The sequence below is a fragment of the Chryseobacterium sp. W4I1 genome (assembly GCF_030816115.1).
In the GTDB taxonomy this organism is placed as follows: Bacteria; Bacteroidota; Bacteroidia; order Flavobacteriales; family Weeksellaceae; genus Chryseobacterium.
The window spans coordinates 4,494,558-4,552,228 of the sequence record NZ_JAUSXQ010000001.1 but is presented as its reverse complement, the minus strand read 5'-3'; the positions used below and the strand labels follow the sequence as shown (position 1 = coordinate 4,552,228).

The following is a 57,671-nucleotide window of genomic DNA, read 5'->3' as shown; positions in this document are numbered from 1 at the left end:
GATTTCACAGCGGTACCAAGTTTCGTACAGGCAGATCCTGATACTGCAATCAATGCGAGATCTATCAGCTATACGGGACAAAATCTTCCGGTAAACAACATGCCGCCTTACTTAGGGCTTAATTATATCATTTGCGTAGCGGGAATTTATCCTTCACGTGACTAAAAAAAACAATCTATTTTAAAACCTAAATCATGAAAAGATCTATTTTTTTAACCATCTGTAGTCTGCTCATATCTTTATTTTCTTTTGGACAGACCAGTACGGAACAATTTGAAACTGAATCCAACGGGAGTCCAAGTTTCACAGATAACGGAGTGATTTTTAATATCATTTCCTATGTATCAACATTTGACATTCAGGCAAATTACCCGGGAACGGGCTGGAATGGGACAGCTAATGATAACAGGTATATTGATAATTCCGGTTCTGTTGCCACAGATGCTTCTTTTAGTATTAAGAGCACATCCAACTTATTTAAAGTCAATCGATTTTGGATATTTCTTTCTAATAATGCATTAAATCAAAATGTTGTCGGAAATCTTACCGTAACCGGAAAATTATCTGGAGTAACTAAATTTACTCAAACCAAGACGACAGGTTTTGTTACATCTCTTGGTGCAACCAATGGATATACTTTAATTGATTTAACAAATCTGAATGGGCAAAACTATTCGAACATTGTTATTGATGAACTTCGAATCACTTCAGGCGGAGCCTATACCTATGTAGGTGTGGATTCATTTACCTGGGTAAAAGATACAGGTATTGTATTGGCAACGAATGACGCTGCAACTCCACAAAAAAGAATGAGTATTTATCCTAATCCTACCAGCGGACCTCTTTCTATTACAACGGAAAGCCCTACCCAGGCTGAAATTTACAGCCAGGATGGTAAACTTCTGAAAAATATTGAAATGAAAAAAGGAGCCAATCAGACAGATATCTCGGAACTTCCGAATGGTGTTTACATCTTAAAGACATCGTCGGGATCTTCCAAAATTATCAAGAAATAAAATTTTCATAAGCGATTTTGTACGCAAAAAAAGATTCTAAATGCATAAATGAGAAATCCCTTGATTATTCAGGGGATTTTTTGTTTTTCAGTGCTAAAATATATTTGTCAATATAGAGCTGTTTTTCTTTTGTTTTGTATTGTTGGATATATCTTGGATGCTCAAGAACGGTCATTTTATCGAACAAATGAGCTTCTTTATTCAATGCCGAAATAAATACTGAATTCTTTTTGCCGAGAACAAAAACCTCTGAAGTATCGACCCCTAGACTGAGATGCTTTTTCAAGGAATCAATCATAAAATCTTTTACGGCCTCAAAGAGTTTTTTATCATCATAATAATTGGCGTTCAGCCAGCCTGTTTTTGTTTTTCTGACAATGGCCAGCGGAAATGGTGAATTGATGTAAATATCTTTGTAAAATTCTTCTGCACCACCATATTCGGCGATCATATCGTACATGAAAACCGAGGAAACTTCATGGGTCCGGGCTGACTGCATTTTAATCCCGCAGACAGCCTCCAGCCTTTTGGTATCGGTAAACGGAACACCCGTTACTCCTGCTCCATGCCGGCTGGGATTAATGCCGATGATGAATTTCCTCCGGTTCTGATCATTATAATATTTGTGATAAAATTCCTGCATGACAGTCATGGTTTCCGGATTGTCCAGATACGGGTTCAATGCCTGAAACGCTTCAGGAAGTTCCCCAGTATATTCTAGATTTTCATTAAACTGAATGACTTTATCCGCAAAAGTTTTATCCATATTAGTTTTTCAGAAAAATAAAATTTTCAGGTTGATCATCATCATCTTTATAATCTTCCTCGTCCCCTTCTTCACTTAAAACCAATTCAATATCAATAAATTGAATATATAAGCCACAAATTTCTCCGTTGGTATCATAAGCAAAGTAAACAGGATAGCCTCCGTCCCCAAAACCACTTGCAAACATTGGAATCTGATAATTGGTACCCGGAACAGTCCAATTGATCCAATCTCCGGCTTCTCTCTGATTGTTAGGATTGTCTTTATAGCTTTGTGCAAAAAGTCCGGAAAAATAATCATCGTAAATATTGTCGAAATCTTTTTCATCTACAAATTGGTCTACAAAAGGAAGTACTTCTGCATCAGTAATACAGCCTAAACCAGCATCCACTCCGAAACCAAAAAAATCGTCTTCCGTTATATCCTCCAACTCTTCAATTCCGATGAGCGCTTCTCTGTAAACAACAGGTTTTTCTTTGGTAAATTCAACTTTTACAACGGCATATCTGTCTCCCCAGTCTTCAGATTTTACCACAGCAATGGTGACAGGGAAATTTCCCTTTGGGGCCTGAATAAAATAAGGTGATTGATTGGCATTAAGAGAAACCAATGGATCTCTCACCACCACTTTTCCGGAAGGAAGAGAAACATTTCCAATTTTCATTACTTCCAGTTTTTGTTCCAGAATTTCATCTGAAGTAAAATAAGTTTCCAAATCTGTAGGACAGGTAAGAATATCTTTTACCTCTTCCCATTTTTGCATCCAGCTTTCGTTCATTGTTTTGTCTTTTGATTTGTTTTAAAGTTTAAAAGTACCTGTTTATTTATTCCCCGTCAAATTCTTCTTCAGATTTCAATCCTTTTATGAAAGTTTCAAAGTCTTTGGCCAGCAATATCTTTTTATAATCATCTTCCTGATCAATGTGAACCACTTCAGGCTCTCCATCTTTTCCACAATTGGAATAATCCAGCATAACCATATCATGTCCTGCTGAAGGACAGTCGCATATATAAACACCGATTGCCGGATATCCCCACTCATCGATCATGAATTGGCTTCCGAGTTCTCCACAAATGGAATAGGTTTTCTCTCTTCCGATTCCCATAATTCCGGTAATGGCAATATGATCATCTGCCCAAGAGTTCTCTTCTGATGTAGGAAAACAGGATTTATCAACCAACCCGCCGTTCTGCAGTCTCATCAGTTCAATTTAAGAAGCCGGAAGTTTGTAGCCAAGCTCTTCTTCTACGGAAGCAATAAGCTCATCATCCGGAAACGGTTCGATATAATCTCTCACGGAGTAACTGCTTTCGTTCCAGAAATCCGTAAAGTCAAAGTCTTTGAAAAATTGTAGTTCCATATCTTGTTTTAAATAATGAGATTCTGATTGTACTGTAAAAGTAATTAAAATCCTTGTCAAGGTTAAAAAAATCCCTTTCAGTAAAAACCAAAAGGGATCATAAATTTATATTTTATTTTGAATTAAATCAATCCAAACTGTTCAAAGTGATGGGTAAAATGCTTTTTATGCATCAGTTCCCACATTTCTTTATTCAGTTTTCCAAATACAAAATTCATATGCTCTGCTTGTGGATTTTCTCTGTAATACACTGTAAATCTTTGTAAGTTATCCAGGAAAGACTGTTTGGCAGCATCCAGATTTTTATGCTTCAATTCCAATAAGGTTTCATCTTCAGCCAGGAATGGAGCAGGGAAATCTTTCGGCATTTTTCTATGGTTATAAAGTGAATCCTGCCATTTTTCCAACTGTTCTTCCGGTGTGAAACATTTGTCGGCCTCCGGCTCACCTAAACTTACCAGAACACCATGTTCCAGATGTTCGATCATTTGCTGAGGAGACATTTTACCCCAACTTGGCTGTGTGCTTTCTGTTAAACCTCCTAATATCTTCTGAACATTTTTCACATTCAGATCGATGAAAGGAGAATGTTTTGCCACCAATGTTAAGATCGTCGCTACACAAACGATTTCATCTCTTTGATTCACCACTTCTACCAGCCATTTTACAACGCCTGAAGGAATGTTTCTTCCTTTTACCCCTCTGTTTATTTTTTCTTTTGCTGTTAAATACACTGTGATAGTATCTCCTGCATAAACGGGTTTAAAGAATGAACAGTTTTCCAATCCATAGTTTGCAATAACAGGTCCTTTTTTCCCTGAAACGAAGAGCCCTGCTGCTGCAGAAAGGATGAAATATCCGTGAGCAACTGTTTTGTCGAAAATAGTTCCGGTTAAGCTGGTTGCATCAGTATGGGCATAGAAATGATCCCATGAAACGTTGGAGAAATTAACGATATCCGCATCAGTAACGGTTCTTCCTGCCGTTTCCAGTGAATCTCCTACTTCCACTTCTTCAAAATATTTCTGAAACGGATGCTTGTCTGAGAATTTTTTCTCTGCACCCTGCTGATATACTTTTGTAATCGCCTTCAACACATCCGGAGAACCCTGAATTGCTGTTTTCTGAAGGAAGAAATGAAGACCGTTCAGTCCGCCCATTTCCTCACCTCCACCAGCTCTTCCCGGACCACCATGCATCAGTGTAGGCAGCGGTGAACCGTGACCTGTACTTTCTTTGGCGTTATCTCTGTTCAGAACAAAAATTCTGCCGTGCTGGGAAGCCATTTTCCATGACGTTTCTGCGATAAAGTTTTCATCATGTGAAATAATAGAACCTACCAAGCTTCCTTTTCCTCTTTTAGCAAGAGCTGCTGCTTCTTCGGCATCTTTGTAAGGCATTAACGTAGAAACCGGTCCGAACGCTTCTACATCGTGAGAGATGTTTTTCTCAAAAGGCTTATCGTTTAAGAACAGTTTCGGGCTCATAAATGCTCCATTGTCATAATCTGCATCTACAAGCTCATGCTTTCCGTCGTAAATTAGTTCGGTTTCAGATTTTAAAATATTTACTTTTCTAACGACCTCATCATACTGCTGTTTCCCTACCAGTGATCCCATTCTGGTTTCTCTGCTTAACGGGTTTCCGATTTTGGTTTGATCTAAAGCTTTAGACAAAGCATTCTGAACATCTCCGATGAGGTGCTCAGGGACAATAATTCTTCTGATTGCCGTACATTTCTGCCCTGCTTTTGTGGTCATTTCAGTACGTACTTCTTTAATGAACAGATCAAATTCCGGAGTGCCCGGTTTTGCATCCAAACCTAAAATGGAGCAGTTGAGTGAATCTGCTTCCATATTGAAACGCACTGCATTGCCTGCGATGGAAGGCATTGATTTCAGTTTTCTTCCTGTATGGGCAGAACCGGTGAACAGCACAGAATCACCATCCTGAACATAATCCAGGATATTTCCTGGCTCACCGCAAACCAATTGAAGTGCACCTTCCGGAAGCACTCCACTTTCGATCATATCCTGAAAAACAGCATTCGTTAAGTAAGAACCGTAAGGAGATGGCTTTACAATGGAAGGAACACCTGCCAACAGGGATGTTGACAATTTTTCCAGCATTCCCCAAACCGGAAAGTTATAGGCATTGATCTGTATAGAAACCCCTTCACTTGGTGTAAGAATATGAGTTCCCAGAAAAGTTCCGTTGGCAGAGATTTTCTGAGTTTCCCCATCCACCCAAAACGGAGTGTTTGGAAGCATTCTTTTTGCCAATCCGGAATAGGTAAAGAAAGTGCCGAAACCTCCTTCTATATCTACCCATGAATCTGCGTGGGTAGCTCCGGTTTTATATGATAATTCGTAATATTTTTTCTTTCTTTCCAAAAGATAAAGAGCCACTTTTTTCAGCATCTCTCCTCTGTCATAAAACGTCATGGAAGAAAGGTTTTTGTAGCCTACTGTTCTTCCGTAGTCAAGGGCCTGCTCAAAATTAAGCCCTTCTGTATCTGAAACAGCAACCTGCTCGCCTGTAACGGCATTGTATAAAGGCATTCCGTTTCCGGTACCTTCTACCCATTCTCCGTAGATGTAATTTTTCAGTTTTTCCATATTATTTTTAACTTTTTACTGACTTTATTTTTTAATAATGAGTTGTACCATTTTCCTTCCTGCCACAAACAGCAGCAACAGAACAAGGGAAAAATCCATAATCAGGACTGCATCTGCAAAGAGGGTATATAAAAAATCCTTCTGTTTCAGCTTTCTGATCACATGTTCTGATTCTACATGCTCCAATGCATCGGAAATACCTAATAATTCTTTCAGCAAATAGAATCCTGCATAATTGATTCCGATGAGAGCAATGAACAGGAAACTCCAATATCTCTTCAGAAAAGGTATCATTTCAAAGTCTTTATTTCGGTTCCCTGTATGGGAATAGTTTCACCAAACCTTCATACAAACTTCGGTGAAGAATGGTCGCATGATTGTCTGTTTCCATCATTTTATATTCCACAGTCCAGTTCTTTTTACCAGCCTGTTTCATTACATCATAAAGAGATCCTGCGTCTTTTACCATCACAGGATGTTCGTCTTTTCCTACAGAAACGTAAATAAATTTATTAGTATCCTGGCTTTTGGAAAGCAATTGCGGAGCCTGTTTTAATAAGCTCTGATCGTCCCACCACAAACTTGGACTGATGATAAAATAGTTATTGAACATTTCAGGCTTTTTCAACAAGATTTCTGTTGCCAGAAGCCCTCCCAGGGACTGCCCGAATAGATATTTCTCTGTTGTTTTATACTGGCTTCCGATGTAAGGAAGTAATTCTTTTTCCAGAAAATCAATAAACTTGTCTGAATGGCCTGTCGTAGGGTAATCTTTTTGTAAATCCTTAAGATCGGTATGAAAGGTAAAATCTCTTTTTCTGTCGATATTGGCAATTCCTACCACGATGGTTTCAGGCATTGCATACATTTGATTAAAGAACTGTACCAACCCAGAAACATGAATGAAGTCTTCATTCATTGAGCCATCCAGCAGATAGATCACCGGATATGACTTTGCTTTATCAAAACCCTGGGGAAGATAAATATTTAAAGTTCTGTCTTCATTTAAGATTTTAGACTTGAGTGTCCTGACCTCTCCGATAGTCAACGGTTTTGCTTTTTCATTCTGGGCTAAAACCATGAATTGAAAGGCAAACAGCAGGCTACAGGCTATGAGAATCTTTTTAATCATTAATTTTCTGTTTTTAATTTATTTTAAATCTGCCCAAATGCTGTAATCAACAGTTTTGGTAGGAATCTGTTCTACATATTCAGAAAACGGTTCACATGGAAGAATAGCCTCTTTTCCTTCTCTTGCCAGCTGTTGATAGAGTTTGGTTCCTTCGGTTTTCCAATGGATCATTTCATCGGAAACATCACGGATAATTTTGGCAGGGCTTCCCACAATTAATTTTCTAGGTTCACATCTGAAATTAGCAGGAACAAAAGCCAGAGCTCCGATGATGCATTCGTCACCGATAACGGCTTTATCCATCACTACCGAATTCATTCCTACAAGACAGTTTTTACCGATATGCCCGGAATGGATGATCGCTCCGTGACCAATATGGGCTGATTCTTCCAGGATGGTCTCAATATTCGGGAACACATGAAGGGTACAGTTTTCCTGGACGTTGGCTCCATCTTTAATAATAATTTTCCCCCAGTCACCGCGGATCACAGCATTGGGACCGATATATACTTCTTCGCCGATTTCCACATTTCCGATGATCACGGCCTGCGGATGAATATAGGCAGAAGGTTTGATGATGGGACGGATACCGTGGTATGAGTAGATGTTCATAAAATTTTTTGTTAAAAATTTAATTTAACAATGTATCAATCTAACAGTTTACCAATGAGAAATTCTTCGAAAGGCTCATATCATAGGAATTGTTACATTGTTACATTTCTATATTGTTACATTATTGAAAAAGTTATACTTTTTCAATGACCATTGCATAGCCTTGTCCTACACCGATACAAAGGGTACACAATGCATATTTCTTATCTTGCTTCTGAAGTTCCATAGCGGCAGAACCAATGATTCTTGCTCCGGAAACTCCCAGTGGGTGGCCAATGGCAATAGCTCCTCCGTTTGGATTCACTCTGGAATCATCATCTTTCAAACCTAAGCTTCTAGTCACGGCTAAAGCCTGTGCTGCAAATGCTTCGTTCAGTTCAATGATGTCCATATCGTTCAGAGAAAGATTTAATCTTTTTAATAATTTTTGGGCGGCCTCTACTGGTCCAATCCCCATAATTCTAGGCTCTACGCCAGCTACTGCAGATCCTAAAATCTTCGCTTTTGGTTTTAAACCATATTTTTTCACGGCTTCTTCACTGGCCAGGATAAGAGCTGCTGCTCCGTCATTCATTCCTGAAGCATTTCCTGCGGTTACGGTTCCTTCTTTTCTGAAAGCCGGACGAAGTTTTCCTAAACCTTCCATAGAAGAAGTAGGTTTAATGAATTCATCCTGATCAAAAATTTTAGGCTCGCCTTTTTTCTGAGGAATTTCAACTTTTACAATTTCTTCCGCCAGTCTTCCGCTTTGCTGAGCTTTTGTAGCTTTCTGCTGAGACCAAAGGGCAAATTTATCCTGATCTTCTCTGCTGATATTGTGCATATCTGCAAGATTCTCTGCTGTTTCCCCCATTCCGTCTACCCCGTACATTTCTTTCATTTTAGGATTAACAAAACGCCATCCGAAAGTGGTGTCAAACATCTGGCTGTCTCTTCCGAAAGCAGCACCCGGCTTAGACATTACGTAAGGCGAACGGGTCATGTGTTCTACGCCGCCTGCAATATAAATTTCACCTTCTCCCGCAGCAATGGAACGGAAAGCATTAGCCACCGCGGACATTCCTGAAGCACAAAGCCTGTTTACTGTTTCCCCTCCGATTTTGTAAGGCAACCCTGCCAATAAAAGAGCCATTCTCGCTACGTTACGGTTATCTTCTCCTGCCTGGTTGGCACACCCGAAAATAACGTCCTCAATTTCCTCAGCAGGAACTTCAGGATTTCTGTCCATAACTTCTTTGATAACTACTGCAGCCAAATCATCAGCTCTTACTTCTGATAACCCGCCCTGTAATTTTGAAATTGGTGTTCTTACGTAGTCTATGATATATACGTTGTTCATTTTTATTAATTTAACAATGTATCAGTTTAACAATGTAACAATTGGATTAGTAGATTGGTACATTTTCAAATTGGTACATTTTATTTATAGTTCAGTTACTTTTTTTCCAATTTTATAGACGGTTCCGACGAATTTTGCAATCAAGTCATTGTTTTGATTGGTAATTTTGATGTCGTAAACGGCTGTTTTTCTGGTATCATTCACCAGAATGCTTTCTGCTCTGAAAACATCACCTTCTTTTCCTGCTTTGGTAAAATTGATGATACAGTTCAGGGCCACGGCCGCATCTCCGGTATTATTGGATGAAAATGCCAGTGCAGAATCTGCAAAAGCGAACGTCACACCACCGTGAACCGTTTTAAGCCCATTGATCATCTCTTTCTTGATGGGCATTTCTATTAAGCAATAGTTTTCTTTGACTTCGATCATTTTGATATTCATCCATTGGGAAAAATAATCCTGACCGAACATATAATCTGCAATTTGTCTCGGCGTCATTTTTTTTAATTTAACAATGTATCAATGTAACAGTTTACCAATAGAAATTCAAAATACTCAATGGATTGTTACATTGTTGGATTTATTATATTGTTACATTTTATGAAGTAAAGGGCTTTGTCTGTACCTTTCTTCCTGATATTCTTCATAAAGATTCTGCAGAGTTTCGGAAATTTTTGAATAACCGATTCCTTTTCCCCAGCTTAATAATCCTTTTGGATAATTTACTCCTTTCTGCATCGCCAGCTCAATGTCTTCATCGTTGGCAATTCCTAATCTTTTGGCTTCTACGGCTTCATTGATCAACATTGAAATGATTCTTAAAAAGATCTGCTGATATAATGCATCGTCTTTTTCAGCAACCGGTTTCTCGGCACCTTCTGCGTAATCATAGAAACCTTTTCCCGTTTTTCTGCCATGAAGTTTGGCTTCAGCCATTCTTTGCTGAAGCAGAGACGGTTTGTATTTCGGATCGTAGAAATAATCTTTGTAAACGGTTGTAGTTACTGCAAAATTCACATCCACACCAATAAGATCCATTAATTCAAATGGGCCCATTTTGAAGTTTCCCAATGTTCTCATCGCTTCATCTACCTGTTCCGGCGTTGCTATATTTTCTTCAACAATTCTTAAACCTTCACCGTAATAGGGACGGGCAATTCTGTTGACGATAAATCCGGGAATGTCCTTGGCAATCACCGGCATCTTTCCCCATTCTTTCATGAGGCTATACATTTTTTCCGGTAATGATTTTTCTGTTAACAGGGATGGAATGATTTCAACCAATGGCATCAATGGAGCCGGATTAAAAAAGTGAATTCCGATGAAACGCTCAGGTTTCTTTAATTCTGCCCCAAGAGAGGTGATAGAAATGGAGGATGTGTTGGAACCGATGATACAGTCTTCGGAAACATAAGTTTCCAGTTCTGTAAATACTTTGGTTTTTATGTCTTTGTTTTCGATAATGGCTTCGATCACGAGATCGGAATCTTTCAGATCCTGTAAAGCTTCACCTTTAACGATATTGTTTCTGATTTCTGTGGCTTTTTCCTGAGAAATTTTAGCTTTATCCACTAATTTCTGAAGTGTTTTCTCTAAGCCTGATAATGCTTTATCAATCTGCGGAGCATTGGCATCGAATAAAACGACCTTGCATCCCGCTGTTGCAGCTACCTGAGCAATTCCTACGCCCATGGTTCCTGCCCCAATAATTCCTATATTCATTTTAATTTGTACAATGTATTTATGTAAAAAGTATTCATGTAAAAGCTAAAAAAACAAAAATGCATTCTTAACTTATTTTCAACCTAAGCCTGCATTAAAGTCATGAATACATTTTACATGAATACATTCATACGAAATTTATTTCCCTTTATAATCAGGTTTTCTTTTCTGTAAAAAGGCGTTTACCCCTTCGATGAAATCTTCTGTCTGTGCAGCTTCCTGCTGTAGATCAGCTTCTAATTCAAGCTGTTCTCTCAGTGTATTATTATAAGACTGAGCAAAAGCTTTTTTAGTTAATTTAATAGCAGCAGTTGGCATATTTGCCATTTTTCCGAGAATCTCCATGGATTTTGGAGCAAATTCTTCTTCAGTGAAAACCTCAGCGACCAAACCGTAAGATTTAGATTCTTCAGCTGACAGTCTTTTGCCTGTAAATGCTAAATAATTGGCCAATTGTCTTCCTAATAGTTTTGGAAGGAAATAAGTTCCACCCGTATCAGGAATGAGTCCGATATTTGAAAAGGCCTGAGCAAAATAAGATTTGTCTACTGCTAAAACAAAATCACAAATCAGGGCAAGCATCGCACCTGCACCTACTGCAGGGCCATTTACCAATGCCACAACAGGTTTTTTACAACGCGTAATCTCTGTTACCAGAGGATTGTAGTAATCCACTACAATTTTTCTGATGATATCGTTATCATGGTGCTCATTGCCCTGTACGAAAGCATCATCCAGGTTCTGACCGGAACAGAAAGCCCTTCCTCTTCCCGAAATCGCCACACATCTTACTGTAGGGTCTTCGCTGCATTCTTTAATGAAATCTTTAAGATCTGATAAAGATGGCTTTGTAAGCGCGTTCATTGTTTCGGGCTGATTGAGGTAAGCAATTTTTAGTTTTCCGTCAAAATGCGTTTCAATATCAAGTTGTGTATACATGGTTTAAATTTAAATTAAATGATTAAAAATTATATTGCCCTAATTTAACAATATAAAATAATGTGGCAATCTCTGTAGTGTAACAATATATCAGTTTAACAATGTAACAATCAATAGTCTTGCATAACATTAAATAATCTAACAATATATCAATCTAACAGTGTAACAATTATTCCGACATTGGTAAACTGTTAGATTGATATATTGGTACATTAATTAGTGACACTTAAAATAATCAAACGGCTCCAGACAGTCTAAGCATTGATAAGAAGCCTTACACAATGTAGACCCGAATCTGCTGATCTGTTTTGAATTCATAGAGCCACAACGCGGGCATTTTTTCGGTTTCCCGATGTGATGTTCGTCTGCTCCTTTTTCTGGAGGTGTTATTCCGTACATACGAAGTTTTTCTCTCGCTTCATCCGTGATCCAATCTGTAGTCCATATCGGAAACATTTTAGTGACCACTTTGGCATCCCAGCCGTTTTCCCTCATGATCTTCATGATGTCTTCCTCAATGGTGAACATGGCAGGACAGGCAGAATAGGTTGGCGTAATTGTTATTTCACAAGAATTCTCGCTTGTAACTTTAGCTTCTCTTACAATACCCAGTTCCACGATATTGATTACCGGAATTTCCGGATCGGGAACTAATTCTAATATTTCTAAAGGATCTTTCATTTTTAAAATGTACCAATTTATCAATCTAACAGTCTAGCAATTAATTGTTACATTGTTAAACTGCTATATTGTTACATTCAAATATTTACCACGTACATCCCGGATACGCTCTCTGCATATACTGAAGTTCGCAAAGAATAAATCCGAAATATTCGGTATGGTATCCTGTTCTTGATTTAGGCTGCATAAAAGGATTTGCCGGATATTCCAATCCATACTCTGCAAAATCTTTTTGTGTGATGGCCAGGAATTCTTTGTACAGTTCATCTCCATCCGGAGCGATATTTAAAGCAATTAAATCATCCTCGCCATCTACTTTTGCAAATAAGCCTTTTGTATATTCCCAGATATTATCAAGAGATTTTACTAACCGTTCACGGCTTTCTTCTGTTCCCTGAGCAAAAATTTTCATCCAGGAAGAAGCATGAGTATAATGGTATCTCACCTCTTTCAAGGACTTTTGAGCCAAAGCGGAAAGTTCTTCATCGGCAGAATTTGATAATGCTTCATACATTAATTTCTGATAGACAGAAAAAACATATACTTTAAGAATGGTCTGAGCATAATCTTCATTAGGAAGTTCAACCCAATGTGCATTTACATATTCGTGCTCATATCTTAAGAAGGCTATATCATCTTCACTTTTACCGTTATCCGCCACTCTTGATGCATACACATAAAAGTTATTGGCTTGTCCCAATTCGTCCAGCGCGATGTTTGTCAATGCGATATCTTCCTCCAGATAAGGTCCTTCACCGCACCATGCAGACAGTCTCTGTCCCATGATGAAGCTGTCATCAGCAAACTTTAATAAATAATTATATAATGAATTCATTGTTTAATAGATTTCAGATTTCAGACACTAGATTTCAGATTAGACATTGTCTTGTATCTGATATCTCACATCTTAAAGTCTTTATTAATTACATATTTTTTACATCATTAGGAATATCGTAGAATGTCGGGTGACGGTATAGTTTGTCATCTGCCGGATCAAAGAAAGCTTCTTTATCTACTCCTTCTGACGTCACAATATATTTACTTGGAACTACCCAAACAGAAGTCCCTTCTTTTCTTCTGGTTGTAAACGTCTCTTGCGTTCTGCAAAGCCATTTCTGCTGTTGGTGCCTGTACTATTCCTGCGTGTTTATGGGATAATCCCGGTTTAGTCTGAATAAACACTTCCCACATATCTAAATTTGCCATAGTCAAATTATAAATTAGCAATGTATCAGTGTAACAGTTTACCAATGAGATGCTTCGACGAGCTCAGCACGACAGTGATTGTTACATTTTTACATTGGTATATTGTTACATTATTATATTACTTCTTTTTGTTGTTTTTCTGCAAAAGCTATTGCTGCTTCTTTTACCCAAAGATTTTCCTGCTGTGCTTTTACTTTGGTTTGTAATCTTTTTTTATTACAAGGCCCATTTCCTTTTAAGATTTCCATGAATTCATCCCATGGAAGCTCTCCGAAATCGTAGTGCTGTCTTTCTTCATTCCACTTCAGATCTTTATCCGGAACGGTTAATCCTAAGAATTCAGCCTGAGAAACGGTAACATCGATAAATCTCTGACGAAGGCTGTCGTTACTTTCTCTTTTTACTCTGTAGTTCATTGATATTTTAGAGTTTGGCGAGCTGTCGTCATTTGGTCCAAACATCATTAAAGCTGGCCACCAGAAACGGTTTAACGAAGCCTGAGCCATTTCTTTCTGCTGTTTTGTTCCACGGCAAAGCGCCATCAGAATTTCATAACCTTGTCTTTGGTGAAAAGATTCTTCTTTACATATTTTCACCATCGCTCTTGAATAAGGACCGTAAGAATTCCCCATTAGCATCACTTGGTTCATAATGGCTGCACCATCTACCAACCAACCGATGGCACCGATATCTGCCCAACTTAATGTCGGATAATTGAAAATACTTGAATATTTCGCTTTACCTTCCAACATATCTTCATAAGTAGCATCTCTGTCTGCTCTGATGGTTCCGTTACCTAAAGTTTCAGTTGCGGAATACAGGTATAATCCGTGACCCGCCTCATCCTGAACTTTAGCTAAAAGAGCCATTTTTCTTCTCAACGAAGGTGCTCTTGAAATCCAGTTAGCTTCCGGCAGCATTCCGACAATCTCAGAATGGGCGTGCTGTGAAATCTGACGAACCAACAGTTTTCTGTAATCATCGGGCATTACATCTTTTGGTTCTACTTTATTCTCATCGTGAACGTATTGAACAAATTTTTCTAAGTCCATTTCTTTTGTTTTTTGTATTAAAGTAAAATGTCGGGTGTACAATGTATTTTGATTTACTTTTTACATTGTACATTTTACAAAAAATTAAACGTCATAATTAAGCATCACCACATTCGTTGTCGGGTGACATTGACACGTCAGAACATAGCCTCTGGCTACTTCGTCTTCGGTAAGCGCGAAATTTTTCTCCATGAAAACTTCTCCTTCCAAAACCTGCGCTTTACACGTACAACAAACTCCTCCTTTGCAAGCAAAAGGTACCGGAAGATTGTCTTTCAATGCTTTATCTAAGATACTCTCTTTTTTAGAATTGAGGTGGAACGAATATTCATCATCATCAATGATGACCGTTACCATACTTTCCAGATTGGCTATTGCCTTGAATTCGTCACTCATTTCCTCAGAGTTTTCGTCGTCGGGAGCAGTGAAATATTCAAATAAAACCTGAATAGCAGGTACTTTTTTATCTTTCTTTAAATAATCAGAAATTCCTTTAATCATTTCTGCAGGACCACAGATGAAATAAGTAGATTCTTTTACATCGATCTCTGTATATCTTTCAAATAACTGCTCTAGCTTCTCAGCAGAAATCCTTCCTTCAAATACAGGATCTTCATGTTTTTCACGGCTTACCAGATAAATAACTTTCAGCCTACCGCCGAAATGCTCTACCAATTTATCAATCTCACCTTTTTTCATCACATGATTCATGCTTCTGTTGCTGTAAAACAGATAAGCTTTACTGTCCGGCTCCTGATAAAGGCTTTCTTTAATATTGGATAAAACAGGGCTGATCCCACTTCCCGCTGCTAAACCCACGTAGGTTTTCACATTGGTTGGGTGGTAAGAAGTATTGAAACCACCCATTGGGGGCATTACTTCCAGCACTTCGTCCATGTGAAGATGTTCATTGAAATATCCTGAAACTTTTCCGCCTTCCAAAAGCTTCACAAGAACTTCCAGTGTGTTGCTTTTTTCACTCGGTGCGTTGCAGATAGAATAAGAACGTCTTTCTTCATTTCCGTCGATCATCATACGGAAATTAAGATACTGCCCCTGCTTGAACCTGAATTTATCTTTCAGCTCCTCAGGAATTTCTACTGCTACGTTCACCGCATCAGAAGTATCTTTCTGAACCTTTACCGTTTTAAGTTTATAAAATGAATTCATTATTTTTTAAGTATTCTATTAATTTTTCCGCCTTCGCACTTCGGCAGGCTGTCCTGGGCATGGATTTTCACTTTTGTAGTAATTCCTACCCTCTTTTTTATTTCGTTTTCTATGTTTTTTCCAAAATTTCCGACAAAATTAAAATAATCATCGGTTCCTGCATTCATTTTTTCAGATTTCACCAATTCATCGTCAATTTCTACATCAATATCCAAAGCGACACACATCTGCTCTTTTTCAATTGGGGTAAGATAATAGTTTGGAACGACTCCCTTCACATATGAAAATGCATCTTCAATCTGGCTTGGATAAACGTTCACTCCTCTTACAATCAACATATCATCTGCTCTGCCTTTCAATGGTCTCATTTTAACCATGGTTCTTTTGGCATTGTCATCATAATAGAGACTTGTAATATCATTGGTCCAATAGCGTAAGAGCGGCATTGCCTTTTTCGTTAAAGTGGTAATCACCAAAACCCCTTCTTCCCCGAAAGGAACCGGTTCTTTAGTAATTGGATCTAAAATTTCAGGATAAAAATGATCTTCCCAAATGTAAGATCCTCCTTTCTCTTCAAAATCCTCCATGGATACCCCGGGCCCTATGATCTCGCTTAATCCATAAATATTGGTAGCATGCAGGCCTAATCTTTCCTCAATATGGTTTCTGATAATTTCTGTCCAGGGCTCTGAACCTAAAACAGCATATTTTAAACTGATTTCCTCCGCAGTAATTCCTCTCTTGGCAAATTCATCAGCAATTGTCAGTGCATAAGACGGAGAACAGCATATTACTTCAGGTTTAAAATCAATGATCAGATCAACCTGTCTGGCCGTCATTCCTCCTGAAATGGGAAGAACGCTCATTCCTAGTTTTTCTGCTCCGTAATGAAGTCCTAATCCTCCGGTAAAAATTCCATATCCGTAGGCATTATGTAACTGCATTCCCGGTCTAGCTCCAGCCGCATATAATGATCTGGCAACAACTTCACTGAAAAGATCTACATCTTCTTTTGTATAGCCTACCACCGTTGGCTTTCCTGTTGTTCCGCTGGAACAGTGAATTCTCTGCAGTTCATTTTTTGGAACAGTAAACAATCCGAATGGATAATTATCCCTTAAATCCTGTTTATAAGTTATAGGAAGTTTCGTAATATCTTCAATCGACCTTATATCTTGTGGAGATACTCCCAATTCATTAAATTTCCCTCTATAAAATTCTGATCTCTCTCCAAGATAGCCGACCAAGTCTGCCAAACGGCCAGACTGAAGCAGTCTCAACTGGTCGAGTTCTAAGTATTCAACTGAAAAATCCATATCCACTAACTAACATTTGTTAGGTGTAAATTTAAAAAGAATTTCTATGCTGGCCAAATTTTTATGATTTTTGTCATTTTTTGAATGATTCTAAATAATCGAATAGTAATTAAACGAGCTATTTCGTCCGTAAATAAGACAAATATTTAGAGTTGTATGAAAAGAATCTTTATTTGAAACATTAACATTTGTAAGGAGTGAAGAATAATAAGGAAATATCAAATTGTCATTCATACTGAAAAGAGCAACTATTAGGTCACGTCATTTCTGAATATCCTTGGCAAGGTTTAAAACCTTGCCAAGGATAAAAAATACGCTTTTCAGCACTAAAACTTTCAGCTTAAAAATGTAAACCTTATGCACAAAGCTTTTGTGTCTTTTGCGATAAAAAAATTATTGTTTCTGATTGCCCAACAACCCATAAAGAAGCTTAGCTCTTATCTCATCTGTAATTTCAGAAGTGGATTCCGTATTTCTTTTGAACCAGAAATATGAATTATTAAGAGTGTGAAGAATGAATCTTGTCGTAAAGGTCGGCGATTTCAGCTCCCAGTTTTCGGCTTTATAGATTTCGGAGATCAACTGTTCTACCTCTTCCTGATAGTTTTTCCGGAGCTCTATGAATTCAGGAAGCCTTTCTTCAAGATGCCGCCATTCATTGGAATAAATGTGGGTGACGTCACGGTTTTGAAGAACAACTGATAAATGTTTATCCAGAAAAAGGTTCAACTTATCTTTTGGAGCAATGTCTGTATTTTTCACTTCCTGGAGCTCATCAAAAAATTCCTGCGCAATTCCGAAACAAATCCATTCCAGGATTTCTTCCTTAGAACGGATATGAGCATACAGCGAGGCCGCTTTAATGTTAAGCTTCGTGGCAAGATCTCTTACCGAGCTACCCATATACCCTTTCTCTTTGAAAAGTTCTACGGCGACGTCTAAAATTTTCCTTTGTTTTTCTTTAAGCTCCATCTGGTAAAATGCAAAAGTAATTATTCTGAGGTTAATACGTTAATTTAAAGCTATGAATTTAAACACAGAAGGGGGAGTTTTGTTTGACCACCCCGTCAAATGGCAATTTGCCACCCCTCCGGCGGAGGGGAATTTTCGTTTAAGCTTATATAAAAAGCCGTTAATTACTAAAATTCTTCGTTCTCTCATTTTTAGTTTTCACGTAATCTGACGGTTTTTCCATTATTTTAAAATAAAAATGAATGAATCGGAAATTTTGTCAAGTTAATTTAACGTTAAAAATAAACAATCCGGAAATTTTGTCCATTTATTTTGTAAATTTAATAATTGAACAGTTTTTGCGATAAGCTAATCGATTAAATGATAAATAACTGATGGCATTAAGAAATTGAGCCTTAAAATTTAGTTTCTTGATGTCTTTTAAAAACTGAACCACAAACAAATTATTACCAAAAACATAAAAAATATGAACTTAAACCAATATACTGTAAAATCACAAGAAGCCATTCAGGCGGCACAACAGACTGCTATGGAATTTGGCAATCAGAGTATTGAACCGCAACATATACTTGAAGGTATTTTTCAGGTAGATGAAAATATTTCGCCTTTCTTACTGAAAAAATCTGAAGCAGATGCCAGCCTGGTAAGAGAGCGCAATCGTGAAAATCTTGAAAAACTTCCAAAAGTTCAAGGCGGCAACATCTATCTTTCCCAGTCTGCAAACAAAGTATTGCTGGACGCACCGAATGTTGCCAAGAAAATGGGTGACGAGTATGTAACGATTGAGCATTTATGGTTAACATTACTGGAAACCAGTTCTGAGGTATCCAAAATGCTTAAAGATATGGGCGTTACCAAAAGCCTTCTGGAAGGTGCTATAAAAGAATTAAGAAAAGGAAGCAAAGCTACTTCTGCAAGTTCGGAAGAGACTTATCAGTCTTTAAATAAATATGCTAAAAACTTCAACGAATTAGCAGCTGAAGGAAAACTCGACCCGGTGATCGGGCGAGATGAGGAAATCAGAAGGGTGCTTCAGATCCTTTCGAGAAGAACAAAAAACAACCCTATACTTATCGGGGAACCCGGTGTGGGTAAAACAGCCATTGCTGAAGGAATTGCACACCGTATCATTTCGGGAGATATTCCTGAAAACCTGATGGATAAAACCTTGTATTCATTGGATATGGGAGCTTTGATTGCCGGAGCAAAATATAAGGGTGAATTTGAAGAACGCCTTAAATCTGTAGTAAATGAAGTAATAAAATCAGACGGACAGATCATTCTTTTCATCGATGAGATTCACACTTTGGTGGGAGCCGGAGGTGGTGAAGGAGCAATGGACGCTGCTAATATCCTGAAACCTGCTTTAGCGAGAGGAGAATTGAGAGCGATCGGTGCTACTACTTTGAATGAATACCAAAAATATTTTGAAAAGGACAAAGCATTAGAGAGACGATTCCAGAAAGTAATGGTGGAAGAACCGGATACCGAATCTGCAATCTCAATTCTAAGAGGGATTAAGGATAAATATGAAGCTCACCATAAAGTAAGAATCAAAGATGAGGCAATTATTGCTGCAGTGGAGATGTCTCAGAGGTATATTTCAGATCGATTTTTACCGGATAAAGCGATTGACCTTATCGATGAAGCTTCGGCTAAATTGAGAATGGAGATCAATTCAAAACCTGAAGAGCTTGACGTTCTGGACAGAAGATTAATGCAGCTGGAAATTGAGCTGGCCGCTATTTCGAGAGAAGGCAACCAGACTAAAATTGATCATTTGAAAGAAGATATTTCAAAAATTTCTGAGGAAAGAAATGAGATCAATGCGAAATGGTTGAAAGAGAAACAAAAATCTGAAGATTTAACCCAGATCAAAAAAGATATTGAATCTCTTAAACTGGAAGCAGAAAAAGCTTCAAGAGCAGGAGATTACGCAAAAGTAGCTGAAATTCAGTACGGAAAGATAAAGGAGAAGGAAGATGCTTTGCAAAAACTGGAACTGGAGATGCAAAATCATCAGAATGAATTAATAAAAGAGGAAGTTACTTCTGAAAATATTTCTGAGGTAATTGCGAAATGGACAGGAATTCCTGTGACTAAACTGATCCAATCTGAAAGAGAAAAATTATTGAATCTTGAAGCAGAACTTCACCACCGTGTTGTTGGCCAGGATGAAGCGATTGGAGCAGTTGCGGATGCGATAAGAAGAAACAGAGCCGGATTGAGTGATGAGAAAAAACCTATCGGATCTTTCTTATTCTTAGGAACAACCGGTGTTGGTAAAACTGAGCTGGCCAAGGCTTTAGCGGAATATTTATTCGATGACGAGAATAATATGACCAGAATCGATATGAGTGAATATCAGGAAAGGCACAGTGTTTCAAGACTGGTAGGTGCTCCTCCGGGATATGTAGGCTATGATGAAGGCGGACAGCTGACTGAAGCAGTAAGAAGAAGACCTTATTCTGTAGTTCTTCTGGATGAAATTGAAAAAGCGCATCCGGATGTTTTCAATACTTTGCTGCAAGTTTTAGACGACGGGCGTCTTACGGATAATAAGGGACGTGTGGTAAATTTTAAGAATTCAATCATCATTATGACTTCCAATTTAGGTTCACACCTGATTCAGGAGAATTTTGAAAATATTACAGAGGAAAACCAGGATGAGATTGTGAGCAAGACAAAAGATGAAGTTTTTGATCTTCTGAAACAAAGTCTGCGCCCTGAATTCCTGAACAGGATTGATGAAGTGGTATTGTTCCAGCCTTTAAGCAGAAAGGAAATCGGAAAAATTGTTCAGTATCAATTGAGAGGGTTCAATGAGATGCTAGGCAAACGAAACATTATCATGACTGCTACTCAGGACGCTGTAGATTATCTAATGAATAAAGGATATGATCCTGCTTTCGGTGCAAGACCTCTGAAAAGAGTGATCCAGCAGGAAGTTTTAAATAAATTATCAAGAGAGATCCTTGCAGGAACAGTGAATGACGGTGACAGGATTACTTTAGATTATTTTGAAGAAACTGGCCTGGTATTCAGACCTGCCGAACTATAAAAAAGTTTTTTTCATATATATTATTTTTGTAAGTAAGTGGTGCAGCCCAATCTGCATCACTTATTTTTTTATTGTTTTTTTATCATAATCATGTGAAATATTATTACATTTATCACTCATAAAAATTACTAACTAAAACAAAATCAGTATGAAAAAGTTAAAAAGAAGTTCATTGAAAACTATTTTAGGAGGAAAAATTGATTGCAGTTGCAACATATTAATTTATCCTGACGGCTCTACCAGCGGAACGTGCGCTACAGAACATTGTTCACAGATCGACATCAATTGCGGACAAATCGAATGCAGACCCAGCCTTATTGATTAACCTTTAAAATTATCATTATGAAAAAGTTAAAAAGAAATGATTTAAAGAAAATCAGCGGTGGTGTATCGGCTGAAATCATAGAATGCGACATCGACATGAATTGCCCCATGGGTCTCTGCTGTTCTACAGGAAATATTTGTAGGGATCGCAAAAAATACCCTTGCATTTAAGATACAACCGGAGAAGAAAATCTCCGGTTTTTTATTTTTTATGAAATATAAATTAATGGTCCGGAAGTAGAATAGGATTATTATAGAATACAGCTACAGGGTTCCCAAATTATTTTGGGGACTTATTGTTTTACAGCCTATCTTGCAATCCGTAAAAACACGGAAAATAAACAGGAAAAAACACATTCGTTTACCTTGAAATTTTTACGAGATTTGCACTACTAACTAACATTCTATTATAAAACTAACGTTATGAAAACAACATCTACTTTAGAGGCGGGAGCATCTGATGACAATTCAGGTAAAAATACTATTACTATTGAGCTTGTTCAGAATCTGATCAATAATTATAGAAACAATCAAATGCAGGTGGTTAATAAAGAATTAGGATTTACTGATGCTCATGCCATTTGGTTTGATCTTCCTAAACTCAAAAAATTTATTGCCTGTATCGAAAGTGAAGCTCAACATGTAAATCCAGGAGTTTCTGAAGAAGATTTAGGGATCAGATTTTATTACGCAGCCTATCCAAAAGCGGAAGACTGGGCAATTATGGAAAGTCATCCGGTAGAAAAAGAATATGCAGAAAGACATACTCTGGTTATGGTCCCTACTTTAAAAAAAGAAGACGAAACAGGTGAATTCCTTAACTACGATTTCAGTCCACTTGAAGGAAAATCAGTATTAGCCATGGCAGGAAAAAAAAGCCATCCAACTAAACCGGAAACGATTGCGGAAAACCATGGGACTTTATCTCCACCACATAATACAAATGCTGAACAATTTCCTTAATTAATAATTCATTTTTACCTTAATTTATATGACTGATTTTCAGAAGATACTTCAGGAGTCCCTTATCTGGGTAGAAGGACTCGCTGCCATTATATCGCTAATTTACTATAATCGTAGTAATAAAGACGATTATTGGAAGTACTTCTCTTTTTATCTTATTCTTATGTTTCTGTGTGAGGTCATGGGAAAGTGGGGATACCTATTTATAGAATACGATAAACCGAAATTTTTCAATTATTTTGTAATTCCCATTGAGTTTCTTTTCTTTTATTGGCTTTATGCAGCAAAATCATTAGAGAAGCCAAAACTTTTTTATGCCTTATCATTCCTTTATTTATTGTCATTTTTACCCAGTGAAATATTTTTTACTACAAAAAAAATAATTTTCTCTTTCAATTATACATTTGGGTGTCTTATACTGATGGTTTTGGTTATTATGGAATATTATAAACAGATCAATTCCACTGAAATTTTAAACTTCAGCAAAAATAAAATGTTCTATATCAATCTGGGAGTTACCTTATTTTATATAGGAACTCTGCCCTTCTGGACATTTTTCAGCCTTTTAGCCAAGTATAAAGAATTATGGGATATGTATTTTAATTATTTTCTGGTATCCGGAATTATAATGTATCTTTTATTTTCAATTTCATTCATATGGGGAAAACGGAGCTCATAATAACCATTATACTATTCAATATTTTTTTTGTATTGTTTGTCATTGCCGTGATGATTTATATCCGTAAATACAAACAGCGCAAAAGAGAGTATATGAATGAAATTGAAATAAAAAATGAAGTTCACCAGCGTGAACTCCTGGCGACCCAGCTTGAAATCCAGCAGGCTACCATGCAGCAGATAGGCCGTGAACTTCATGACAATATCGGCCAGAAACTGACATTGGTAAGCCTTTATACACAACAGCTCCTTTATGAAAACAAAGTACCGGAAGTGAGTGAAAGGATCGACCAGGTTTCACAGATCATCAACCAGTCCTTACAGGATCTCAGAAGCCTTTCCAAGACACTCACAGATGACAATATAAATCAAAAGGAAATTGTAACTTTAATCCAGGAAGAGGCAGACAATACCAATGCTTTTAAAAGATGCCATGTAACTTTTGAGCACAATTTTAAACAGCTTGACCTTGGATTTGTACATAAAAATGTTCTCCTAAGAATTACGCAGGAATTTATCCAGAACAGCATCAAACATTCCGGCTGCAAAAATATTTTTATTAAACTGAACACTTCGGAGGAGATACTCTGGGAACTCGACCTCAGAGATGACGGTACAGGCTTCGACAGCAACGATATAAAATCCAACGGCATCGGCCTGACGAATATGAAAAACAGGGCCGCCATTATAGGTGCCGATTTCAGTTTTGAAAGCAGAAAAAATGAAGGAACTACACTTAATATTATCTTAAAAAAACAGCCATGAAAAAAACTATCGTGATCGTTGATGATCACATTCTTATCGCCAAGGCACTGGAAGGAATCATTGGAAATTTCAGTGAATTTGAAGTGATCTATGTCTGTGAAAACGGCCAGGACCTCATCCAAAAACTTGAAGAAAAAAGTACCATTCCGGATATTATCCTGCTAGACATCAGTATGCCGATCATGGACGGCTTTGAAACAGCAGCCTGGCTTTCGAAACATCATCCGGATATCAAAGTGATGGCTTTAAGCATGCAGGGTGATGACAACAGTGTGATCAAAATGATTAAAAACGGCGCTAAAGGTTATTTACTGAAAAATACCCATCCAAAGGATCTTGAAACGGCATTAACTAAATTAAACTCCGATGGATTTTTCTATCCCGAATGGGCCTCAAAAATTATCTTTTCCAACCTTAATAAAGACAAGGAAACTGAAACTACCGTAAGAATTTCAGACCGCGAAAGAGAATTCCTGAAATATACCGTAACCGAACTGAGCTATAAGGAAATAGCAGACAGAATGTGCTGCAGTCCCAGAACTGTTGAAAGCTACCGTGACCAGCTGTGCGATAAACTGGACTTAAAAACGCGTGTAGGACTGGCTGTTTTTGCCATTAAAAATGGGTTCGCCGGCTAACATGAGTGGCGTTAAAAATATAAACCATATTTCGCACTAAGTATAATTTTTTTCAAATAAAACAAATCATATAGTAAATATTTAAACACACAGTAGTGATATGATTAAAATTCAACAAAACAAAGAATTAAATGAATAATATCTAACAACAAAACTGTTTTATTATATAATAAATAAATATTTGTAAAATATTTTGTCTATTAATTTTTTATACTATATATTAGCAGACCAAACCATTAAATATATATTATGAAAAAAGTTCTTTTTGGAGCCGTTATTTTATTTCTGGCCTCCTGTAATAACGACGTCAACTCTGTAAATGAGCCTGCAGAAGCTGAATCTCAAAATGTGCAGGTGGCAAGTAAAAGAGCCTGTCCATCTGATGAAATCAGAGAAGAAGCTCTTAAAAATGATCCGGCATTAAGAGCCAGATTTAATGCCAACCAATTGCAGTCCGACAATTACTCCAGAGATATCTCAATGGGTAAAGTACTTGCAGACGGAACAGTTGAAATTCCGGTTGTTTTTAATGTGATCTATAACACTTCTGCTCAAAATATTTCTGATGCCAGAATTGCAGAACAAATCGCTGTTCTGAATGCAGATTATGGTGCTACAAATTCTGATGTTTCCAATACTCCGGCAGCATTTCAGCCTTATACTGCTGGTGATGTGAAAATCCGTTTCAAACTGGTTGCTACCAACCGTAAGCAAAATTCAAAAACAGGCTGGAAATCTAACCTTAACGAAATGAAGAAAGCCAGCACAGGAGGCATTGATGCTACTGATGCCACTAAGAACATGAACATCTGGGTAGTAAATTCTATTCTTGATGCGAATGGACAAGCTGGGACATTAGGATATGCCTACTATCCTGAATCTGCAGGACTTTGGTATGACGGTCTTGCAATAGGCTATCAGTATATTGGAAAAACAGGTGCTTCTGCTCCATTTAATTTAGGAAGAACTGTTACTCATGAAGTAGGTCATTACCTGAACTTACCTCACCTTTGGGGATCTACAGACACTGGATGTCAGACTGATTATTCTAATGACACTCCAACTTCTCCCGGTCCTAACTATGGTGTTCCATCATATCCATTAAACAGAACTTGCGGCGGAGTAAGTCGTTCTCAAATGTTTATGAATTATATGGATTATGTAGATGACAAAGCAATGGTAATGTTCTCTGCCAATCAAAAGACAAGAATGCAGGCTGTAGTAGCTGCTTCCGGTCCAAGAGCAGGATTAAGATAAAATACATTCTAATTAACTTTAAATAAAATAGCCTGAAATTAATTTTAATTCAGGCTATTTTTATTTTACATATTATTTATAAGATTAAAATATCAGAAAGATTGTTTCAAAGAGACTACCTATTAAAATTATCTTATTATTAGCTTAATAATAAATAAAATAATTTACATAAAATATGTACAGATTAAAATTACGCTACATTTTTTAAAAAATAATTCAATAAATTCACAATTTTTAAAATTAGCAACAATTCATTATTTCGATAAATAAAATATTAAATACATAATAAATAAATATAATCATTGATTTATTTTTAATAAAATACAGAAAACATCTTGCATAATAACTTTAAATAATATAAATTCACCGTCAGAAATCATAGAAAATAACAGCTTATGAAAAAATTATTATTCGGAGCAATTGTATTAAGCTTCATGTCGGCCTGTAACAGCGACAATATGACCAACCAAAGTGAAAACCCAGCGAAGGAAGATGTCTCTTCAGGTGATATGTTTAAAAGGGGTTGTGCCTCTGAAGAGGTAAGGCAGGAAGCATTAAAAAACGATGCCCAGCTTAGACAGAAATTTGTAACGCTTGAAGCCAATACAGAAAAATTCGCCAATGAATTAAAACTTGGAAAAGTTCTTGCAGACGGCACTGTAGAAATTCCGGTTGTGGTCAATGTATTATATAAAACTGCTGCAGAAAATGTATCTGACGCAAGAATCGCTGAGCAAATTGATGTTCTGAATGCTGATTATGGAGGAACAAACACTGATGCAAGCAAAATCCCTGCTGAATTCCAGCCTGTAGGCGCTGGTGATACGAAGGTAAAATTCAGGTTAGTAAATACCATAAGAAAAGCAACAACTAAAACAGGCTGGGCAACCAATGATGATATGAAGAAAGCATCCAAAGGAGGAATTGATGCTACAAGCCCGGCAAATTATTTAAACATCTGGGTGGTAAGTAAAATGACAAGCCAGGGAAGAACTATTCTTGGATACGCTACATTTCCTGAATCTTCAGGATTATGGAATGACGGTGTTGCTATAGCCGCTCCATACTTTGGAAAAACCGGCGCCGCTTCACCATTTAATTTAGGAAGAACCGCAACACACGAAGTAGGGCATTATTTAAATCTTAGACATATCTGGGGAGATGCAAGCTGTGGTAATGACCAGGTTGCAGATACTCCTACACAGACTTCTGAAAATTATGGAAAACCAACGTATCCATTATACAACACATGTAGTGGTGTTCAAAGATCTGTAATGTTCATGAACTATATGGATTATGTAGATGATGCTGCGATGTTTATGTTCTCAGCAGGACAGAAAGCAAGAGTTCAGTCGGTAGTTGCTTCTACAGGAGCAAGATCCGGATTAAGACTTTACTAAAAAAAAAATCGATTTCAATAAAAAAGCCTGAATTTTCTGTTCAGGCTTTTCTTTTATAAAGTTTTCTTATTGTTTTCAGGGGTATAATCCATAAAAATATCGCCATCCAACTCTACAGATTTTACTTTCTTTTTAATAGGAATAGCGAGGTCCGCCTGCTTCTGATTTTTTTCCCACAGCGCAGGTGAGAAATGAAGCTTCTCAACAGATCCGTCTTCATAATTTAAAACAGCATCAAAAGGAATGGCAAATCCACCTACATTATCAACATTGATCGTAAGAAGGTCATTAAGCTGTGAAGCACCGGTAACTTTTAAATCTATATAATTATTGGTATAAAACCAGTTTTGAAAGAACCAATCCAGATTTTTCCCGGATCCTGTATTCATAGAATTAAAATAATCCCATGGCACAGGATGCTTCCCGTTCCAGTTATCCATATAATGACGAAGTGCTTTTTTGAATAGTTCATCTCCAAGATAATCTTTCAAAGCAAGGTATGACAGGGAAGCTTTTACATAAGAATTGTTTCCGTATCCGGCTCCGCTTACCTGTGTACTCATGGTAATAATGGGCTGATCTTGTTCGGCAGAGGGGTCTTTGATCCATTTTTTGACACGGAAGTTTTTATAAAATTCTTTAGCGGCAGCTTCACCGTTTTCATCAATACCGATCAGGTATTCCAATGTAGTAGCCCAGCCTTCATCCATAAATGCATAACGGGTTTCATTAATTCCCATGTAAAAAGGGAAATAAGTATGGGCAATCTCGTGATCTGCAGTAAGCCTTGCATCCCGAAGATCATCTGGAATACTGGTATCATTAATCATCATTGGGTATTCCATATCGGCATACCCCTGAATCGCGGTCATTACATTATAAGGATATTCTACTCCGGGCCAGTTCTTTGAGAACCAATCCAGATTATAGCGCATCCATTCTACATAATGTTCAAAATCTTTTGCACCTGCCCTGTATCCGGCCTGAACGCTGGCTCTTTTGGTTTTTAACTGAACGCTTGCCGCATCCCAGACATAATGGCTGCTTAATGCAAAACAGAAGTCTGTAATATGACTGGCTTTAAATTTCCAGACATTCCATTTGTTCTGTTTCGTTACTTTTCCAGAACTCATTTCCTGTTCGGAAGCAATATGAATCAGCTTATCACTTTTAAGAGAAGCTTTATATCTTTTTAAATATTCAGGCTGAAGCACGGCATCAGGATTCAGGAAATCCCCGGTAGCCCAGACTACGAAATTCTTCGGTGCAGTAATAGCAAAATTATAATCATTAAAGTCATTATAAAACTCCTGTCTGTCGGAATGAGGAAGCATATCCCAGCCATTATAATCATCATAAACTGAAATTCTTGGAAAAGAATAAGCTACATAGAAGGTTTGAGGATCTATCTGCCCTTCTCTCCCACTTTGTACGGAAAGCGGGTATTCCCATTCTATTTTCACCTCAGCTTTAGCTCCGGATTTAAGTGCTTTATTTAATTTTACTTTTTCTACTGTTCCCCAGTCATCACTGTTTACTGCATATTTTTCGCCGTTTACAGCAAAAGATTTAATATGAAGACCTGAAGACAGGAAATCCTTTGATACAGATCCTGATCTTGGAGATTGCGGCTTATGAAGGTTGTTCACAAATCTTATCGCCAGCTCCTGAAGCTGATCCGGACTATTATTACTGTACAGGATCGTTTCTTTTCCTGAAACTACTTTGGTTCCGGCATCCACCTTTACTTCTACATTATATATTCCTTTATTCTGCCAATAATTCTTTCCCGGCGCTCCGGAAGTTTCCCGGGTTCCCTTTTCATGCGCTTTTTTTATATTTCTTGGCATATACAGTTCCTGTGCAGAAATCTGTTGGATGGAAACAGCTGCTACCAGGACGTAAAGAAATCGTTTCATATCTCTAATTTTAAAAAATAAATATCAAAATTAGCGAAAATGTAGCACAGAGCGGTTATTTCTTTTATAATAATGTTTTTATGGTTATTAGTTTTTAATTTTTTATAACCTATCCTGCTCTTCTGCTTTCTTAATCGTCCTGGCATTTTTCACAGACTGATTTCCGAAATTAAATTTCAACGAAACTGAAATACTTTGGGTATCACGGTAATCCAGAAAATAATTATCCTGATTGGCATATTTTGTACTAATTTTTTCCTTCGATGTTTTAAAAATATCATTAAAGAAAAGGCTTCCATCCAGCTTTTTATTAAAGAACTTCTTATTCATCACCAGATAAGCTGTTGACGAACCGGAAATCCTGAAAGTTCCCTGTATAGATGGCGAATTGTACCGATGACCAATTTCAAGCTTCCAGTCACTGTTTTTGTCCAATGTAAAGCTTGTAGAAATATCTGAAGACAAATTCCATATTTTATTTTTATAGAGCAAATCATCAACTCCAATAAAATAATTTTCATTATGTTCAACATTTTCAGAAAGGCTTAAACTCCACCAGGGCTTGATCTGAAAGTTTTTATATAAACTGAATCCATAAGCCTGGCCTTTTTCAATATTCGTGAAATGATAAATCAGATTGTTGGTGCTGGGTTCCTGAAAAGAAATTTCCATTGAGGGATAAATCTCCTTTCTGTAATAAAAATCAAGATTCCATTCTTTCCAGGTGTAGGTAAAATTAAGATTATGAATAATAGTCGCCTTCAGTTTTGGATCTCCCTGAAAATAAGAAAACAGGTTATAGTAAGACTTTGCAGGATTCAGCCATGAATAAGAGGGTCTGCTTATACGCTTTCCGTAAGACAATCCAAATTGATGGTTATTTCCTGTGGTATACTGTGCATACAGGGTAGGAAATAATTTCCAATATTTATTCTTGTTCACTTCATAAGGTTCGGAAACAATTCCTTCAAGATCTGTTTTTTCTGCTCGTAATCCGGCTTTAAAATTCCATTTACCGGGATTATAAGACAGGGAAGAATACAATCCGAAATTATGTTCCTTGTAATCAAAAGCATTGCTTTTATCAGCTCTGTATTGCAGTTGCCCATTTTCATTATCAGAAAAATCCAGCTGGCTATTGGTTTTTACAAGACTGTATTTTGCCCCGGATTCAATTTCCCATTGATCATTTTTCCACTGATAATCTGCCTGTGTAGAATACAGCTGAACATTACTTTGGTCATGGGTTATAAAGTTATTGTCTCCCGGAGCCTGGTTGGCAAAATTAAGATAGGTAATTACATTCTGATATTTCCGGGCATTATTTCCGGCGAAATAATTCGTCCATGACAGCTTACTTTTTTTTACTTAATTTTCTATCCACCAGAAAGCTCAACGAATTGTTGATAGACCTCGACTGATGATCATTGATAGTGAAATAATCAGATTCTACAACATTTTGACTATTATAAATCAATGTCGGAACGCTATAGGTACCAAAAGATTTCGGACTAAAAAAACCTGAATAATTAAGACTTACATTTGTCAGGCTGTCAATTTCATATTCCATATTAAAATTCAGGCTATTCTGACTTTTATTACGGTCTTTTCTATTCATTATACTGACCCACTCTGTTTGATCTTCTATATAATTTACGTGATCGGTACCTTCCCTATAGTAGGTTCCACTTCCAAGATAATAGCTTGCCATGAGAGAAAGTTTATCTTTTTTATAATATTGAGAAATTCCCGCCACTCCTTTTGCATATTGGCTTTGTACATATTTGGAAGAAATAATGCCACGATAGCCTTCTATTTTATTTTTCTTCATGACAATATTCAAAACAGCACTTCCTGAAGCTTCATATTTTGCAGGGGGATTGGTAATGACTTCCACAGACTTTATCTCATCACCCTGGGTATTCTCCAGTAAGTTTTTCAGCTCATCACCTGTCAGCATTACTTTTTTATCATTAATGGTAACCAAGATACTTTGGCTTCCTTTAATTGCCAGCACATCATTACCTGATGTAACTCCAGGTGTTTTTTTGAGAATTTCCCAGGCATTGAGCGAAGAAATATTACTGTTTTCCACATTGAATTCCAGCCTGTCTATTTTTCTTTTAACCACCGGTTTTTGTTTTGTCATGACCACTTCCTGAATCTCTTTGATATCTTTTTTCAAAACAATTTGCAAGATCTTGTCTTGCTTATCAAGGTCCAGCTTTTTTTCAAATTGGGCATATTCCAGATCTTTGACCACTAATTTCACCTCCTTTTCTGAAATACCTTCCAATGTGAAGGCTCCTTCCTCATTGGTCATGATCTTTTTTATTAGGGCATTTTGTGAATTATAAACCTCAATAGAGACTAATGGAAGTTTTTCATTCTGCATATTAACTACCGTTCCGTCAATTTTTTGCTGTTGCGAGAACATCAAAATTGGGAAGAATAGAAAAATCAGAAATTTATACATGATTAATTTTTTTAATAATAAATACTCCTCTGAAACAGTGCAGGGCCGTCACAGAATCCTGGTACAAAAATCCGTATTGATTCAAAGAATTTCGGTTAATGAAAGGTTAAAGATGGGTTAACGTCTGTATTACTGATATTCAAGCGTTAATAAAGTTTAAAACAAAAGAAAAACTCAAATAGAATTCTATTTGAGTCTTACGACAATACTTATAATTAAATTACGAATATGGCAGATTGGCGATATAGGTTACGATGATATTATTTGTATTTCAACATTCGTGTTTCTTATATTTTCCTTATAAATAAAATTTTCCTAAACATTGCTATAAAGTTTAGACCTGGAAGTCCATTCAATTATAATAATCTCCTGGAATTCGCATCTCTTCAATAAGACTTTAATCAGCTGTACAAAACTGAGCATTTAATCTAAGAATTTCGGTTAATGAAAGGTTAATGAAGAGTGAGTGGCTGTTGAAGAGATCCTAAAGTTTTATATTTGTTATTATGATCTTGAAAAGTAAAAATCTTATTGCAGTCTTTGCCGCTTTATTCATGCTTCTTTTGGGGATTCAGGCTTATTTTATGTATAAGACCTATCAGGTAAAAGAGCGTGAAATTTATAGAGACGTACACAGTAAGCTTACAAGATTTACGGATGACCTTGAAGATAAAAGAGAACTAAAAAAGGTATCCGATGACTCATTGCAGTATATTTTTATACGATATAATAGCAGGGAGATCAGCAAAAAAAAGTTTCTCGATCTTTTTGAACAAAGCAGGAAAAAAACTCAGGATCAATTCAGTAATTACGTTGATTATAAATTTAAAAAAGAGGGATATCAGGTTGCAGTAAGGGTTCAATATTTATCCATTATATTTCTTCCTACTAAAACACAGCTTATCGATAAACCTATTACCCTTTTTGAAACAAGAAATAAAGTCGTAAAAGCAGGCATTTCAAATACTGGGAATTGGGAAACCACGTCACAATCTACCTCAGATAATGACCATAAAATCATAAAAAATAATAGTTTTCATGTCAAAAGTCAAACTGATTTTGAAATATTAAATATTAAAAGTATCGTATTTAAAGAACTCACGTTGCTCTTTTTGTGTTGTATTGCAATACTTGCCTGTGTTTTGATACTGTATATTTTTACGGTGAAAAATTTGATCCAACAGCAAAAACAAGTGGAAGTTCTACATACAGTTGTAGACAATATCTCGCATGAGTTCAAGACTCCAATTGCTACTCTGAAAATTGCTTCAAAAACGCTCGCCAAAGGATGGAACCCGGAAACCTTACCTTTGATCGACCGCCAGATTACCCGTCTGGAAAATCTTATGCTACAGCTCCATAAAGATGAAATGGACGTAGAACCATTGGGAACTAAGCCTGAAGATTGGATTTTTTTTATTCAGGATCTTACTTTCACTTATCCTAAAGTACAATTTGAGCTCTGCAATGAGACCACCAGGAAACTTCCTTTTGATAAAAATCTTATGGAAACAGTTATTAAAAATCTTTGTGAGAACAGCGTAAAATATGGAGCTTCTACTGTAAAGACCAGCATTGTTCAGCATCAGCAAAATACAGAGATTGAAGTTTCTGATAATGGTTATGGCATAGAGAAAAAAGAGCTTAAGAATATCTTTGAAAAATTTTACAGGGTTCAGTCCAATAATATTCATAATACCAAAGGCTTAGGTCTCGGACTTTATTTTGTTAGAAAGATCGTCACGAAATATCATGGCAACATAGATGTTTCCAGCCGTCCCAAAGCAGGTACCACCTTTAAAATATCTATCCCTTATGAAAACTAAGATCCTTTTGGCAGAAGATGACCCGGATTTCGGAATGATCCTGAAGCAGTATCTTGAACTGGAGGATTTCGAGGTGGCATGGTTTCAGAACCCTGAAGATATCATTGATCTTTTGTCTACAAATTTTCTTTTTCATATTGGTATTCTGGATATTATGATGCCTTCTGTTGACGGATTTTCTTTAGCTAAAATAATTTTAAAGGAGAAAAATAATTTCCCCTTGCTTTTCCTGACCGCCAAAAATCAGAAGATAGATCGCCTGACGGGACTGAAAATAGGAGCTGACGATTATATTGCCAAGCCCTGCGATCCGGAAGAACTGGTTTTGAGGATCAGAAATATCCTTAAAAGAACCCAGCCAGCAGTTTCTCCCCAAATCAAGATCGGCAGCTACTCTCTGAATACTGAAAAGCTTTTGCTTTCTCATCCGGAAGGAGATATACGGCTTACGGTCCGGGAACGGGAACTGCTTTTGTACCTTCTGAAATATAATGGTACCATGATCAAAAGAGATGATATTCTGGATAGTATCTGGGAAAACAATGATTATTTTACAGGAAAGAAGTCTTGATGTATTTATCAGCAGGCTGAGAAAATACTTCGTTCACGACCCTAAAATAAAAATCCAATCCCTGAGAGGAATTGGATTTGAAGTTGATTTTCCGGTAAACTGATCCTGAATTAAAAAGAAAGCTCTGCTAAAACCGGGAAATGATCCGATGGATACAGCAGATTGTCTCTTCTGTCATTGATATGTCTCTGGGATTTTATTTTAAAACCTTTTACAAAAATATAATCGATTCTGTCTTTAGGAATTTCATTGACGTTGAAACCTGTAAATGTTCCTTTTGGACCGTAAGGTTTTGTTTCGGAATGATAAAAGCTGTCATCCAGATTCTGTGAAAGAATTTTTATAGGCTCAGAGTCATCCGTTAAATTAAAGTCGCCACTCAGCGTTACAGGTAAGTTTTTAGGATTGATTTCTTTGATCTTTTTCAGAATAAGCTCGGAAGATTTTACTCTCGCTATATTTCCGATATGATCAAAATGAAGATTCAGGGCTAAGAATTCTTTTTTTGATTTTTTGTCTTTAAAAATGGCATAGGTACAGATCCTGTTAAGCGCTGCATCCCATCCCCGGGATGGTTTTTCGGGTGTCTCGGAAAGCCAGAACGTCCCGGACTTTACCACCTGAAGTCTTTCCGTATCATAAAAAATAGCAGAAAACTCTCCTTTTTCTTTCCCATCATCTCTTCCCACTCCTACGTAATCATAATTTTTAAGCCCGGCCTTGATATCTTTCATCTGCTCCGGAAGTGCTTCCTGAACTCCTAAATAATCGGGATGATAATAATTTAAAAGATCTGCAACATCCTGTTTTCTTTCTGTCCAGGCATTTTCTTTATCTGATGCTACGTTCAGCCTGATATTGAAGCTCATCACTTTAAGATCCTGCGAAAATCCCAATGCAAAAAGCATTAAGGATACCATTGAAAATCTGAAATTCATAACCATAATTGTAAATTAGATCAACAAAAATAAAACATCTTTCTGAGAGGAGGTGAAGGTTTGGAAATACATTACTGTTAATTTGTAAGAAAGGAGGCTGGAAGTGAGAAGTTGGAAGTTAAGGTAGCCGAAAGAAGCAATTTTAGTTTTAGCTTAGTTTTAAATTTGATTATTTATATGTTACTAGTGACGATTGTTGACCTGGAGATCCAATAGTGCCTCCATCTTCTGACCTCCATCTTCCATCTTCTTTTTACTTCAACAAAAAAACCTAAACTTCAAGCTCATGAAGTTTAGGTTTTTTAATAGGAATTAAAGCTGAATTTTATTCTTTATTGAATTCATACTCTCTCCCACCTTGTTTAAAAACAACAGTCTTTTTATCTTTACTGAATACAAGCGTTATAGCAGCTTCTTCAAAAGTAAACTGACTGTCACCTGCGTATTGCAGAGGAAATTCCTGCTGATTTCCAGCCTTAGCGTAAAGCTGTCCGTTTTTATCTGCAAAAACCAGTTTGATAGGAGCACTCTTAGTAGAATAGGTTCCTGCAAAATCTTTTGTATTAATCTTATCGACTGGCTTCGTCTGTGCTGAAGGCCAAATATTATTCGCCGAATTAACATCCGGAATCATCCCATCCGGATCCAGCATTACTTCACTGATCTCTTTATTTGAATTTAATTTGAACAGCCATTCTGTGTTTCGTTTCCAAACCTCAACAGGGATTTTCACAATCTGTTTTGTACCGTCTTTAAATTTCACCTGAACAGTTGTAGGCATTGGCAGCTGACCAAGATTTTCAACAGTGATCTGAGCTCCGTTTTTAAAATCGTCATTTACGTATTTTACATCTTTAACAGATTGATCAATCTTCCATTTGTTCATGAACCAGCCTCTCCAGAACCAGTTCAGCTCTTCACCGGACACATTTTCCATGGTGTGGAAGAAATCCCAAGGTGTAGGATGCTTGAAAGCCCATCGGTCGATATAGGTTCTAAAAGCTTTGTCAAATTTTTCAGGACCAAGAATAGTTTCTCTCAAAATCTGCAGCCCCATTCCCGGTTTAAAGTAAGCCAGCACCCCAATGCTTCTTTCTTTCATATTATCCGGTCCTACCATGATGGGTTCAATATTGTCACTCATCATAAAACTTCCGGTCTTGGCAATACTTTTCTTTGTATAATATTCTCCGTTGTTAAAGGCCTGTGTAGACAGCTCATTGATAAAAGTATTGAAGCCTTCATCCATCCATGCAAACAGTCTTTCATTGGAACCTACGATCATCGGGAACCAGTTGTGCCCGAATTCATGATCGGTAACGCCCCAAAGATCTTCCCCTGCAGAATTCATATGACAGAATACGATTCCCGGATATTCCATTCCGCCTTCATTTCCTGCTACATTGGTTGCAGCCGGATAGGTATATTCATACCATTTCTGAGAATAATGCTCAATAGCTGCCTTTGTATATTCTGTAGACCTTCCCCAGGCTTTTTCACCTGCACTTTCTGAAGGGTAAGCTGATATAGCTACAGATTTTTTACCGCTTGGAAGATTTATTTTTGCAGCATCCAGAATAAATGCCGGCGATGAAGCCCACGCAAAATCACGCGCCTGATCTATTTTAAATTTCCAGGTTTTGGTTCCTGAAGCCTGGTTCTTCCCAATTTCAGATTCCGGACGGATCATAACGGTCTTATCACTGTTCCTTGCCTGCTCCCAACGGTTATTTTCTTCTTTGCTATATACTTCTTTATAATTCAGAAGTTCTCCCGAAGCAACTACATAATGGTTAGCCGGCACAGTAATATTAGCATTGATATGACCATATTCCAGATAAAATTCTGAAGCCCCCACATAAGGAAGGGTATTCCAGCCCATTACATCATCGTAGACACACATTCTTGGGTACCATTGGGCAATGGTAAATATTTTCCCGTTTTTCGTATTCTGAACCCCCATTCTGTCAGATCCGTATTCCGGAGAAACAAATGAATATTCAATTTTAATTTTCGCTACGCCACCTTTTGCCTTCAGCTCTTTTGGAAGGTCAATTTGCATTCTTGTATCCGTAATGGTATATTTTACATCTTTACCATCAAACTTTACAGATTTAATTTTATAGCCACCGTCCAGTTCTTCACCGTGAGCACCATTTCTACTTCCTGATGCCGGAACTACTGCATTGCCACGGGAATCTTTCGCAAATAAATTCTGGTCAAGCTGCAGCCACAGGAAACCCATCTGGTCAGGACTGTTATTAGTATAGGTAATATCGGCCGTACCGGTTATTTCATTTTTAGCATCATTTAGGCTAATATTAAGATCATAATCTGCTGAATTCTGCCAGTAAGCATGTCCCGGCTGTCCGCTTGCAGAACGTGTTTCTGTCCCCGTTTGAGGATAGAAAAAAGGTTTGAACGCCTCTACATAACTGTATTTTGGGCTTTCCTGGGCTAATGCAGACCCTGAAAACAGGAAGATTGCCGCTGCTGCAACAAGGCTTGGAAGTTTATAATTCATTTGGAATAATTTATACTATTTCTTTGATAAGTTATAAAAAAACCCGGAATCGTTACAAGTCCGGGTTCATTTTATAAAAATTTAATTTAATTTGCTTTTTTTGCCTTGATCATGGCTTCCAGTGCATCCCACATTTCTTTTGGAATATCTTCAAGCATGTTGAATTCTCCGGCCCCCTGAAGCCATTCGCCACCGTCTATGGTCACCACTTCACCATTCATATAAGCGGAATAATCTGAAACCAGATAAGCCGCAAGATTGGCCAGCTCCTGATGCTCTCCTACTCTTCTCAAAGGAACCTTCTTTTTCATATCGAATTTTTCCTGAAGATCTCCCGGAAGCAGTCTGTCCCAAGCTCCTTTGGTAGGGAAAGGCCCCGGAGCAATGGCATTAAAACGGATACCGTATTTTGCCCACTCAACAGCTAAAGATCTGGTCATAGCCAAAACTCCTGCTTTCGCGCACGCTGAAGGAACCACATAAGCAGATCCCGTCCACGCATAAGTGGTCACAATATTAAGCACTGTTCCAGGACTTTTAGAATCAATCCAGTGCTTTCCTATAGAAAGTGTACAGTTCTTTGTCCCTTTTAAAACAATATCTAAAATAGAATCAAAAGCAGAATGCGTCAGTCTCTCTGTCGGCGAAATAAAGTTTCCGGCAGCATTGTTCAGTAGAATATCAATTCTTCCAAATTCTTTCAAGGCAGCTTCTTTCATTGCTTCCACCTCATCCCAGTTTCGCACGTCGCAGGCAACGCAAAGAACTTTTCCACCGGTCTCCTCTTCCAATTCTTTTGCAGTTCCTTGTAGTTTTTCCAGGTTACGGGAAGTAATCACCACTTTTGCTCCCAGTTCAAGAAAATATTTGGTCATTGCTTTTCCAAGGCCGCTTCCGCCACCCGTTACAATCGCAACTTTACCTTCTAATGCACCTTCGCGCAGCATGGGCTGTGTATATAAATTCATATGATTTTATTTTTCCTAAAAATACTAAATATTGAATTCATCCCATTTAAAATAATGGGATAAATAATAATGTTATAAATAGTATACAACTTAAGATAAAGAGAACTTGTCCAAAGGTTAAAAAAAAGATGTCTGCTTTTTCATGCAAAGCTTAATCTTATGCTATATGACATTTCGAAGTATCCTTCAATATCCATAAACTGCTTAACCCCAGAAAAGAGCATAAAAAACAACCCTGCCACGAATGACAAGGTTGTTATATTATTATGACCATCAGGTCTTCAAAGGTTTATTATGAAACCACTACTCCTTTAAATGAAAGTGTTTTAGGAGTTTTGCTATCGCTGGTAGTTACATTTACTGTTTTCATAAATGCTCCTGCTGCCGCTGCATTATAGCTTGCTTCTACAAAACCTTTTTTCCCTGGAAGGATTGGAGTTTTAGTATAGTCTGCAGTTGTACATCCACATGAAGGTGCCACATTTTCAATTACGATAGGCTTTGAAGAAGTATTGGTAAATTCAAATCTGATCACTTTAGGTTTTCCCTGAGGAATATTTTCCTACATCAATGGATTCTGATTTCCATTTAATAGCATCTGCCATTACTTTTACTACTGGAATAGCATCAGCAGGAAATACATTGGCATAGAACGGAGAGAATGCCAAAACTGCAAGAAGTGCTGAAATTTTCAATTTTTTCATAAGTATAAATTTAATAGTTAAAAATTCTAAGGAGTTGGTAATTGTTTACCGATATGACAAATGTAAAGCCGATTATTGATACAACTTGTTAACTGCTATCAAACATTTGTTAACAAGTTGTTAATGATGAAAGATAAATAGATATTTTTGGATAATATTGCCTGAGAAAGATGGAAATAAAAAAGCTCAATATTATTATAACGCTCGGGTTGATTGCTATTATCGGAATTCTGATAGCCCAGCTTTTGTGGACCCGGCAGGCCTATAATCTTGAAGATAAAAAATTTAACCAAACCGTTAATATTGCCCTGCTTGAAGTGGTAGAAAAATTGTCCGGCGGAAAGACCTCCTTTACTGAAAGCCCGGTACAGAACATTTCCAACGATTATTACGTGGTTAATATCAATAATGATTTTCATCCTGCCATGCTGGAATATTATCTGAAAACAGAATTTAACCGTCTGCAGATCAAAACAGATTATGTATATGCTTTATACAATTGCCACAGCGATAAGATGATCTATGGGAAATACATGTCAAAAAATCAGGAACCGCCAAGTGATAAAGTTATTAATTTCCCGAAGCATAAAAACCTTGTCTACTATTTCTCTATACGTTTCCCTGATAAAACCACATACCTGATCAGCTCATTAAGATTTTGGTATGTGCTTACAGCAGCACTTATTATTATTCTCCTGATCTATGTTTATTCTATATATACTATTATTCAGCAAAAAAAATTCTCGGAACTGCAGCGGGATTTCATCAATAATATGACCCACGAGTTCAAAACTCCTCTTTCTTCAATACTTTTAGCTTCAGAAGCACTCAACAAACAAGATATCATTCAGGGAAACCCTAAACTGCAGACTTATACTTCCATCATCACCAAGCAAAGCTACAAGCTGAATAACCACGTCGAAAAAATACTGAATATTGCCCGAAACGATGCTTCCGGACTATCTTTAAAACCTCAGAAAATAGTTTTACTGCCCTTTATCATAGAAATTGTAAACACGATACGCCAAAAGAATGAAAATGTCTCTATTAAGGTAGATATTGATAGCAGTATTTCAATAATTGCAGATGAATTTCATTTTACCAATATCATTTACAACATTCTGGATAACTCCATCAAGTATTGTGATACAACCCCAAATATCCTCATTTCAGCATTTAAAGATTCAAAAGGTTTATATTTAAAGTTTAAAGATAACGGGATGGGTATTCCTTCTAAAAATATTCCTCATATTTTTGATAAATTTTACAGGGTAGCAGCCAATAGAAGTGATGAAATTAACGGCTTTGGACTGGGATTATTTTATGTAAAAAAAATCGTTCAGCAACATAACTGGAAAATTTCAGTTGAAAATAATCTGGATAAAGGAATTACCATTACGCTGTTTTTACCCTTTTGAAATAATAAGCCACATTATGGAAAAATCCAAAATTTTATATGCAGAAGACGACGAGACAATAGCTTTCCTGATCCAGGACAGCCTGGAAGCTTTTTATGAAATCGACTGCTATTCTGATGGCAAATCGGCGCTGGATGCATTCAACAGCCAAAGTTTTGATATCTGCCTCTTAGACATTATGATGCCCGAAATGAACGGTTTTGAAGTGGCACAGCACATTCGTGATAAAAATTCCGAGATCCCCATTATTTTCATTTCTGCAAAAACTTTAAAAGAAGACAGAATTAAAGGCCTTAAAATTGGCGCAGACGATTATCTCGTAAAACCTTTCAGCATTGAGGAACTGATTTTAAAAATCGAGGTTTTTCTGAAACGCAGGAAGAAAATGAACAGCGCACCGCAGCAATATAAAGTAGGGAAATACAGTTTCGATCCAAAAAACTATACTTTACAGGATACTGAAAATACCATTACTCTTACCCAAAGAGAATCCGAATTGCTTTTCTATTTTATCCGTCACAAAAATACAGTGCTAAAAAGACAGGACATCCTAAGGGTTGTTTGGGGCGATGATGATTATTTTATGGGAAGAAGCCTTGATGTATTTATTTCCAGACTGCGGAAAGTATTTGCAGATGACGAAAGTATTTTAATCGAAAATCTACACGGAATAGGTTTTCGGTTTTCTGAAAAACAATAAATTTTAAATCAATCAAGCGATAAATCATTATTGTTTTTGAATTAATTAAATTTACTCTCCGAAAAAATATATTTATCTATGAAAAGATCAGGAACTGCTGTTTTTCTTTTTCTTCTATTTTTCAGTTTACATCTTAAAGCTCAAAAATTTGAAAAATTAATTCAATATGTAAATCCATTAATAGGTACCGAAAAAATGGGCCACACCTATCCCGGCGCAACTGTTCCTTTCGGGGCTGTACAGCTGAGTCCTGAAACGGATACAATCTCGTATGAACTTAATGGAAAATACAATGGTGAAGTTTATAAATACTGTGCGGGATACCGATATGAAGACAAGACCATTGTAGGCTTCAGCTCGACACATTTCAGCGGAACAGGACATTCTGATCTCGGAGATTTTTTAATTATGCCAACCGTGGGGAAACTACAGCTAAATCCGGGAACAGCATCCAATCCTGAAAGTGGTTATAGAAGTAGATTTTCTCATGAGAATGAAAAAGCAGAAGCGGGATATTATAAAGTAAAACTGGATGATCACAACATTCTGGCAGAATTGACAGCTTCCACAAGAACCGGAGTTCAACGGTATACATTCCCAAAATCTGACCAGGCACATATTATTTTAGACCTTACCGCAGGAATTTACAATTACGAAGGCAAAAATGTGTGGACTTACGTTCGTGTAGAAAATGATGGTACAGTAACAGGCTACCGCCAGACTAACGGCTGGGCAAGGACAAGAACCGTTTATTTCGCTATGAAGTTTTCAAAGCCTTTTAAATCATACGGACAGAAAAACTATGATGGGAAGCAGGTCTATAATGGATTCTGGAGAAAATTTGACCAAACAAAAAACTTTCCCGAGATCGCAGGCAAAAACCTGAAAATGTATTTTGATTTCGACACTGAAGAAAATGAAGCTGTCGAAGTAAAACTGGCTATCTCTCCGGTGAGCCAAGTCAATGCATTGGAAAACCTTGAAAAAGAAACCGCAAACCTCTCTTTTAATCAGATAAAAGCTAAGGCCCAGGAAAACTGGAATAAAGAACTGAATAAGATTGTCATCAAAGGCTCAGAAACAGAAAAAACGAATTTCTATACTGCAATGTATCATACTTTCATCAGCCCTACCACTTATATGGATAGCAATGGGGAATATAAAGGTTTGGATCAGAACATACACACGACAGCAGATTTCACGAACTATACAACATTTTCACTCTGGGATACGTACCGGGCACTTCATCCTTTCTTTAATATCATCCAGCCGAAACGTAATAATGATATGGTAAAATCCATGATGGCCCATTATGATCAGTTCTCTATGAAAATGCTTCCAATCTGGTCACATTATGCCAATGACAACTGGTGCATGAGCGGATATCACAGTGTAAGTGTAGCTGCAGATGCCATTATCAAAGGAAATTATACAGGTGATCCAAAAGAAGTACTGAAAGCCTGCATCGCAACAGCCAATAAAAGAGATTATGAAGGAATCGGATACTATATCGACAATGGCTATATTCCTGCCGAGAAAAGTGGAACATCAGTTTCCAACACCCTGGAATATGCTTATGACGACTGGGCCATTGCCCAATTGGCAAAACATTTAGGCGAAACTGAAATTTATAACCAATTCATCAAACGTTCTGAAAACTGGAAAAATAATTTTGACCCAAAAGCAGGTTTTATGCGTCCCCGACTGGCAGACGGAAGCTTTAAAAAAGATTTCGATGTACTAAGCACTCACGGACAGGGCTTTATTGAAGGAAACTCCTGGAACTACAGTTTTTTCGTTCCCCAAAATCCGGATGAATTAATGAAAATGATGGGCGGAAAGAAAAAATTCGCTTCAAAACTGGATGAATTGTTTACTATGCATCTTCCGGATGAGTTTTTCTCAGATACAGAAGATATAACCCGGGAAGGAATCATCGGCGGATACGTTCACGGAAACGAACCGGCTCACCATGTTGCTTATTTTTACAACTGGGCAGGACAGCCCTGGAAAACCCAGGCCCAGATCCGTCGTATTTTAGAGATGCAGTACAAAGCTACACCGGATGGCCTCGGCGGAAATGATGATGCAGGACAGATGAGTGCGTGGTATATTTTAAGCTCACTAGGATTTTACCCTGTAGCACCGGGCTCAGAAGATTATGCAATCGGAAGTCCGGCTGTGGATAATGCGATTTTGAATCTGGAAAATGGGAAAACGTTTGAAATTGAAGCCATAAATCAAAGTTCAAAGAATGTATATGTTGAAAAAATTCTTCTGAATGGAAAAGAGATTAAAAATTTCAATCTAAAACATTCTGAAATCGTGGCTGGTGGAAAACTGACGTTCTATATGAGTAATAAAGCGAAAAAATAGTTTTTCTTCCATCACAAAAGTTCCAAAATATTTTTGGACACTTAAATTATTTTTAAGTTGATACATTGCGCATAGAAAGAGCACTTAAGTTTTTTGAAAAACTTTGACACCTACAATTCGTCGGATCAAAATTCCCCTCCTCTGGAGGGGTGGCGAAAATTCAAAGAATTTTTGACGGGGTGGTTTTGCGCATCAATAATCAAAAAAAACAAAAAGGGGCAATATGTTGATACACATTGCCCTTTTCATTTTATCTTTCTATTCTCAATTACTCGCCAACTTCAAAAAGTAATCTCTCCCCAAATTTTTCATCTGCAATCTTCCCATTATCATAAACCAGGTTTCCATTCACAAAAGTATGGGTTACCTTAGAATGCAGGTTCATTCCTTCTAAAGGACTCCAGCCACATTTATATAGAAGGTTATCTTTAGCAACTGTCCAGTCTGCATTTAAATCAACTAAAACCAGATCTGCCTTATACCCTTCTCTTACAAAACCTCTTTTTTCAATTCTGAAAAGTATGGCAGGATTATGAGACATCTTTTCAACAATTTTTTCTAAAGAAATTTTTCCTGTTTTATAGTTTTCCAGCATCACAGGCAATGAATGTTGCACCAAAGGAGCGCCAGAAGGACATTTTGTATATGTATTCTGCTTTTCTTCAGCTGTGTGCGGCGCATGATCTGTAGCAACGACATCAATTCTACCATCAAGAAGCGCTTCCCAAAGTCCGTCTTTGTCTTTCTGCGTTTTTACAGCAGGATTCCATTTGATCAGAGAGCCTTTCGTTTCATAGTCATCATTGGTAAATGTTAGATGATGAACGCATACTTCTGCTGTAATCTTTTTATCCTTTAAAGGAATATCATTTCTGAATAATGCTGTTTCCTTTGCCGTTGAAAGATGGAAAACGTGAAGTCTTGCTCCCGTTTTTTCTGCCAATTCAATTGCTTTGGAAGAAGATTTGTAACAGGCTTCCTCACTTCTGATCAAATGGTGAAATTTTACAGGAATATCTTCTCCATATTCATCCAGGTATTTCTGAGTATTGGCCTTTATAGTCGCTTCATCTTCACAGTGAACAGCAATCAGCATTTTGGTGCTGCTGAAAATATTTTCCAGGGTTTCAGGATTATCTACCAGCATATTTCCCGTAGAAGAACCTAAAAATAATTTAATTCCCGGAACATTTCTGGGATTGGTTTTTAAAACTTCTTCAAGGTTATCATTCGTTCCACCCATCATAAAACCGTAATTGGCGTATGCTTTCTGAGAACCAATTTCATATTTATCAGCCAATAATTCCTGGGTAACCGCATTGGGAACCGTATTCGGTTGATCAATAAAGCTTGTTATTCCACCAGCAATGGCAGCCCTTGATTCACTTTCAATATCACCTTTATGTGTCAGGCCCGGATCTCTGAAATGCACCTGGTCATCAATCACACCCGGCAAAAGATATTTTCCTGAACCGTCTATGATCTGGTCTGCTTCTTCAGAAATATTGGATCCTATTTTAAAAATAAGGTCATTTTGTATTAAAATATCACTTTCGAATGTCCTGCCTTCGTTTACGATCTTTACATTTTTTATAAGAACTTTCATTTCAATTTATTTCCCGGTAAAATTAAGATTTTATGTTTTAATTAGCTTCAAAATCACAAACCGAATACTTAAAGTTTTACATTTGTAAAAAAATTTCGATTTTGTATAAGAAACTATTAGGACAAACAATCATCTACGGAGTAGGAGCTATAGCACCTAGAATTATTTTGTTTATCCTTAATCCGCTTTTGATCTATAAAATTCCCAATGAAGGGTTTGCAATTTTCACACAGCTTTACGCCTGGATCTCATTTGTTAATATTATACTTTCCTTTGGTTTTGAAACGGCTTATTTTCGATTTTCTGCCGAAGAAGGGAATGAAAAAAGGACTTTCAACACTTCATTTTGGTTTCTGTTTTCAACTTCCACTGTTTTTCTGGCATTATGCTACCTCTTCAATCAGCCTATTGCCGATTATTTAGGGTACCATGCCAATCCTGAATATATTAAATGGTTTGCTTTAATTGCCTTTTTTGACAATTTATTAGTAATCCCTTTTGCATGGTTGCGTTTTCACAATAAACCTATCAAATATTCTGCAGTAAGAGTTGTTCAGGCTATATTTCAGGCTGTTTTTACCGCAGCTTTGTTCTTCTGGATTCCGGAAAATATATCAAAAGGTTTTGGTTTGACTCAAAATGTAGATTATCCGTTCTTCAGTAATTTAGCGGGAAGTGCCCTAGGCTTTTTATTATTATTTCCTATTATATTAAAAGTAAGATTTCAGTTTGTAACCGCTCTGTTTGGCCGTATGATCAAGTATTCCTTTCCACTCATGCTCGCCGGTTTAGCATTTATGGTCAATGAAAACTTCGATAAATCAATCCAGAGAAATCACATTTCAGATGAAGAAGCCGGTGCCTATGGTGGATGCTATAAACTGGCGGTGCTTATGACATTATTCGTTACTGCTTATCGAATGGGTATTGAGCCTTTCTTTTTTAAACAAATGGACAAAGGGGATGCTAAGAAAACCTATGCTAAAGTGGCAGAATATTTTGCCTTTTTTGCATGTGCAGTAGCTTTAGGGATTATCGCTAATATTGCTTGGCTGAAAGACGTTTTTATACCCAACCAATCGTATTGGATCGCCATAGATATTATCCCTATTATTGTCATTGCCAATCTTTGTTTTGGAATTTATTATAACTTTTCTACCTGGTATAAAGTAACAGACAGAACCACTGTTGGAACTGTCATTTCATGGCTTGGAGCAGGTATAAATATTGGTATGAACCTTTTAGCATTAAACTATTACCATAGCATGATAGGATCTGCATGGGCAACCTTCGGAGCTTATGTTATCATGATGATCGTATCTTATGTATTAGGTCAAAAATATTATCCAATACCTTACAGGATGAAGAAAATATCTTTCTTTTTAATATTACTTGGAGTTTTTAGCTTTATTATTGTAAAATATCTTAACTATAATATCATAACGAGTAATGTATTGTTTTTGATCTTTGTAGGAGTTTTGATCTATTCGGAAAAAGATATGTTGCTGTCAAGAATAAGAAAAAACTGATTCTGGCCTCTAATTTGATGCTATTGAATTCTTTTTAAAAAAAAATTAAACACTGGTTTATAAAGATGATAAATATTATAATCAGAAATGGTTTTAATTATTACCTTTAGCCTTATCAAAATAACACTAAACACTAACAACTAAACATTATCATATAATTTATGAAAATAATTGTTCCTATGGCTGGACGCGGTTCCAGATTACGTCCACATACGCTGACCGTTCCAAAACCTCTTATTCCTATTGCAGGAAAACCAATTGTACAGAGATTGGTAGAAGACATTGCTAAAGTAGCTGGAGAAAAAATAGAGGAAGTAGCATTTATCATTGGAGATTTTGGACCGGAGATTGAAAAATCTTTACGTCAGATAGCCGAAAAACTGGGAGCAAAATGCAGTATATACTATCAGACCGACCCTCTGGGAACAGCCCATGCCATTAAATGTGCAGAGGATTCTATGCAGGGAGATGTAGTGATTGCCTTTGCAGATACTCTCTTCCGTGCAGATTTCCAGCTGGATAAAAATTCGGATGGAGTAATCTGGGTAAAAAGTGTAGAAGATCCTTCAGCTTTCGGGGTGGTAAAATTGGATAACTATGGTTTTATTACGGATTTCGTTGAAAAACCTGAGACTTTCGTTTCAGATCTTGCGATCATTGGTATTTATTATTTCAACAGTGCAGAGAAGCTGATGAATGAGATCAATTATATTATGGATAATAATATAAAAAATGGTGGCGAATATCAGTTGACAACCGCCTTAGAAAACCTGAGAGCAAAAGGTGCAAAATTCTCTTTAGGAAAGGTAAACGACTGGATGGATTGCGGAAACAAAAATGCAACCGTAGAAACCAACAGTAAAATTCTTGAATATGAAAGAGAAGAAATGCTTAAATATCCGGCATCAGCAGTGATTGAAAACTCTTTGATCATTCAGCCATGCTTTATCGGTGAAAATGTAAAGATTTCCAATTCTAAAATAGGACCAGGCGTTTCATTAGGAAATAATACAATCATCGTTAATTCCAATATTGAAAACTCACTGATCCAGGAAAACACAAGAATCAATCATGGTAATCTTTCCAATTCTATGATCGGAAATTCTGCACAGTATTTTGGAGTTTCAAGAGAGATTTCTTTAGGAGATTATTCTGTTTTAGATTTTTTATCTAAATAAGATCAGAAATATTTAATATAAAACAAGATACACTCAAACCACACAATATTTTTTGTGTGGTTTGGCTTTAATATTGCAGCGTATTTTTTTTAATTGAAAGATAAATACATGAAAAACTGGATCCCCCTACTTTTTATACTTCTTACCCTTGCATCCTGTAAGACAAGGAATGCCGCTAAAAAAAACAATAGCAGCACTCAGGACAGTACCGTCATTGCAGATGATAACAGGAATCCCAAAGATGTCAATGAGCCGGTGAGAGATAAAATTACTTTCTACGAAAATGTACTTATACCTCCAAAGTTTGATCAGATCAAGATCAACACTAAAGTAAATGTAGAAACAGGAAATTTTATTCCAACGCTTGATGCTGTTATCTATATTGAAAATGATAAAAAAGTATACATGAATCTTCAGGCATTCTTCATTGGAGTAGCCAAAGGGATCGCTACCCCAGAAGGAATCAAAGGACAGGACAAAACCAGCAAGACCTACATTGATTCAGATTTTGATTATTTAAATAATTTACTGAACGTCAACTTCATCGATTATAAATCGCTGGAAAAGATATTAATGGGCAGAACTTTTGTAAAGATCAGTGATTCCCAATTTACGCTGACGAAAAATATGCAGGGATTTAAAATGGTTTCCAACAGCAATCAGAAAATTGTTACCGACCAAAAAACAAGAGAGTACAAAATTACCCTTCAGTATGACACCAATTATGATCTTCTGAGTGTTAATTTAAAAGATGTTTTAACTCCTGACGAACTGGAAATCTCTTATAGTAACTGGGGCGAATACAATGGAATCCGACTTCCAAAAAATGTTAAAATAATTATAAAAGGCTCAAAATCCAGTCAAATTTTACTGGAAAACACGAAATTTGACTTTTCGAGGATGGAAACACCTTATTCTGTACCATCCAGTTATAAGAAAATTGAGATTAAATGATTAGAAAATTTAGCTTTTTAATAGGTATTCTACTGTTCAGCCTGCATCAGGGACAGCAGAACAAGGAACAGCTTCAGAAACAGAATGCCGATCTTAAAAAACAAATTGTACAGATAAACAACGATTTAGCTAAAACCAAAAGCGAATCTAAACTTTCAGTGGCATATCTTACCAACGTCAATAAAAAATTAACTTTACGAGAAAAGGTATATACTAATACTCAGAAAGAAAAAAGATTTATTGAGGATGAGATCTATTTACGCCAGCTGGATATCAACCGCCAAAACAAAGAATTAGCCATTCTTCGAAAGAATTATGCTGATGTTCTCGTCAATGCTTACAAAAACAAAGGGGTACAAAATAAAGTAACCTTCATTCTTTCATCCAAAAATCTAGGGGAAGCCATAAGAAGAGTACAGTATCTGAAACAGTATGCTGACTATCAGGATAAAAAAGCGGCAGAAATAACCAATGCAGCTAACCAGATTAAAAAATCGATCGCTCAAAAACAAAATTCCGCCAGAGAAAAGGAAAGTCTTCTTGTCAATCAGCAGAAAGACCTGGCAACCATTAATGCAGAAAGATTGCAGAAAGAACAGCTGGTAGCGGATTTCAAGAAAAACGAAGCAAAACTTACTACTGAACTGAAGGTAAAGCAAACTCAATCTAAGGTTCTGGAAGGACAAATCAGAGCGATTATCGCCGAAGAAATAAGAATAGCAAAAGCTGAAGAAGAAGCCCGTAGAAAGGCTGAAGCAGAAAAAATACGTCTTGCCAAACTAGCTGCTGAAAGAGAAAAAGCCAGAATTGAAGCTGAAGCTAAAGCAAGAGCTGAAGCATTAGAAAGAGAAAGAAAACTGGCCGAAGCTGAAGCTAAAAAAGCAGCTGATCTTGCTGCAAAAAGAGCTGAAGAAGAAAAAAAGCGTAACGAAGAAGCTGCAAGAGCTGAATCCAATGCAAAAGACGAAGCACGAAGAGTAGCCGCGAAAAAAGCATCTGACGAAGCAAATATCAGGGCAAAAGAAGCATCAGATAAACTTGTTGCCGCCAGAGCAGCAGAAGCTGCTTTGAACAAAAGAAAAGAAGAGGAGAAAAAAGCTGCAGAAACTAAAGCAATGACCAGCTATGGAGTGACAACATCTACCGGAAGCAGTTTTGCAGACAGCAGAGGAAAACTCGGATATCCTGCAGACAGAGCCGGACAGATCACTCACCGTTTCGGAAGACAGCCTCACCCGGTTTTTAAAAATATTACTGAAGAAAACAACGGTATTAAGATCTCTGTACCTTCAGGTACAAGGGCAAAGTCGGTATTTCCTGGCTCAGTGTCTTCAGTACTTGCCAACAGTGACGGAACAAAAACGGTCATGGTAAAACACGGAAATTATTTTACGATCTATTCTAACTTAGGAAACGTAAGTGTTTCCAAAGGACAGCAGGTTTCTGCCGGTACACCGGTAGGTACAATCGCTCAGGATTTCGATGGTTCCTATACCCTTGATTTCCAAGTATGGAACGGAAATTCACCAGTTGATCCATTAGGTTGGATTTCATACTAAAAAAAGCTTAACTTTGCAAAAATCTTAAGAGATGAACACACTAACAATACTTGCCTTATCTTGGCAGCACATCCTTATCGTAGCGATCCTTTTGGTATTGCTTTTTGGAGGAAAAAAAATTCCGGAATTAATGAGAGGAGTTGGTTCAGGAATCAAAGAATTTAAAGATGCAGTGAAGGAAGAAGACAAACCAGGTTCTGAAAACAAAACCTCTTCGAACAGTAATAATACTCCCAGCAACTAAATTCTTCAGAATTAATGAATTTCACTGAGACTGCATGGAAAGTCTTCAATCAATCTATTGAAGACTATCACGTGTCCGATGACGTTAACACTCTAATTAATAACCCGTTCGAAAAAGACAGTTTGGAACGGATTTTGTATGCAAAGAACTGGATTGATACCGTTCAATGGCATTTGGAAGATATTATTAGAGATGAAAATATTGATCCCGTTGAAGCTCTTCAATTGAAGAGAACGATAGATTCTTCTAACCAGAAGAGAACAGATCTGGTAGAATTTATCGACAGCTGGTTCCTTACAAAGTTTGAAAATATAACTCCAAAACCTGATGCAAAAATCAATACAGAAACTCCCGCTTGGGCTGTAGACAGATTATCAATTCTTGCATTAAAGGTTTATCATATGTCACTAGAGGCCAATAGAGAATCCGCTTCGGAAGAGCACCGTGCAAACTGCCAGGTAAAACTGGATGTACTGCTTGACCAAAAGGAAGACCTATCTACTTCTATAAATCAGTTGCTTACTGATATTGAATACGGTAATGTTAAGATGAAAGTATACAAACAAATGAAAATGTATAACGATGATAGTCTTAACCCGATCCTCTATCAAAAGGGGCAACAGAAATGAGAAAACTATTTTTTTTTGGAGTACTAGTATTAATTATAACTTCCTGTGCAACGGAAAAGCTTAATCTTTCTCCGCTGTCTAATAATTTTTATAGCGAAACTAAAGGTTCTGATTCCGATAAAGGGGCAAAAAAAGGCTTTGATATCAATATCAAAGAAAATGTGAATGCTTCTGAAATTTCTAATCTGATTTCTACTTTTCCAAAGTTTAAGAATAACAGTTTAAATGAAGAAATTACCAGCTTGAAATATAGCCTTCAGAATTATTTATATGCCATTGATGCCAACAACCCGGCAGGAAAGAACAGAGCAGTTAAAAGCTTCGAAAAATCATATAAGAAAATTCAAAAACTCAGACAGCAGCTTGACAAAGATGATGATGAAGTTCTTAACAGATACCTGGTTCGCTTAAAAACCAATATTTCTGTAATCGAAGATTCTTTAAAAGGAAATTAAAAAACTAACCACTATTAATGATTAAAATTCAGGCAGAAGCCAATGTTCCTACAGAACACGGCTCTTTCCGAATGATCGCTTTCTCCGAAAACGAAAATGACTGGATGCCACACATGGCCATCGTTGCAGAAAATACAGATTTTTCAAAACCGGTGAACGTACGTTTCCACTCAGAATGCATTACAGGAGAAGTTTTCCATTCAAAAAAATGCGAATGCGGCCAGCAATTAGATGCCGCAATGAAATATACCCATGAACACGGAGGAATTATTGTTTATCTCCGCCAGGAAGGAAGGAACATAGGGATTATTAATAAGCTAAAAGCTTATTCACTGCAGGAAAAAGGTCTTGATACGGTACAGGCGAACCTTGAACTGGGACTTCCTGCTGACGACAGAAAATTCGGTGTTGCCATCGATATTTTGAACCTGCTTGATGTAAAGGATATTAACCTTTTAACCAATAATCCGGAAAAGGTAAAATATGTAGTAGACAGCAATATTCATCTCAATTCCAGGATACCATTACGGATTCCGGCCAACGAGATGAGTAAAGGCTATCTGCAGACAAAAAAAGACTTCTTTGGTCATTTACTCGATGATAATGACAACTAGATAAAATAAAACTCCAGGAATTTCTTCTGGAGTTTTTTATTGATTGTTGCTTTTTATTTATTGTTTGGTCACACTCCAGCTACCACTCCAATTTTGAATTTTCCAAGATCCAGACTTCGTTTGCAAACTTCCATATAAAATGAAACCTTTTGGAGAAGGAGCAGGGTTTAGCGCTCCATTTGCAGCTCCTTGCAGGCTAGTATAATAAACTTCCTCCACATTGCTATTTACAGTTCTTGTTACCTCCATACCGCCACTTTTAGTTACATTCATGATCAAAGTTCCACTTATCTCACCTGAATAGGTACCTACCCACTTTCCCATGTAAGGAGAAACATAGTTTTCCTGCTCCTGATTTTGATGTACATTATCAATAATCTCACTACATGACGATAATAGGAATAATGAAGCAATCATTAAAAATTTAAAGTAATAATTTTTTATCATGGTAGTTTCTTTATCTAAGTTTTATAATATGATAAAATTAATCTTTTTCATTTCTCCCAAAAGAGTTTTAAAGATTATCATAAAAAAAGCTTCAGGATTGCTCCCGAAGCTCATAATAATTATAAAAAACTGAAAAGATATTCTTATTAATTAACCTTAATATTCTGTACCTTAGTGTCATCTATTTTGTAGTACTTCACTACAGCATTATAATCACTGTAGTCTACACTTGCATTTTTACTTTTAGCACCACCAACACCTGTAGCACTAGCAGGAACAAGTACTATTCTAAAAGTTTGATTATTTAAGTATGAACTAATCTCACCAGAGGTAAGATCTGATGGCAGATTAAAATTCTCGTCATCAATCCTGATCTGTACTTGTTGAGAATTAAAAACAAAATTATAATCAAATACTCTGTTTGTGGGCTTACCAGCTACATCCGGTAAATAAACCGACTTTGGAATCTGCTGCCAAGCATTACCTCCAACCAATCTGTAAACTAAAACTACATCAGTACTTGGAATATTAAGACCTTGAGAAATAGTGTAGTCACCAGTACTTGAAAAAGTTCCGGTAATATCTTTCACTTGAGAAATTGTATCATAATCTACTCCCTGTACGACATCATCATTGTTGTCACAGCTATAAGCGGTAAGGCCTACAGCACCCAGGAATAAAAATAGAAGTATTTTTTTCATTTTATAAAGTTTAGTTATTATTCATAAAGCGTATTCAAATCATATACCAAAAATTGCAAAAACTTTGTTTTCCTCATTTTTTTAATTGTATTTTTGTTCTTATTCAAAAGATCATGAAGAAATTGCTATATACTTCCCTCTTTATTTTTTCATTACTGAGCTTTACAGTCCAGGCACAGTACCAGCCTAAAGACCTTTCTAAAGATGACTTGAAAAAGGCTCATCACTGGGTGGACAAAACCTACCGATCTCTTTCACAAGACGAAAAACTGGGACAACTGTTTATTGTAGCGCTTTATACCAATAAAGGTGAAGACTATATCAGCCAGATAAGAAATATTGTCGTTAATGATAAGATTGGAGGTTTGATTCTAATGCAGGACGATGCTGCCAGAGAAATTAATCTGGTCAATGAATTTCAGCAGAAATCAAAAATTCCGATGATGATTGGGATGGATGCAGAGTGGGGGTTGTTTCAAAGGATAGCTACCGCTCATAAATTTCCATGGGCAATGACTTTAGGTGCAATACAGGACAAGAATCTTATTTACCAGATGTCTGCAAAGATTGCTGAAGACTGCCACCGGATGGGGATCAACTGGGATTTTGCACCCGTTGTGGATGTAAATACAAATCCAAACAATCCGATTATCGGAAACAGAAGCTTTGGTTCTGAGGTAGAAAATGTGATCAGTTCTGCTTTGTCTTATTCCAACGGACTTCAGGACAATACAATCCTTGCGGCTATCAAGCATTTTCCGGGACACGGTGATACGAGTACAGACTCACATCTGGATCTGCCTGTGGTTTCACATAATCTGGAAAGATTGAATACTGTGGAACTGGCACCTTTTAAAGCTTTAATGGATAAAGGGATCGGAGGCGTAATGGTAGCACACCTATATGTTCCAAGTCTTGAATCAGGAAAAGGAATTCCAGCATCGGTTTCGAAAAATATCATTACAGGATTATTAAAAGATAAATTAGGATATAAAGGCTTGATTATCACTGATGCTTTGAATATGGGAGCAGTAGCCAATAAATACAAGCCAGGTGAACTGGATGCTCTTGCATTTAAGGCAGGGAATGATATTATGCTTTTTTCCCAAGGCGTTTCGGAAGGAAAAAAATTGATTCAGAAGGCTATTCAAAATGGCGAAATTCCACAGTCGAGAGTAGAAGAAAGTGTAAAGAAGATCTTATTAACAAAATATTTTCTCGGTCTTGATACATACAGTCCCAAAAATCCTGAAAACATCAATAGAGATATTAATAATGATTCTCACAAAGTACTGGTACAGAATCTTTATGCCAATGCTTTGACTTTGTTAAAGGATGACAAAAAACTACTTCCAATTGCCGGAAAACAGATATATTATGTTCCGTTGGAAGAAGCTCCTTATCAGACTTTCGCCAACCAAGTGGGACCTAATGTGATCATTAAAAAAGCAAATGAGATTAATACAATTCCTGCAGGATCTACTGTAATCGTAGGATTCCACAAGGATAATTCAACGGCATATAAACCTTATAAAATTTCCGCAGAATCTAAAAAAGTTCTCGCGGACCTTACCAAAACCCAGAATATTATTTTAAATGTATTCGGAAGTGCTTATGCATTAAAGGATATTGATATTTCAAAAGTATCCACAGTCCTTGTATCTTATGAAAATAACGACGATTCTATGACAGCTGCCGCTAACGCACTGAATGGAAAAACAAAGATATGGGGCAGACTTCCTGTCCTGGTAAACGACCAGCTGAAAGCAGGACTGGGAATGGATTTAATTCCGGTTTCTAATATGAACACAACAGTTTCTACAACATCAAAACAACAATAATCCAATGAAAATAGGCATCCTTTGCTATCCCACATACGGCGGAAGCGGAATCGTAGCAACAGAACTGGGAATGTCTCTTGCCAACAAAGGCTATGAGGTTCACTTTATAAGTTCTGCGCTCCCCGCAAGATTAGATATTACTAATCCCAATATCTTCTTTCACAGGGTCAATGTACAGACTTATCCGCTTTTTCAGTATCAGCCTTATGATATTGCTTTGAGCTCAATGATTTATAGAGTCGTTAATCTTTATAAGCTGGATCTGTTGCATGCTCATTATGCTATTCCTTATGCATACGCCGCATTTACAGCTAAACAGATGCTGAAGGAGGATAATAACGATGTTCCGTTGGTAACAACCCTTCACGGAACAGATATCACCCTGGTAGGCCAGCATCCAAGTTATAAACATGCAGTAGAATTTTCAATCAATCAGTCGGATGCGATCACTTCTGTTTCCGAAAGCCTGAAAAAAGATACCCTGCAGTTTTTTAATATTAAAAAGGAAATCCAGGTAATTACCAATTTTATTGATAATTCTGAATTTGATGACTGTACGGAATGTCAGAGAACGCAGTTTGCCAATCCTGACGAAAAGATCTTGATCCACGTATCCAATCTTCGTCCGGTAAAACGTGTGGACGAAGTTCTGCAGATTTTCAAAAATGTTGAGAAAAAAGTAAAATCAAAGCTGATCATCATCGGTGAAGGTCCTGATATGGAAAAAGTGAATCAGTTTCTGGAAGAAAACCCTGAACTGATCTCAAAAATTAGGCTTTTAGGAAAGGTGAATGATCTTTATAAGATCTTACAGCTTTCAGATGTATTTCTTCTTCCTTCTGAACAGGAAAGTTTTGGACTTGCTGCTCTTGAAGCCATGGCTGCCTACACGCCTGTCATCAGCTCCAATGCAGGAGGAATTCCTGAGGTGAATATCCAGGGAGAAACAGGATTTTTAGCTGAGATTGGAAATGTAGAAGCAATGAGCAATTATACGATCAAACTTCTAAGCAACGACGAGCTTTTAACCAAAATGAAAGAAAATGCGAAAGAACAGGCTATAAAATTCGATTTGAAGAATATTCTTCCTATATATGAAGAAATGTATAGAACGACCATCGAAAATTTTAAAAAGGAGCTGACGAAAGTATAATATTTCTGTTATATTTATCGTCACACTATGACGGAAAAACTACTTCAATATCTTTGGAACTACAAAGTTTTCAAACATTTTGACTTCAAAGATATTGAAGGGAATTCCGTTGAGATTATCAACTTTGGAAAATGGAATACCAATGCGGGACCGGACTTCCTTGATGCAAAAATAAAAACTAAAGGTCTGCTCATTGCCGGAAATATAGAACTTCATATTCGCACCTCCGACTGGATCTTCCATAATCATTCCCAAGACCCCAATTACCAGAATATCATCCTGCACGTTGTTTATCAAAATGATGCAGAAATTGATGACCTCATCCGTAAAAATGTTCCTACGCTGGAACTGAAAGATTATATTGATAAAAATATTCTTTGGAAATATGAGAAACTGATCAATGGAACTCAATTTATTCCATGTGAAGGCATTTTTGATCCCAACAAAATACCAATCAATTTTCACGAAGCCAATGTTCTTAAAAAACTTGACGAAAAATCTCAGGAACTAGAAAAAAGCTTAGATCTGTACAAGAACAATTTTGAGGCAATCCTTTTCCAAAGCCTGGCCTACTCTTTTGGTTTAAAAGTAAATGCTCATATTTTCAGACAGATTGCTGAATCAATTGATTTTAGTGTAATTAATAAGATCAGGCAGAATGAATCGCAACTGGAAGCTTTGTTTTTTGGCATTTCAGGATGGCTGGAAAACCCGGGTGACGAGCAGATGATGATCTGGAAAAGAGAATTTGAATTCATCAGAAAAAAATTCAGTATTCCTGATCTGAAATTACATCCGAAATTCTTAAGGCTTCGCCCTCCCAACTTCCCTACGATTCGTCTTTCCCAATTGGCAGATCTTTATTACAGGCATCAAAATTTGTTTTCAAAGATCGTCAAAGCTGATACTGCTGATGGGCTGTACGACGTTTTTACACCTGTAAAAGCTTCAGAATATTGGGACTGTCATTTTAATTTTGGAACTGTTTCAAAGTTTCAGCCTAAAAGATTGAGTAAAGATTTTATTGAACTGGTCCTCCTGAATACGGTACTTCCTTTAAAATATACCTATCACAAATACCAAAACGAAGAAATAGCAGACCAAATCCTTGATCTCTACAAAAATACCCCTGCTGAAAAAAATTCTATCACGGCCGGATGGAAGAAAATGGGCATGAATATTAAAAATGCACTGGAAAGCCAAAGCCTGATTTATCACTTTAAAACCTCGTGTGAAGAAAAAAATTGCTTAAATTGCGGTATTGGATTTAAACTTTTAAAAGAATCTTCAGATGTTTGATAATATCCGCCACAAAATGGAAAGAGAATGGTTTGGTGTTCTTACGAGAACAGG

At 36.9% G+C, this 57,671-nt stretch carries 55 protein-coding genes and 2 pseudogenes (2 of these 57 cut by a window edge); 27 read left to right on the top strand and 30 right to left on the bottom strand.

All coding sequences use genetic code 11. The features are described from left to right. Window positions 1-165, top strand: partial view of a phage tail protein gene (locus QF044_RS21240; RefSeq protein ID WP_307271767.1) — the final stretch only. The gene continues 384 nt to the left of window position 1, outside the view; 165 of the gene's 549 nt are visible here — the last part of the coding sequence; its start codon lies beyond the left edge, outside the window; its stop codon occupies window positions 163-165. A 29-nt stretch (window positions 166-194) separates the two neighbouring features. Then, window positions 195-1,016: a T9SS type A sorting domain-containing protein gene (locus QF044_RS21235; RefSeq protein ID WP_307271765.1), complete on the top strand. Its 822-nt coding sequence runs from the start codon at window positions 195-197 to the stop codon at window positions 1,014-1,016. A gap of 64 nt (window positions 1,017-1,080) precedes the next feature. On the opposite strand, the gene QF044_RS21230 is transcribed toward QF044_RS21235, so the two are convergent. The 19 genes and pseudogenes from QF044_RS21230 to QF044_RS21140 form a co-directional block, all read right to left on the bottom strand. Then, the gene (locus QF044_RS21230; protein WP_307271763.1) at window positions 1,081-1,782 is read right to left on the bottom strand and encodes an SMUG2 DNA glycosylase family protein; all 702 of its coding nucleotides are present in this window, start codon (window positions 1,780-1,782) and stop codon (window positions 1,081-1,083) included. A gap of 1 nt (window position 1,783) precedes the next feature. Next, window positions 1,784-2,560, bottom strand: a complete 777-nt coding sequence (locus QF044_RS21225; protein ID WP_307271760.1) for a DUF4241 domain-containing protein — start codon at window positions 2,558-2,560, stop codon at window positions 1,784-1,786. Between the two features lie 46 nt (window positions 2,561-2,606). Then, window positions 2,607-2,984 (bottom strand): SMI1/KNR4 family protein, encoded by a 378-nt coding sequence (locus QF044_RS21220; RefSeq protein WP_307271757.1) that lies wholly within the window; start codon window positions 2,982-2,984, stop codon window positions 2,607-2,609. A gap of 9 nt (window positions 2,985-2,993) precedes the next feature. Then, the gene (locus tag QF044_RS21215; RefSeq protein WP_307271754.1) at window positions 2,994-3,143 is read right to left on the bottom strand and encodes a hypothetical protein; all 150 of its coding nucleotides are present in this window, start codon (window positions 3,141-3,143) and stop codon (window positions 2,994-2,996) included. 122 nt (window positions 3,144-3,265) lie between these two features. After that, window positions 3,266-5,761 carry a phenylacetic acid degradation bifunctional protein PaaZ gene (paaZ, locus tag QF044_RS21210; protein ID WP_307271752.1) on the bottom strand — a complete coding sequence of 832 codons (2,496 nt, stop codon included), beginning with the start codon at window positions 5,759-5,761 and terminating at the stop codon, window positions 3,266-3,268. A gap of 24 nt (window positions 5,762-5,785) precedes the next feature. Beyond that, the gene (locus QF044_RS21205) at window positions 5,786-6,055 is read right to left on the bottom strand and encodes a hypothetical protein (RefSeq protein ID WP_307271750.1); all 270 of its coding nucleotides are present in this window, start codon (window positions 6,053-6,055) and stop codon (window positions 5,786-5,788) included. Window positions 6,056-6,065: 10 nt separating this feature from the next. Beyond that, a complete protein-coding gene (locus QF044_RS21200; protein ID WP_307271747.1) occupies window positions 6,066-6,893 on the bottom strand; it encodes an alpha/beta hydrolase in 828 nt (275 codons plus the stop codon). A gap of 18 nt (window positions 6,894-6,911) precedes the next feature. After that, window positions 6,912-7,505, bottom strand: a complete 594-nt coding sequence (locus QF044_RS21195) for a transferase hexapeptide repeat family protein (RefSeq protein WP_307271744.1) — start codon at window positions 7,503-7,505, stop codon at window positions 6,912-6,914. Window positions 7,506-7,638: 133 nt separating this feature from the next. Next, on the bottom strand, window positions 7,639-8,844 hold the full coding sequence (gene pcaF / locus QF044_RS21190; RefSeq protein ID WP_307271741.1) for a 3-oxoadipyl-CoA thiolase: 1,206 nt from the start codon (window positions 8,842-8,844) through the stop codon (window positions 7,639-7,641). A gap of 84 nt (window positions 8,845-8,928) precedes the next feature. After that, window positions 8,929-9,342, bottom strand: coding sequence for a PaaI family thioesterase (locus QF044_RS21185; protein WP_307271738.1), 414 nt, complete (start codon window positions 9,340-9,342; stop codon window positions 8,929-8,931). A gap of 93 nt (window positions 9,343-9,435) precedes the next feature. After that, window positions 9,436-10,566 carry a 3-hydroxyacyl-CoA dehydrogenase NAD-binding domain-containing protein gene (locus tag QF044_RS21180; RefSeq protein ID WP_307271736.1) on the bottom strand — a complete coding sequence of 377 codons (1,131 nt, stop codon included), beginning with the start codon at window positions 10,564-10,566 and terminating at the stop codon, window positions 9,436-9,438. 138 nt (window positions 10,567-10,704) lie between these two features. Beyond that, a complete protein-coding gene (locus tag QF044_RS21175) occupies window positions 10,705-11,505 on the bottom strand; it encodes an enoyl-CoA hydratase/isomerase family protein (RefSeq protein WP_307271734.1) in 801 nt (266 codons plus the stop codon). 216 nt (window positions 11,506-11,721) lie between these two features. After that, a complete protein-coding gene (gene paaD, locus QF044_RS21170) occupies window positions 11,722-12,186 on the bottom strand; it encodes a 1,2-phenylacetyl-CoA epoxidase subunit PaaD (RefSeq protein ID WP_307271732.1) in 465 nt (154 codons plus the stop codon). 85 nt (window positions 12,187-12,271) lie between these two features. Next, window positions 12,272-13,021, bottom strand: coding sequence for a 1,2-phenylacetyl-CoA epoxidase subunit PaaC (gene paaC, locus QF044_RS21165; protein ID WP_307271729.1), 750 nt, complete (start codon window positions 13,019-13,021; stop codon window positions 12,272-12,274). Between the two features lie 88 nt (window positions 13,022-13,109). Continuing rightward, window positions 13,110-13,377, bottom strand: a pseudogene (gene paaB, locus QF044_RS21160) (1,2-phenylacetyl-CoA epoxidase subunit PaaB). Window positions 13,378-13,505: 128 nt separating this feature from the next. Then, window positions 13,506-14,444 (bottom strand): 1,2-phenylacetyl-CoA epoxidase subunit PaaA, encoded by a 939-nt coding sequence (gene paaA, locus QF044_RS21155; protein ID WP_307271727.1) that lies wholly within the window; start codon window positions 14,442-14,444, stop codon window positions 13,506-13,508. A gap of 84 nt (window positions 14,445-14,528) precedes the next feature. Next, window positions 14,529-15,614, bottom strand: a complete 1,086-nt coding sequence (locus QF044_RS21150) for a 2Fe-2S iron-sulfur cluster-binding protein (RefSeq protein ID WP_307271725.1) — start codon at window positions 15,612-15,614, stop codon at window positions 14,529-14,531. Then, complete coding sequence (locus tag QF044_RS21145) at window positions 15,614-16,930, bottom strand: phenylacetate--CoA ligase family protein (RefSeq protein WP_307271722.1); 1,317 nt, start codon at window positions 16,928-16,930, stop codon at window positions 15,614-15,616. Before QF044_RS21145 ends, QF044_RS21150 begins: the two co-directional genes overlap by 1 nt. Before the next feature lie 393 nt (window positions 16,931-17,323). Next, window positions 17,324-17,902: a TetR/AcrR family transcriptional regulator gene (locus tag QF044_RS21140; RefSeq protein WP_307271721.1), complete on the bottom strand. Its 579-nt coding sequence runs from the start codon at window positions 17,900-17,902 to the stop codon at window positions 17,324-17,326. Window positions 17,903-18,368: 466 nt separating this feature from the next. On the opposite strand from QF044_RS21140, the gene clpB reads away from it, so the two are divergent. The 8 genes from clpB (at window position 18,369) to QF044_RS21100 (ending at window position 26,988) form a co-directional block, all read left to right on the top strand. Next, window positions 18,369-20,963: an ATP-dependent chaperone ClpB gene (gene clpB / locus QF044_RS21135; protein WP_307271718.1), complete on the top strand. Its 2,595-nt coding sequence runs from the start codon at window positions 18,369-18,371 to the stop codon at window positions 20,961-20,963. 148 nt (window positions 20,964-21,111) lie between these two features. Further along, window positions 21,112-21,288, top strand: coding sequence for a hypothetical protein (locus QF044_RS21130; RefSeq protein ID WP_307271716.1), 177 nt, complete (start codon window positions 21,112-21,114; stop codon window positions 21,286-21,288). 17 nt (window positions 21,289-21,305) lie between these two features. Beyond that, entirely contained in the window at window positions 21,306-21,458 is a 153-nt protein-coding gene (locus tag QF044_RS21125) for a hypothetical protein (protein ID WP_307271714.1), read from the top strand. Window positions 21,459-21,710: 252 nt separating this feature from the next. After that, complete coding sequence (locus tag QF044_RS21120; RefSeq protein WP_307271712.1) at window positions 21,711-22,250, top strand: hypothetical protein; 540 nt, start codon at window positions 21,711-21,713, stop codon at window positions 22,248-22,250. Window positions 22,251-23,021: 771 nt separating this feature from the next. Beyond that, window positions 23,022-23,693, top strand: a complete 672-nt coding sequence (locus QF044_RS21115) for a sensor histidine kinase (RefSeq protein WP_307271710.1) — start codon at window positions 23,022-23,024, stop codon at window positions 23,691-23,693. Beyond that, entirely contained in the window at window positions 23,690-24,331 is a 642-nt protein-coding gene (locus QF044_RS21110) for a response regulator transcription factor (protein ID WP_307271707.1), read from the top strand. The genes QF044_RS21115 and QF044_RS21110 overlap by 4 nt, the downstream gene beginning before the upstream one ends. Before the next feature lie 249 nt (window positions 24,332-24,580). After that, a complete protein-coding gene (locus QF044_RS21105) occupies window positions 24,581-25,588 on the top strand; it encodes a zinc metalloprotease (RefSeq protein ID WP_307271705.1) in 1,008 nt (335 codons plus the stop codon). Between the two features lie 395 nt (window positions 25,589-25,983). Further along, entirely contained in the window at window positions 25,984-26,988 is a 1,005-nt protein-coding gene (locus QF044_RS21100; RefSeq protein ID WP_307271701.1) for a zinc metalloprotease, read from the top strand. A gap of 53 nt (window positions 26,989-27,041) precedes the next feature. Here the strand turns inward: QF044_RS21100 and QF044_RS21095 are convergent, their stop codons facing one another. The 3 genes from QF044_RS21095 to QF044_RS21085 all read right to left on the bottom strand — a co-directional run bounded on the left by QF044_RS21095 (window position 27,042) and on the right by QF044_RS21085 (window position 31,383). Beyond that, complete coding sequence (locus QF044_RS21095) at window positions 27,042-28,907, bottom strand: M1 family metallopeptidase (RefSeq protein ID WP_307271697.1); 1,866 nt, start codon at window positions 28,905-28,907, stop codon at window positions 27,042-27,044. Window positions 28,908-29,009: 102 nt separating this feature from the next. Continuing rightward, window positions 29,010-30,260, bottom strand: coding sequence for an outer membrane beta-barrel family protein (locus QF044_RS21090; RefSeq protein ID WP_373462690.1), 1,251 nt, complete (start codon window positions 30,258-30,260; stop codon window positions 29,010-29,012). Between the two features lies 1 nt (window position 30,261). Continuing rightward, a complete protein-coding gene (locus tag QF044_RS21085; RefSeq protein WP_307271696.1) occupies window positions 30,262-31,383 on the bottom strand; it encodes a carboxypeptidase-like regulatory domain-containing protein in 1,122 nt (373 codons plus the stop codon). Between the two features lie 506 nt (window positions 31,384-31,889). On the opposite strand from QF044_RS21085, the gene QF044_RS21080 reads away from it, so the two are divergent. Together QF044_RS21080 and QF044_RS21075 are read left to right on the top strand one after the other, a co-directional pair. Further along, the gene (locus QF044_RS21080) at window positions 31,890-33,209 is read left to right on the top strand and encodes a sensor histidine kinase KdpD (RefSeq protein WP_307271693.1); all 1,320 of its coding nucleotides are present in this window, start codon (window positions 31,890-31,892) and stop codon (window positions 33,207-33,209) included. Next, window positions 33,199-33,883: pseudogene (locus QF044_RS21075) on the top strand (response regulator transcription factor). The gene QF044_RS21080 and the pseudogene QF044_RS21075 overlap by 11 nt, the downstream one beginning before the upstream one ends. Window positions 33,884-33,890: 7 nt before the next feature. Here the strand turns inward: QF044_RS21075 and QF044_RS21070 are convergent. From QF044_RS21070 to QF044_RS21050, 5 genes are all read right to left on the bottom strand, one after another. Further along, window positions 33,891-34,718, bottom strand: a complete 828-nt coding sequence (locus QF044_RS21070; protein ID WP_307271691.1) for an endonuclease/exonuclease/phosphatase family protein — start codon at window positions 34,716-34,718, stop codon at window positions 33,891-33,893. 325 nt (window positions 34,719-35,043) lie between these two features. Beyond that, window positions 35,044-37,242, bottom strand: coding sequence for a M1 family metallopeptidase (locus QF044_RS21065; protein ID WP_307271684.1), 2,199 nt, complete (start codon window positions 37,240-37,242; stop codon window positions 35,044-35,046). A gap of 86 nt (window positions 37,243-37,328) precedes the next feature. Further along, the gene (locus tag QF044_RS21060) at window positions 37,329-38,210 is read right to left on the bottom strand and encodes an SDR family oxidoreductase (RefSeq protein ID WP_307271682.1); all 882 of its coding nucleotides are present in this window, start codon (window positions 38,208-38,210) and stop codon (window positions 37,329-37,331) included. Between the two features lie 292 nt (window positions 38,211-38,502). Next, the gene (locus tag QF044_RS21055) at window positions 38,503-38,745 is read right to left on the bottom strand and encodes a DUF1573 domain-containing protein (RefSeq protein WP_307271679.1); all 243 of its coding nucleotides are present in this window, start codon (window positions 38,743-38,745) and stop codon (window positions 38,503-38,505) included. Window position 38,746: 1 nt separating this feature from the next. Then, a complete protein-coding gene (locus QF044_RS21050) occupies window positions 38,747-38,914 on the bottom strand; it encodes a hypothetical protein (RefSeq protein WP_307271676.1) in 168 nt (55 codons plus the stop codon). A 170-nt stretch (window positions 38,915-39,084) separates the two neighbouring features. Here QF044_RS21050 and QF044_RS21045 point away from each other — a divergent pair, with 170 nt between their 5' ends. The 3 genes from QF044_RS21045 (at window position 39,085) to QF044_RS21035 (ending at window position 43,408) form a co-directional block, all read left to right on the top strand. Beyond that, window positions 39,085-40,332, top strand: a complete 1,248-nt coding sequence (locus QF044_RS21045) for a sensor histidine kinase KdpD (RefSeq protein ID WP_307271673.1) — start codon at window positions 39,085-39,087, stop codon at window positions 40,330-40,332. A gap of 16 nt (window positions 40,333-40,348) precedes the next feature. Beyond that, window positions 40,349-41,032 carry a response regulator transcription factor gene (locus tag QF044_RS21040; RefSeq protein WP_307271671.1) on the top strand — a complete coding sequence of 228 codons (684 nt, stop codon included), beginning with the start codon at window positions 40,349-40,351 and terminating at the stop codon, window positions 41,030-41,032. Between the two features lie 78 nt (window positions 41,033-41,110). After that, window positions 41,111-43,408 carry a GH92 family glycosyl hydrolase gene (locus QF044_RS21035; RefSeq protein ID WP_307271668.1) on the top strand — a complete coding sequence of 766 codons (2,298 nt, stop codon included), beginning with the start codon at window positions 41,111-41,113 and terminating at the stop codon, window positions 43,406-43,408. A 268-nt stretch (window positions 43,409-43,676) separates the two neighbouring features. Here QF044_RS21035 and QF044_RS21030 read toward each other — a convergent pair whose 3' ends face one another. Beyond that, window positions 43,677-45,014, bottom strand: a complete 1,338-nt coding sequence (locus QF044_RS21030; protein ID WP_307271665.1) for a dihydroorotase — start codon at window positions 45,012-45,014, stop codon at window positions 43,677-43,679. Window positions 45,015-45,115: 101 nt separating this feature from the next. On the opposite strand from QF044_RS21030, the gene QF044_RS21025 reads away from it, so the two are divergent. The 8 genes from QF044_RS21025 (at window position 45,116) to ribA (ending at window position 52,176) form a co-directional block, all read left to right on the top strand. Next, window positions 45,116-46,543, top strand: coding sequence for an oligosaccharide flippase family protein (locus QF044_RS21025; RefSeq protein WP_307271663.1), 1,428 nt, complete (start codon window positions 45,116-45,118; stop codon window positions 46,541-46,543). A 161-nt stretch (window positions 46,544-46,704) separates the two neighbouring features. Then, on the top strand, window positions 46,705-47,721 hold the full coding sequence (locus tag QF044_RS21020) for a sugar phosphate nucleotidyltransferase (RefSeq protein WP_307271661.1): 1,017 nt from the start codon (window positions 46,705-46,707) through the stop codon (window positions 47,719-47,721). Between the two features lie 108 nt (window positions 47,722-47,829). Next, on the top strand, window positions 47,830-48,675 hold the full coding sequence (locus QF044_RS21015) for a DUF4292 domain-containing protein (protein ID WP_307271660.1): 846 nt from the start codon (window positions 47,830-47,832) through the stop codon (window positions 48,673-48,675). Further along, the gene (locus tag QF044_RS21010; RefSeq protein WP_307271658.1) at window positions 48,672-50,234 is read left to right on the top strand and encodes a peptidoglycan DD-metalloendopeptidase family protein; all 1,563 of its coding nucleotides are present in this window, start codon (window positions 48,672-48,674) and stop codon (window positions 50,232-50,234) included. The genes QF044_RS21015 and QF044_RS21010 overlap by 4 nt, the downstream gene beginning before the upstream one ends. A 31-nt stretch (window positions 50,235-50,265) precedes the next feature. Further along, window positions 50,266-50,478, top strand: a complete 213-nt coding sequence (locus QF044_RS21005) for a twin-arginine translocase TatA/TatE family subunit (RefSeq protein ID WP_307271656.1) — start codon at window positions 50,266-50,268, stop codon at window positions 50,476-50,478. Between the two features lie 14 nt (window positions 50,479-50,492). After that, window positions 50,493-51,107, top strand: a complete 615-nt coding sequence (locus QF044_RS21000; protein WP_307271653.1) for a DUF4254 domain-containing protein — start codon at window positions 50,493-50,495, stop codon at window positions 51,105-51,107. After that, window positions 51,104-51,562: a hypothetical protein gene (locus QF044_RS20995; RefSeq protein ID WP_307271650.1), complete on the top strand. Its 459-nt coding sequence runs from the start codon at window positions 51,104-51,106 to the stop codon at window positions 51,560-51,562. Before QF044_RS21000 ends, QF044_RS20995 begins: the two co-directional genes overlap by 4 nt. A 17-nt stretch (window positions 51,563-51,579) precedes the next feature. Beyond that, complete coding sequence (ribA, locus tag QF044_RS20990) at window positions 51,580-52,176, top strand: GTP cyclohydrolase II (RefSeq protein WP_307271648.1); 597 nt, start codon at window positions 51,580-51,582, stop codon at window positions 52,174-52,176. A gap of 57 nt (window positions 52,177-52,233) precedes the next feature. On the opposite strand, the gene QF044_RS20985 is transcribed toward ribA, so the two are convergent. Both QF044_RS20985 and QF044_RS20980 read right to left on the bottom strand, forming a co-directional pair. Beyond that, a complete protein-coding gene (locus tag QF044_RS20985; RefSeq protein WP_307271646.1) occupies window positions 52,234-52,623 on the bottom strand; it encodes a hypothetical protein in 390 nt (129 codons plus the stop codon). A 146-nt stretch (window positions 52,624-52,769) separates the two neighbouring features. Continuing rightward, entirely contained in the window at window positions 52,770-53,324 is a 555-nt protein-coding gene (locus tag QF044_RS20980) for a hypothetical protein (RefSeq protein ID WP_307271643.1), read from the bottom strand. A gap of 113 nt (window positions 53,325-53,437) precedes the next feature. On the opposite strand from QF044_RS20980, the gene QF044_RS20975 reads away from it, so the two are divergent. The 4 genes in view from QF044_RS20975 to QF044_RS20960 are tightly spaced (at most 27 nt apart) and all read left to right on the top strand, a layout consistent with a single transcriptional unit that may run on beyond the window. After that, window positions 53,438-55,165, top strand: a complete 1,728-nt coding sequence (locus QF044_RS20975) for a glycoside hydrolase family 3 protein (RefSeq protein ID WP_307271640.1) — start codon at window positions 53,438-53,440, stop codon at window positions 55,163-55,165. A 4-nt stretch (window positions 55,166-55,169) separates the two neighbouring features. Next, window positions 55,170-56,318: an N-acetyl-alpha-D-glucosaminyl L-malate synthase BshA gene (gene bshA / locus QF044_RS20970; protein WP_307271637.1), complete on the top strand. Its 1,149-nt coding sequence runs from the start codon at window positions 55,170-55,172 to the stop codon at window positions 56,316-56,318. Between the two features lie 27 nt (window positions 56,319-56,345). Then, on the top strand, window positions 56,346-57,617 hold the full coding sequence (locus tag QF044_RS20965; RefSeq protein ID WP_307271634.1) for a DUF2851 family protein: 1,272 nt from the start codon (window positions 56,346-56,348) through the stop codon (window positions 57,615-57,617). Beyond that, window positions 57,610-57,671, top strand: partial view of a PspC family transcriptional regulator gene (locus tag QF044_RS20960; RefSeq protein WP_307271632.1) — the 5' end (the start) only. It continues 160 nt past the right edge of the window; only the first 62 of its 222 coding nucleotides appear in the window; the start codon lies at window positions 57,610-57,612; the stop codon falls past the right edge of the window. Before QF044_RS20965 ends, QF044_RS20960 begins: the two co-directional genes overlap by 8 nt.

Excerpts from the sequence above, each read along its gene's own strand:
- QF044_RS21235 (WP_307271765.1), top strand. The coding sequence starts at position 195 with ATGAAAAGATCTATTTTTTTAACCATCTGTAGTCTGCTCATATCTTTA.
- QF044_RS21230 (WP_307271763.1), bottom strand. The coding sequence starts at position 1,782 with ATGGATAAAACTTTTGCGGATAAAGTCATTCAGTTTAATGAAAATCTA.
- QF044_RS21225 (WP_307271760.1), bottom strand. The coding sequence starts at position 2,560 with ATGAACGAAAGCTGGATGCAAAAATGGGAAGAGGTAAAAGATATTCTT.
- QF044_RS21220 (WP_307271757.1), bottom strand. The coding sequence starts at position 2,984 with ATGAGACTGCAGAACGGCGGGTTGGTTGATAAATCCTGTTTTCCTACA.
- QF044_RS21215 (WP_307271754.1), bottom strand. The coding sequence starts at position 3,143 with ATGGAACTACAATTTTTCAAAGACTTTGACTTTACGGATTTCTGGAAC.
- paaZ (WP_307271752.1), bottom strand. The coding sequence starts at position 5,761 with ATGGAAAAACTGAAAAATTACATCTACGGAGAATGGGTAGAAGGTACC.
- QF044_RS21205 (WP_307271750.1), bottom strand. The coding sequence starts at position 6,055 with ATGATACCTTTTCTGAAGAGATATTGGAGTTTCCTGTTCATTGCTCTC.
- QF044_RS21200 (WP_307271747.1), bottom strand. The coding sequence starts at position 6,893 with ATGATTAAAAAGATTCTCATAGCCTGTAGCCTGCTGTTTGCCTTTCAA.
- QF044_RS21195 (WP_307271744.1), bottom strand. The coding sequence starts at position 7,505 with ATGAACATCTACTCATACCACGGTATCCGTCCCATCATCAAACCTTCT.
- pcaF (WP_307271741.1), bottom strand. The coding sequence starts at position 8,844 with ATGAACAACGTATATATCATAGACTACGTAAGAACACCAATTTCAAAA.
- QF044_RS21185 (WP_307271738.1), bottom strand. The coding sequence starts at position 9,342 with ATGACGCCGAGACAAATTGCAGATTATATGTTCGGTCAGGATTATTTT.
- QF044_RS21180 (WP_307271736.1), bottom strand. The coding sequence starts at position 10,566 with ATGAATATAGGAATTATTGGGGCAGGAACCATGGGCGTAGGAATTGCT.
- QF044_RS21175 (WP_307271734.1), bottom strand. The coding sequence starts at position 11,505 with ATGTATACACAACTTGATATTGAAACGCATTTTGACGGAAAACTAAAA.
- paaD (WP_307271732.1), bottom strand. The coding sequence starts at position 12,186 with ATGAAAGATCCTTTAGAAATATTAGAATTAGTTCCCGATCCGGAAATT.
- paaC (WP_307271729.1), bottom strand. The coding sequence starts at position 13,021 with ATGAATTCATTATATAATTATTTATTAAAGTTTGCTGATGACAGCTTC.
- paaA (WP_307271727.1), bottom strand. The coding sequence starts at position 14,444 with ATGGACTTAGAAAAATTTGTTCAATACGTTCACGATGAGAATAAAGTA.
- QF044_RS21150 (WP_307271725.1), bottom strand. The coding sequence starts at position 15,614 with ATGAATTCATTTTATAAACTTAAAACGGTAAAGGTTCAGAAAGATACT.
- QF044_RS21145 (WP_307271722.1), bottom strand. The coding sequence starts at position 16,930 with ATGGATTTTTCAGTTGAATACTTAGAACTCGACCAGTTGAGACTGCTT.
- QF044_RS21140 (WP_307271721.1), bottom strand. The coding sequence starts at position 17,902 with ATGGAGCTTAAAGAAAAACAAAGGAAAATTTTAGACGTCGCCGTAGAA.
- clpB (WP_307271718.1), top strand. The coding sequence starts at position 18,369 with ATGAACTTAAACCAATATACTGTAAAATCACAAGAAGCCATTCAGGCG.
- QF044_RS21130 (WP_307271716.1), top strand. The coding sequence starts at position 21,112 with ATGAAAAAGTTAAAAAGAAGTTCATTGAAAACTATTTTAGGAGGAAAA.
- QF044_RS21125 (WP_307271714.1), top strand. The coding sequence starts at position 21,306 with ATGAAAAAGTTAAAAAGAAATGATTTAAAGAAAATCAGCGGTGGTGTA.
- QF044_RS21120 (WP_307271712.1), top strand. The coding sequence starts at position 21,711 with ATGAAAACAACATCTACTTTAGAGGCGGGAGCATCTGATGACAATTCA.
- QF044_RS21115 (WP_307271710.1), top strand. The coding sequence starts at position 23,022 with ATGAATGAAATTGAAATAAAAAATGAAGTTCACCAGCGTGAACTCCTG.
- QF044_RS21110 (WP_307271707.1), top strand. The coding sequence starts at position 23,690 with ATGAAAAAAACTATCGTGATCGTTGATGATCACATTCTTATCGCCAAG.
- QF044_RS21105 (WP_307271705.1), top strand. The coding sequence starts at position 24,581 with ATGAAAAAAGTTCTTTTTGGAGCCGTTATTTTATTTCTGGCCTCCTGT.
- QF044_RS21100 (WP_307271701.1), top strand. The coding sequence starts at position 25,984 with ATGAAAAAATTATTATTCGGAGCAATTGTATTAAGCTTCATGTCGGCC.
- QF044_RS21095 (WP_307271697.1), bottom strand. The coding sequence starts at position 28,907 with ATGAAACGATTTCTTTACGTCCTGGTAGCAGCTGTTTCCATCCAACAG.
- QF044_RS21085 (WP_307271696.1), bottom strand. The coding sequence starts at position 31,383 with ATGTATAAATTTCTGATTTTTCTATTCTTCCCAATTTTGATGTTCTCG.
- QF044_RS21080 (WP_307271693.1), top strand. The coding sequence starts at position 31,890 with ATGATCTTGAAAAGTAAAAATCTTATTGCAGTCTTTGCCGCTTTATTC.
- QF044_RS21070 (WP_307271691.1), bottom strand. The coding sequence starts at position 34,718 with ATGAATTTCAGATTTTCAATGGTATCCTTAATGCTTTTTGCATTGGGA.
- QF044_RS21065 (WP_307271684.1), bottom strand. The coding sequence starts at position 37,242 with ATGAATTATAAACTTCCAAGCCTTGTTGCAGCAGCGGCAATCTTCCTG.
- QF044_RS21060 (WP_307271682.1), bottom strand. The coding sequence starts at position 38,210 with ATGAATTTATATACACAGCCCATGCTGCGCGAAGGTGCATTAGAAGGT.
- QF044_RS21050 (WP_307271676.1), bottom strand. The coding sequence starts at position 38,914 with ATGAAAAAATTGAAAATTTCAGCACTTCTTGCAGTTTTGGCATTCTCT.
- QF044_RS21045 (WP_307271673.1), top strand. The coding sequence starts at position 39,085 with ATGGAAATAAAAAAGCTCAATATTATTATAACGCTCGGGTTGATTGCT.
- QF044_RS21040 (WP_307271671.1), top strand. The coding sequence starts at position 40,349 with ATGGAAAAATCCAAAATTTTATATGCAGAAGACGACGAGACAATAGCT.
- QF044_RS21035 (WP_307271668.1), top strand. The coding sequence starts at position 41,111 with ATGAAAAGATCAGGAACTGCTGTTTTTCTTTTTCTTCTATTTTTCAGT.
- QF044_RS21030 (WP_307271665.1), bottom strand. The coding sequence starts at position 45,014 with ATGAAAGTTCTTATAAAAAATGTAAAGATCGTAAACGAAGGCAGGACA.
- QF044_RS21020 (WP_307271661.1), top strand. The coding sequence starts at position 46,705 with ATGAAAATAATTGTTCCTATGGCTGGACGCGGTTCCAGATTACGTCCA.
- QF044_RS21015 (WP_307271660.1), top strand. The coding sequence starts at position 47,830 with ATGAAAAACTGGATCCCCCTACTTTTTATACTTCTTACCCTTGCATCC.
- QF044_RS21010 (WP_307271658.1), top strand. The coding sequence starts at position 48,672 with ATGATTAGAAAATTTAGCTTTTTAATAGGTATTCTACTGTTCAGCCTG.
- QF044_RS21005 (WP_307271656.1), top strand. The coding sequence starts at position 50,266 with ATGAACACACTAACAATACTTGCCTTATCTTGGCAGCACATCCTTATC.
- QF044_RS21000 (WP_307271653.1), top strand. The coding sequence starts at position 50,493 with ATGAATTTCACTGAGACTGCATGGAAAGTCTTCAATCAATCTATTGAA.
- QF044_RS20995 (WP_307271650.1), top strand. The coding sequence starts at position 51,104 with ATGAGAAAACTATTTTTTTTTGGAGTACTAGTATTAATTATAACTTCC.
- ribA (WP_307271648.1), top strand. The coding sequence starts at position 51,580 with ATGATTAAAATTCAGGCAGAAGCCAATGTTCCTACAGAACACGGCTCT.
- QF044_RS20985 (WP_307271646.1), bottom strand. The coding sequence starts at position 52,623 with ATGATAAAAAATTATTACTTTAAATTTTTAATGATTGCTTCATTATTC.
- QF044_RS20980 (WP_307271643.1), bottom strand. The coding sequence starts at position 53,324 with ATGAAAAAAATACTTCTATTTTTATTCCTGGGTGCTGTAGGCCTTACC.
- QF044_RS20975 (WP_307271640.1), top strand. The coding sequence starts at position 53,438 with ATGAAGAAATTGCTATATACTTCCCTCTTTATTTTTTCATTACTGAGC.
- bshA (WP_307271637.1), top strand. The coding sequence starts at position 55,170 with ATGAAAATAGGCATCCTTTGCTATCCCACATACGGCGGAAGCGGAATC.
- QF044_RS20965 (WP_307271634.1), top strand. The coding sequence starts at position 56,346 with ATGACGGAAAAACTACTTCAATATCTTTGGAACTACAAAGTTTTCAAA.